Here is a 55,812-nt window from a genome sequence, read left to right as displayed (position 1 = left end):
TTGCGTGACGTCGAGCTGGTTGGCGAGATCGGTCTGGCGGACATCGTCGCCCAGCCGCCCGACCTGCACCAGCGCCCAGCCGGTCGATGCCGACACGCACATATCGCTGAGCGCGCGATCGGCCGCCTGCCGCCACAGACGAGCGAGCGGCATCAGCGTCCGGGCATAGGCGGATTCGAGACGGGCGCGGGAAGAAGTCATTAGCGTGCTAAGTAATAGCATTTGCCGATGCTGCAATGCGGAATTTTAGCGAGGGGACGAAAAAAGCGCGGTGGCGCGATGGGTTACACACCCCCCCGTCATCCTGACGAAAGTCAGGATCCAGAGTTACACAGGATATCGCTCGTTACCCTGGATCCTGACTTTCGTCAGGATGACGGAGTTTAGTTTAACAGCGCGACGATTTCCGCGGCGATCTCTGCCGGCAGCCGCGACTCCCCGTCCGCCACCGTCGACACCGTCGCCCAGCGTCCCAGCAACCCGGCCTGCGCCATCGCCGCATAGTTCGTCCGTACGCGGTCCTGCAGCCCGGTATCCGCCTCATAGGCGTCGAACGCGTCGTCGGTGTAGGACCGCTTGCGCTTCTTCAGGATGAGCCCGCGGGCGATGTCGGCGGGGGTATCGAGGTATATCGACAGGTCGGGCGTCGGCAGTGCGAACGCGCCCGTCTCCAGGTCGGCGATCCATGCCATCATCGCGTCGGCTTCGTCCGCTGGAACCTGCGCTGCCTGATACGCCATGTTCGACGCGATGTAGCGATCGAACACGACGACGTCGTTTGCCGCGATGGTCGCCAGCAGGTGATCGCGCGACTCCATCCGGTCCAGCGCGTAGAGCACGGCCGCGGCCCGGGGCGACGTGCCGCGCGGCAAATTCCCCGCCAGCATCGCGCCGAGTGCCCAGCCGCCGACCGTCTCGGCATAGCGCGGGAACGACACGACTTCGGCGGTACGGCCGGCGACGCGCAACTGCTCGACCACCAATGCCGAGGCGGTGGCCTTGCCCGCGCCGTCGGCGCCTTCGATTGCCAGGAGGAAGCTCATGGAGTCTGCCCTAGCAAGGCGGCGCGCCCTAGCAAGCCTTAGCGGCTCACCAACGCCTGCAAATCGATCAGCCCGCGCAACAGCGACGTGCCCCCCGGCGAGGCGATATAGCGCGGCGTCCAGTTCGGCCTGAACTTCTCCTTGTACGCGCGCAGGCCCGCGAACCCGTAGAATCGCTCGCCGTGGCGGAACAGGAATGCCGCCACCTTCGACCAGGTCGGCGACAGTCGCCGCGCCTCGATCCCCGACAGCGGCGCCATCCCGAGCGAGAAATTGCGATAGCCGTGCTCGTGGCCCCAGATCATCAGCCGGGTGAACAGGAAGTCCATCCCACCCTGCGGCATGTCCTCGGCGTGACGCATCAAATCGACCGAAAGCTCCTGCCTGTTTGGCGTGCCCCAGACATTGGCGAAGGCGACGACCTTGCCTTCGATCCGCACCACCGCGCAGTCGAACCTGGCCATGTATCCCGGTTCGAACCGGCCGACGCTGAAGCTCTTCTCGGCATGGTTCTTGTCGGCCAGCCACCAGTCGGAAATCGCCTGCAGTTCGGGGATGAGGGCGGGCATCTCGGCCGCCGGTACGACCGCGAACGCGGCGCCCGCCCGCTCGGCGACGCGGCTGGCTTTGCGGACGCTGCGCATGTCGGGCGTGTCGAGCGTGAAGCCTTCCAGCTCGACGGTCGCCTCTTCGCCATATTTGACGAGCTTCAGGCCCATCTCGATCGCGATCGGTACGATGCGCAGGCCGATCTGGTACAGCAGCAGCCGCCCTTGCGCGGCATCGGCGCGGGCGCGGATCGCCCAGAGCAGTTCGGACCATGCCTCGGCCGGGCCTACGGGATCGCCGATTACGATCCAGCTCGCGCCCTTGACCTGGTACATCAGGAACGCGTCGCGGCTGTCCGACACCAGAAAGCGCTTGTCGCCGGTAAAGGCGAGCATCGCGTCGGTCCGGTCGGCATGCGCAAGCGCGGCCTCCGCCACGTCGTCGGGCAGCACGTCGTGCACCATCGGCACGGGCGCCGCCGCGAACAACCGCCAGATCGACGCGCCGATCAGCATCAGCCCGACCGCGAGGCTGGTGCGCAGGAACCGCGAGGCGTTGGCGTCGGTCTCGAACTGCCACCACAGGTCGCTCGAATAGCCGACGCGGCGGTAGGCGAAGAACCCGATCAGGACCGACAGGCCGATCGCGGCGCCGACCCCGACCAGCCATTCGGGCGACAGCGGCTCCGCGGTCAGTCGCGTCCGCCGATAGAAGGCGCCGCGCGTCCATTGCAGCGCGGCGGCAGTCAGCAGCAGGACGGTCGCCTCCTCGTAATCGAGACCCTTGGCGATCGACAGCAGCGCGCCGGCGACCAGCAGCAGCCGCGCCGCCCAGAAGGCGCCATCGAGCCGTCGATACAGCCCGAGCGCCACGAACAACAGCATGACCCCGACCAGGCTGGCCGCGACATGCGCCATTTCGCTGATCGGCAACGGCAGGATCATCGCCAACGCGTCCATCCGGCCGGGCGCGGCAGGCAGCGCGCCCGATACCAGCAGCATCGCACCGCTCATGAACACCAGCACGCCGAGCAGCAGCGGTGCCAAGGGCAGCGCGATCGTCAACGGATCGGTGCCGCGGCGTTCCTCGTCCGGGTCGCGCGCGCGCCGACGCCATTGCCGGCCCTCGTGAAACGCGAGCAGCACCGCCGCCAGGATCAGCGGCGCGACGTAATAGATGATCCGGTAGGCGAGCAGCGCGGCGAGGATCGTCGCGTTGTCCTGCGGCATCGTCGCGATGATCACCGCCTCGAACACGCCGAGCCCGCCCGGCACATGGCTGATCAACGCGATGACGATCGCCACCGCATACCCCAGGAACAGTACCGGATACAGGTCCGGCGATGCGTTCGGCAGCAGTACGAACAGCGCCGCGCTGGCCGCTGCGAGGTCGACCGTCGATACCAGCAACAGCGCCAGCGCCTGCCGTGCGTTGGGCAGCGGCAGGCGCCAGCCGAACAGCCCGAGCGAACCGCCCCGGCGATAGCGCAGGACGATCGTCAGCAGGGCAAGCGGGATGCCGATCCCGATCATGCGCTCCAGCAGCGGCGGCATCGTCCAGTGGACGATCGGCAGCATCCCCGGATGGATCGCCATCGACAGCGACGCGACGCTGATCACCCCCGCCCAGAACGTCACCCCCGCGATCAGTACGACGCGTGCCACCCCCGCCTCGTCCAGACCTGCGCGACTATAGACGCGGTAGCGTGCCGATCCGCCGGTCAGCATGGCGAGCCCGAGATTGTGGCTGATCGTGTAGCTGGTGAACGACGCGACGGCGGCGGTCCGCCAGGGCAGCGGATGGCCGATCACCCGGAGCGCGATGGTATCGTAGAAGGTCAGCGCGATGTAACTGACGACGGTCAGGCCGATCGACGCCGACAATGCGGGCCAGCCGAGCGCGGCGAATGCCGTGCGCACTTCCGATAGGCGGATTTCCGCGGTCAGCTTGTGGATCGCCGCAAAGCCGAGCACTGCGACGACCAATACCGCCAGGGCGATCAACATGCCGCGGCGATGCGCGATCCAGTCGCGGACACGGACGATCGCGGGGCGCGTCGTCATGACGCGGGCGAACCGCGTCGCCGACCCCGGCTCGCGCCTTCGGACACATATCGCTGCGCCGCGCAGGGACATGTCTGGTCCCCGGCGCAGATCCACTCCGGCATTGGCAAGCTCATCGATCGGCCCTCAACGCGCGAACACGAACCGCGCCAGGACATCGTAGAGCGCATCGGCGTCACGGTGAAGCGGATGTCCGCCGGGCAGCGCTACGCGTCGCGCGTTGGATTGTGTCAACAAGGGGCACAAACTGCCGATCTCCTCCCGGCCGTGCACGCACAGCACCGGGGCCCAGGTCAATTTCCGTGCGGTCGGCAGCGCATCGGTCGTCGGCGTCCACAGGTCGAAGACTTCGCTCGGCGACGCGCGGAACTGGACATTGTCCTCCGGCACGATCAGCGCGACCCGCAGGATCCTGGCGCGCAGGTCGGGGGGCAGCCCGGGCAAGCCGACATGCAGCATGTCCGCACCGAACGACTGGCCGATCAGCACGACCCGGTCGGTCTGGCCCAGGCGCAGCGCGCGCCGTTCGGCCTCCGCGATCAACGCCGTGATGTCGGCAGGCGTCCGGGTCTTGCGCAGATACGTCAGCGTGTTGACCGCGACCACCGGGACACCGTCGGCCGCCAGTCGTCGGGCGATCTGCGGCGCCATGCCGATCTTGTAGCCGAGGTCACCGGTCAGCAGCACGGCGGCAAACGCATGACGGGGACTGGACGGGTGGCCGTCCGCGGCGACGTCTGTAAAGACAGGCCCGCCGAAATAGCCGAGCCAGCCCATGAAGCCGGTCGCGAGCGCCGCCAGGACCGCAAGTCCGATCAAGGCACGCCGAAGACCCGTCATCGATACCGCCCTACCCACAGCGAAATGATCGCCGGATGGAGCAGCCATGACGAATTCGTCACGTCGTGCAAGGCGAACGCCCGGTCGAGACCGGACGCGGTTCAGGCCGGAGCGTGCGCAAGCTGTTCGTGGTGACGAATGACCTCGTCGATGATGAAGCGCAGGAATTTTTCCGAGAATTCGGGATCGAGCTGCGCCTCTGCCGCCAGGTGCCGCAAGCGGGCGATCTGGCGTTCCTCGCGGCCGGGATCGGCGGCAGGCAGGCCGTGTGTTGCCTTATGCAGGCCCACCGCCTGCGTCACCTTGAACCGCTCGGCGAGCATGTGGATCAGAGCCGCATCGATATTGTCGATGCTCTGGCGATATCCGTTCAACAGTTCGTCAGCCACCCGCGCACCCTTTCGTTGGTTCGCGCGCCTTTTGCGAGGATGCGCCGGGATCGGCAAGGTGTCGCGCGGCAAGACGGGGCGAGTTGGGGCAAGCCGAGGGTTGCTTTGCAGGGGCATAGGCGTCAGAGGCTCGGGGAGATGAGCGCCACCGTCCACCGCCTCGAAACCGTACGTCCCGATTCCGAGTCCCAGCCGTCGCTGGACCCGATGGTCAAACTCGTCACCGGCGACATGGACCAGGTCAATGCGGTCATTCGCGGCCGCATGCAGTCGGAAATCCCGCTGATCCCCGAACTCGCAGGGCATTTGATCGCCGGCGGGGGCAAACGGATGCGACCGATGCTGACGCTCGCGAGTGCGCGACTGATCGACTATACCGGCACGCAGCATCATCTGCTCGCCGCCGCGGTCGAATTCATCCACACCGCGACGCTGCTCCACGACGACGTCGTCGACGGCTCCGACCTGCGTCGCGGCAAGCGCACCGCCAACATCATCTGGGGCAACCCCGCGAGCGTGCTGGTCGGCGATTTCCTGTTCAGCCGCAGCTTTGAACTGATGGTCGAGGCGGGCAGCCTGAAGGCGCTGAAGATCCTGTCCTCGACCAGCGCGGTGATCGCCGAGGGCGAGGTCAACCAGCTTACGGCCGCACGCCGCGTCGATCTCGGCGAGGAGCGCTATCTCGACATCATCGGCGCGAAAACCGCGGCGTTGTTCGCGGCCGCGTGCCGGATCTCGGCGGTCGTCGCCGATCGGCCCGAAGCCGAGGAGGCCGCGCTCGATGCGTATGGCCGCAACCTCGGCATCGCGTTTCAGCTGGTCGACGATGCGATCGATTATGTCTCGGACGCCGATACGATGGGCAAGGACGCCGGCGACGATTTCCGCGAGGGCAAAATGACCTTGCCGGTGATCCTTGCCTATGCGCGCGGGTCGGCCGAGGATCGGGTATTCTGGAAGGATGCGGTCGAAGGTCGACGCGATAGCGACGCGGACCTTCAGCAGGCGGTTCGCCTGATCCGCTCGACGCGCGCGATCGACGACACGTTCGCCCGCGCACGCCATTATGGTCAGCGGGCGATCGATTCGATCCGCGGCTTTGCCGACGGCGATGCCAAGGACGCGATGATCGAAGCGGTCGAGTTCGCGGTCGCCCGTGCATACTGAACTGACCCGAGAGGGTTAAACCGCTCATTCATACCCCGTTCGCCCTGAGCGAAGTCGAAGGGTGTGACCAAAGAGCAGGTACTTCGACGTCGCTCGGCACGAACGGCATTTGTCGGGACACAAAAACGGCGACCGATTGCTCGGCCGCCGTTTTCGTTTCTAGAACCGGTTAGGGCTCAGCGGCACTTCACATTGCCACGGTCGACCGAACGGCCGAGCAGCGCGCCGCCACCGGCACCTGCCAGCGTACCGAGCGTGCCGCCACCGATCAGGTTCGCCAGGACACCACCGCCGAGTGCGCCGATCACGAGGCCGGTCGTGCCGTCGTTGCGCTTGCAATAGGCACGGCCGTCGCGGCCACGATAGATCCGGTCGTTGCGGCTGAGGCGGCGCTCGCGATACTTGCCGTCCTGATAGCTGCGCGACGGATCCCAGTTGCGGTCGTTGCCACGCCAGTTGCGATCGCCGCCACGACGGTCGTCGCCGCGACGATCATCACGACGGTCGTTATTGTCGCGGCGATCGTCGTAACGCTGTGCGGTCGCGGCCGTCGGCAACATCGCGGGCGCTGCAACCGCGACCGACATCAATGCTGCGATAAGATGCTTCTTCATGGATAATCTCCTGATCTCTGACGATGTAACTTGCGCCGCGTCGTAAAAGTTCATTCCTTAGCATTGACGCCGGGTGGCGAGGGGACTTGCACCGGTTTGCGCCGACCGATAGCAATCGATCGATGAAGGTCGAGGGCAGCTATCATGACACCGGGTTCGCGCATCTTCGCGGATTGATACCGGTCGAGGTGACCGATGCTTTCCTGCGGCGGCTGAAGCAGGATCTGGCATTGGAACGGGTCGATCTCAGCACTGTGACGCAGCACCCCAATTTGCTGAAACGCGCCGCGTTCGAGGTGTATGGCCGGCAATACCCGCCGATGCTGCAATTCCTCTGGGGACTGACGCCGATCGTCAGCCAGCTCGTCGGGCGGGATCTGTTGCCGACCTATGATTATTTCCGGATCTATCGCGAAGGCGACGTCTGTCTGGTGCATTCGGACCGACAGGCGTGCGAGCACAGCCTGTCGCTGACGCTAGATTACAGCGACGGCATCGCATGGGATCTCGAAGTCGGCACGGTACGGACCGAGCCGAGCGCGCGCGTCGCCGAGGATTTCGGCACCGAACCGCATGCCGCGATAGCGATGGAGGTCGGCGATGCGGTTTTGTATCAGGGTGTACACCACCGTCATGGTCGCATGACGCCGAACCCGAACGGCTGGTCGGCGCATCTTTTCCTGCACTGGGTCGACCGCGACGGGCCGTACCGGGACCAGGCACTGGAGGGCGAAACCAGCCGCGCCAAGGCCGATTTCCACTTCATCTGAAGCGGGATGTGAAGCGGGGCGTCAGACTTTGTCGGCGCTGGACATCGAGCAATCATCGCCTTTGCCCGTCTCGACCTGCAACGTCGCGTGGCCGATCCCGAATTTCTCATGCAGCAACGTGCGTGCGTCGCTCAGGAACCGATCGCCGGGATGGCCACCCGGCATTACCAGATGTGCGGTCAGGACTGGCTCCGTCGTACTCATCGGCCAGATGTGGAGATCGTGGATTTCGGTGACGCCGGGCAGACCGCACAGCGCCTGGTCGACGCAATCATACTCGATCCCGCGGGGTACGGCGGACAGTGACATCTCGATCGTCTCGCGCAGCAGGCCCCAGGTCTGCCAGAAGATCAGGATCGCGATGACGATGCTGACCGCCGGATCGATCCAGGTGAGGCCGGTCCGCCAGATGACGATGCCGGCGATCACCACGCCCGCCGAGACGAGCGCGTCGGCAGCCATGTGGAGGTAGGCGCCGCGGATGTTGACGTCGCCCTTGCGGCCGCGTGCGAACATCCACGCGGTGATCGCGTTGACGGCGATGCCGACGCCGGCGACCATCGATACGGTGAGGCCGGCGGTAGGGGCGGGGTCGGAGAATCGCTGCGACGCCTCCAGCACGATCGCACCGAGCGCGACGAGCAGCAGCAAGGCGTTGGTCAGCGCGGCGAGGATCGTCGAGCCCTTCAGCCCGTAGGTGTAGCGCTTGGTCGGTGCGGTGCGCGCCAACATCGTGCCGCCCCAGGCGACGACGAGACCGAGCACGTCGGACAGGTTGTGGCCGGCGTCGGCGAGCAGCGCGACCGAGTCGATCCGCAGCCCGACCACCGCCTCGACGACGACGAAGACGATGTTGAGACCGATGCCGATCGCGAACGCGCGGTCGAACGAGGCCGGCGCGTGGCTGTGGCCGCCATGCGCGTGGCCCGCATGCGAATGGCCGTGGTCATGTGAATGCCCGTGATGATGTCCGCCCAACGCCCGCGCTCCGCTAAATCCGGCCGCCGCCTAGCATCGACGTATCGTGAGATACTAGGACGCGAGAGACATTCTCGCACGTCGCCAAACGCGCAACGGTCCCCCCTCCCTGGAAGGGAGGGGCAGGGGGTGGGTAGGCGCGTTTTCGTCGCGACCGCAGGGACATGCGGAACCCGACCCACCCCCAACCCCTCCCTTCCAGGGAGGGGAGCAGCTTACCCTGCCACCAACCCACTCCGTCATCCCGGCGGAGGCCGGGGCCCACCGCTCGCACATTCTAGTCTCTCGGATGTGCGGAACGGTGGATGCCGGAACGAGTCCGGCATGACGGAAGGTTACCCTTCGTTCGCCAACGCCTTCAACCGGTACAAAGCCTCGAGCGCATCCCGCGGGCTCATCGCATCGATGTCGAGCTTCGCCAGATCCTCGCGCAACACATCGCAGGCCGCTTCCTCGACCTGCGCGGCGGCTGCAAACAGCGGAAGGTCGTCCAGCCCCGCCGCCAGCCCACCCGTCTTCGCGCGCCCGGCCTCGAGCTTCGCCAGCACCGCCTTCGCGCGCGCCACCGTCGCCGGCGACATCCCCGCCAGCCGTGCGACCGCCAGCCCATAACTCCGATCCGCCGGGCCGTCGGCGAGTTCGTGGAGCAGCACCAGTTCCCCCTTCCACTCGCGCGCACGGACATGATGCAACGAAAGCGCCTCGCACCGCTCCGCCAACCGCGTCAGTTCATGATAATGCGTAGCGAACAGGCACCGGCAGCGATTATCCTCGTGGATCGCCTCGACCACCGCCCAGGCGATCGCGAGGCCGTCATAGGTCGAGGTGCCGCGCCCGACCTCGTCGAGGATCACGAACGACCGCGGCGTCGCCTGCGCGAGGATCGCCGCGGTCTCGACCATCTCGACCATGAACGTCGACCGCCCGCGCGCGAGGTTGTCGGACGCCCCGACGCGGCTGAACAGACGGTCAACGAGCCCCAAGGTCGCCTTCGTCGCCGGCACATACGACCCCGCCTGCGCCAGCACCGCGATCAGCGCGTTCTGCCGCAGGAAGGTGGATTTACCACCCATGTTAGGCCCGGTGACGAGCCACAGTCGCGAACTCTCCGACAGGTTGCAGTCGTTGGCGACGAACCGGTCGCCCGACTTGGCGACCGCCGCCTCGACCACCGGATGCCGCCCGCCCTCGATCTCGAAACACGCGTGATCGACCAGCGATGGCCGTGCCCAGGCGCCTTCCGCGGCGCGCTCGGCAAGCCCCGCCGCGACGTCGAGCCGCGCGAGCGCATCCGCCGTCGCCGCAATCGCCTCGCGCCCCGCCAGAGCCTGCGCGGTGAGTTCTTCCAGATGCGCCGCCTCCGCCGCCAGCGCATGCGCGCCAGCCTGCGACACCTTTGCCGCGACCTCGTGCAGGGCAGGCGTGTTGAACCGCACCACGCCCGCCAGAGTCTGCCGGTGCGTAAAGCCACTCTCCGGCTTCATCAAAGGATCTGCCGCCCGCGCCGGCACCTCGACATGATAGCCGAGCACGCCGTTATGCCGGATTTTCAACGCCGTAACGCCGGTCGCGGTCCGAAACTCCGCCTCCAGCGCCGCGATCGCCCGCCGCCCGCCAGCGCCCGCATCGCGCAGATCGTCGAGCGCCGCGTCATAGCCCGCCGCGATATACCCGCCATCCGACGCCTCGATCGGCGGCGACGGCACCAGCGCGCGCTTGAGCAGGTCGATCAGCGCGCCATGCCCGCGCAATCTTGGCGCGATGTCCCGCAACAACACCGGCGGATCGACGATCGCGTCCATCCGCTCGCCAAGGCTCCACGCCCCGTCCAGCCCGTCGCGCAACTGCCCAAGGTCGCGCGGGCCACCGCGCCCCGCCGCCAGCCGCCCGAGCGCACGCCCAATGTCCGGCAGAGCGCGCAACGTCGACCGCAACCGCTCTCGCGCCGCCTGGTCGTCGTGGAACAACCGCACCAGATCGAGCCGCGCATCGATCGCCGCCTTGTCCATCAACGGCGCCCCAAGATCGGCCCCCAGCAATCGCGCGCCCGCCCCGGTGACGGTCCGATCAACCGCGTCGAGTAAACTCCCTTTCCGCACACCGCCCGTCGTACACGTCAGCTCAAGGCTCTCCCGCGTGGCGGCATCGATCGCCATAGTTTCCGCCGCCCGCCCGATCCGCGGCGGCCGCAGGAAGGGGAGGGCGCCCTTCGCATTATGCTCCAGATACGCGACTAGTCCGCCTGCCGCGGCGAGCCCTGCGCGGCCGAACTGCCCGAACCCGTCGAGCGTCGCCACGCCGTAAACGCGCTTCAGCCGCGCTTCGCCCGCGCCGCTGTCGAAGTCGGTCTTCGGCCGCAGCGTGGTAGCCGCCTCCTCGAAAGCGCTGGCCTCCGATGCGACGACCTCGGCCGCGCCAAGCCGCGCCAGTTCCGCCTCGACCGCATCCCCTGCAACCTCGACGATCTCGAAGCGCCCGGTCGACACGTCCGCCGCGGCGATCGCCACCGACCCGCCAGCCTCACCGATCGCCACGCACCAATTGTCGCTGCGCGCGTCGAGCAACGCCTCCTCGGTCAGCGTCCCCGCCGTCACCACCCGCACGATCGCCCGCGCGACGAGCGCCTTGGAGCCGCCGCGCGCCTTCGCCTCCGCCGGGCTCTCGACCTGCTCGGCGATCGCCACGCGGTGGCCCGCCTTGATCAGCCGTTGCAGATATACCGTCGCCGCATGCACCGGCACCCCGCACATCGGGATCGGCTTGCCCTCATGTTCGCCGCGCGCGGTCAGCGCGATATCGAGCACCCCCGCCGCGATCCGCGCATCGTCCATGAACAGTTCGAAGAAATCGCCCATCCGGTAGAACAACAGGCAATCATGCGCCTCCGCCTTCAGGCCGAGATACTGCGTCATCATGGGGGTAGGGGCGGGAGTGGGCATCATGGTGCGGGTAGCGAAAAGCGGAGGTCCATAAAACCCCTCTCCCCTCGGGGAGAGGGAGGGGCCCGCGCGCAGCGTGGGAGGGTGAGGGGGAGTGAGGCTCGGGCGCTCCCCCCAACCGCCCCTCATCCGGCGCAGCCGCGCCACCTTCTCCCCGAGGGGGAGAAGGAGTTGTCACCACCCCGCACTATCACCACCCCGGCGTAGGCCGGGGCCCAATTGGGGGACGGTAATAACTGAGCGCCTTCCACCGTTACTCCGGCCTTTCCAATTGGGCCCCGGCCTTCGCCGGGATGGCGCTGTAAGGGGATGCACCCCAGCTAGGGCGAAGTGTCCGGGGTGACGAACGCCGACCACCTGCCTAGAAGGTCCTCCAAACCTTAACGACCGTGCGAGGCCCCCGCCCATGTCCGACGAAACGCTCCAATTCTCCGAACGCGAAGCCTTGCTCTTCCATTCGGAAGGCCGTCCGGGGAAGATCGAGATCATCGCCTCGAAGCCGATGGCGACGCAGCGCGACCTCGCGCTCGCCTATTCGCCCGGCGTCGCGGTGCCGGTGCAGGCGATCTACGACGACCCCGCGACCGTCTATGATTACACCGCGAAGGGTAACCTCGTCGCGGTCATCTCGAACGGCACCGCGATCCTCGGCATGGGCAATCTCGGCCCGCTCGCCTCGAAGCCGGTGATGGAAGGCAAGGCGGTGCTGTTCAAGCGCTTCGCCGACGTCGATGCGATCGACATCGAGCTGAAGACCGAGGACGTGAACCGCTTCATCGACGCGGTCGAGCTGATGGAGCCCACGTTCGGCGGCATCAACCTCGAGGACATCAAGGCGCCCGAATGCTTCATCATCGAGCAGGCCCTGCGCGAACGGATGAACATCCCGGTCTTCCATGACGACCAGCACGGCACCGCGATCATCACCGCCGCCGGCCTGATCAACGCGTGCCTCCTCACCGGGCGGAAGCTGTCCGAGGTCAAGATCGTCGTCAACGGCGCCGGCGCCGCGGCGATCGCCTGCACCGAACTCGTGAAAGCGATGGGCGTGCGCGGCGACAACGTCATCCTGTGTGATCGCAAGGGCGTGATCTACCAGGGCCGCGAGGGCGTCGACCAGTGGAAGTCGGCACACGCCGCGATCACCGAGACGCGCACGCTGACCGAGGCGCTGGTCGGCGCCGACGTGTTCCTCGGGCTCTCGGCGGCAGGATCGCTGACGCCCGAGATGGTCAAGGACATGGCCCCCGCGCCGATCATCTTCGCGATGGCCAACCCCGAGCCCGAAATCCGCCCCGAACTGGCTATGGCCGCGCGCCCCGACGCGATCGTCGCGACCGGCCGCTCGGACTATCCGAACCAGGTCAACAACGTGCTCGGCTTCCCGTTCATCTTCCGCGGTGCGCTCGACGTCCGCGCGACCGGCATCAACGACGCGATGAAGATCGCCGCTGCCAACGCCATCGCCGAACTCGCCCGCGAACGTGTGCCCGAGGAAGTCGCCGCGGCCTACGGCGTCAGCCACAGCTTCGGCCCGACCTACATCATCCCAGCCCCGTTCGACCCGCGCCTGATGGAAGTTGTCCCCGTCGCGGTCGCGAAAGCAGCGATGGCCTCGGGAGTTGCGACCAAGCCGATCCTCGACATCGAAGCCTATCGCCATTCACTGAGGGCGCGCCTCAACCCGACCACCTCGGTCCTGTCGATGGCGTACGAAGGCGCGCGCGCTCACCCGAAGCGCGTGATTTTCGCGGAAGGGGAGGAAGAGGTCGTCCTCCGCGCCGCGATCGCCTTCAAGGAAGGCGGCTACGGCACGCCAGTTCTCGTCGGCCGCGACGACGTGCCCGACCGGTTACGTGCGCTCGGCGTCACCGATCCCGAGAGCTTCGAACTCCACAACAGCCGCGTCTCGCCACTGGTGCCGCGGATGGTCGACTTCCTCTATTCGCGGCTCCAGCGTCGCGGTTACCTGCGCCGCGATTGCGAGCGGATGGTCAACCAGGACCGCAACATCTTCGGCGCGCTGCTGCTCCAGCTCGGCGAAGGCGACGCGATGATCACCGGCATCACGCGCACCTATGGCGAGACGATGCGCCAGATTTATCGCGTGATCGATCCCGCTGCGGGGAAGACGCCGTTCGGTATCCATTTGCTGGTCGGGCAGAGCCATACGGTCTTCATCGCCGACACCACGGTCAACGAACGCCCGACGGCCGAGCAGCTGGCGGACTTCGCCGAGCAGACCGCGGCGGTCGCGCGCCGGATGGGCCACGAACCCCGCGTGGCGTTCCTAAGCTATTCGAACTTCGGCAATCCGAAGGGCGAATGGCTCGACAACATCCGCGATGCGGTGACGGTGCTGGACGGGCGCAAGGTCGGATTCGAGTACGAAGGCGAGATGGCGCCGGATGTCGCGCTGAACCCGAAGCAGTTGGCAAACTACCCGTTCGCGCGGCTCTCCGGCCCGGCGAACGTGCTGATCATGCCAGGCCTCCAGTCCGCGCATATCTCGGCCAAACTGTTGCGCGAGTTGGGCGGGGACTCGGTCATCGGCCCCATGCTGATCGGCATGGAAAAGCCAGTCCAGGTCGCCCCAATGACCAGCACCGCCAGCGAACTGGTAACCCTAGCCGTCCTCGCAGCAGGCGGCATAGCGCGCTAACTCCCTCGCCCCTACGGGGAGAGGGAAGGGGCCCGCGGCACTTGCCGTGGGAAGGGAGAGGGGTGTGAGGCTCGGGACGGTTCATCCCAAAGCCCCTCACCCTTCCGCAGCCAAGCGGCTGCTCCCTCCCTCTCCCCGGAGGGGCGAGGGAATTGGCTCAAGCATCGATGCTCGTCCCCAAAGACGCATGCACCAGCCCACCATCGACCGTAATCGTCTCCCCGATCACATAATCCCCCGCGCGGCTGGCGAGATAGATCGCCGCCCCGGCCATATCCTCGTCCACACCCACCCGCTTAGCCGGAATCCCCTGCGCCACAGCGTCCCCGTGATCCCGCGCCGCCTTGTTCATATCGCTCGCAAACGCCCCCGGCGCGATCGACGTCACGTTGATCGAATCCGTCACCAACCGCGCCGCCATCCGCTTCGTCAGATAGATCAGCGCCGACTTCGACGCGTGATAGCTGTACGTCTCCCAAGGGTTCAGCCGCTGCCCGTCGATCGACGTGATGTTGATCACCTTCGCCGGCCGCTCCCGCGATCCCGAAGCCTTCAACGCCGAATGCAAAGCCTGAGTCAGGAAGAACGGCGACTTCACGTTCAGGTCCATGACCTTGTCCCAGCCGACCTCGGAAAATTCCTCGAACGGAACGCCCCACGCAGCCCCCGCATTGTTCACCAGGATATCCAGTTTCGACTCATGCTCGGCGAATTGCTCGGCCAGCGCCTTGCACCCCGCCACCGTCGAGACGTCCTGCGGCAACGCGATGCAGTTCGGCCCGAGTTCCGCCGCCGCCGCCTCGCACACATCGGCCTTGCGCGACGAGATATACACCCTGGCCCCCTGCGCGATGAAGCCGGCGGCGATCATCTTGCCGATCCCGCGGCTGCCGCCGGTGATCAGCGCGACGCGGCCGTCGAGCCGGAACAGGTTGGTCGTATCCATCACGCATCCTCCGAATGTTTGCCCGCTTGGTATCGCCGAGCGCCGTCCGCCGCAAACCCGTTTTTCGAACGAGCCGTCATTGACGAGTGCAAAGCCCGTACTATGCTCGCAAAAAAGAGCAGGAGAGAGCGTGTGAGGTTTTCAGGCAAGCGTGCCGTCGTCACCGGCGGCGCGTCCGGCATCGGCCGGGCGACCGCGCTCCGACTCGCCGACGAAGGCGCCACCGTCCTTATCGGCGACATCGACGAGGCCGGTGGCCAAGCGCTCGCCGACGCATCCGGCGGCCGCATCATCTTTCAGCGCACCGACGTGCTCCAGGCGGGCGATATCGAGGCACTGATGCAGACCGCCGACGACGCGGGCGGGCTCGACATCCTGTTCAACAACGCGGGGGCAGGCGGTTCCCGCGACCCGATCGGCGAGATCAGCCCGGAGGACTGGGACCGCACCCAAGCCCTCCTCCTCCGCTCGGTCGCGCTCGGCATCCGCTACGCCACGCCATTGATGGTGAAACGCGGCGGCGGCACGATCGTCAACACCTCGTCGGTGTCCGCGCTCGGCACCGGCTACGCGCCGACCGCCTATTCCACCGCGAAGGCCGGCGTGCTCCATCTCACCAAACAGGCCGCCGCCGATCTCGCGCAGCACAGGATTCGCGTGAACGCGGTCGTGCCCGGTTTCATCGTCACCAACATCTTTACACGGACGCTAGAACTGGACGCGGCGAAGACGGCTAAGGCCGATGCCGTGATCGCGCACATCGCCGCCGACGCGCAGCCGATCCGCCGCCCCGGCACCAGCGAGGACATCGCCGCCGCGGTCGCGTTCCTTGCCAGCGACGACGCCAGCTTCATCACCGGCACGCATATTCTGGTCGATGGCGGCATGACGATCGGTACGCGGCCAAGCTGGGACCCCGCGCAACCGTCGCTGTTCGCCCTCCTCGACAAACTGAAATGACCGCCGCGTCATGAGCGCACCCGCCCGCCGCCTCTCCAACGGCACGATGGCGAGCTACGGCTTCGGCGCGGTCGCGTACGGGGTGAAGGACGCCGGGTTCGGCACGTTCCTGCTACTGTTTTATAACCAGGTCGTCGGGCTGCCCTCCGCGACCGTCGGGCTCGTCATCATGATGGCGCTGCTGATCGACGCGTTCGTCGATCCCGCGGTCGGCTTCTTCTCCGATCGCACGCGGACGCGGTGGGGCCGGCGGCACCCGTGGATGTACGCGTCTGCGCTACCGATCATGGTCGGCTGGCTGCTGCTGTGGAATCCGCCCTCGGTCATGTCCGAGCCGCAGACGTTGATCTGGCTGTTCGCGATGGCGGTGCTCGTGCGCAGCGCGGTGAGTTGCTACGAGGTCCCGTCGGTCGCGCTGACGCCCGAACTCACCTCGGGCTATGACGAGCGCACGCGGATCATGGCCTATCGCTACCTCTTCGGTTGGGTCGGCGGGCTGTCGATGCTGCTGTCGGCGTATCAGTATTTCCTCGCGCCGACGGCGGCGTTCCCGAACGGCCTGTTAAATCGCGCTGGCTATAGCGGCTTCGCGCTGGCGGGCGCGCTGCTCATCGGCGTAGCGATCCTCGTCTCCGCGCTCGGCACGCATCACGAGATCAAGAATCTCCCCAACCCGCCGATCGCCCGGCAGACCCTGCGCGCCTCCTTCGCCGAACTCCGCGAAACGGTAAAGAACCGCGCCTTCGCGATCCTGATGGCGGCGGGCGTCTGTGCCTACACGCTCCAGGGCATCAGCTATGCGATGTCGAACTATCTCTACACCTATGTCTGGGGCTTCAAGGGCCCGGTGTTCGTCTACCTGACGATCGCGCTGTTCTCGGGCGTGTTCCTTGCGTTTCTCGCCGCGCCTCGGCTCGGCAAGACCGGCAGCAAGCCCAAGGCCGCGATGGGCGCGGTCCTTCTCGGCGCAATGCTCAACACTTCGCCCTATTGGTTGCGGATGCTCGGCGTGTTTCCGGAGGTCGGCGACCCGTCGTTGCTGCCGGTGCTGTTCGGGTTCTTCATCCTTGGCACGGCGTCGAACGTCACCGGGTTCATTCTCGGCGCGTCGATGATGGCCGACGTGGTCGAGGATTCGGAGGCGAAGACCGGCAGGCGGTCGGAAGGCGTGTTCTTCGCCGGCTCGTTCTTCGTCCAGAAATGCACGAGCGGGATCGGGATATTCTTCGCCGGGATGATCCTTGCGGTGGCGGGGTTCCCGGTCAAGGCTACGCCGGGCTCGGTCCCGGTCGGCGCGATCGACCGCCTGACGCTGATCTACGCCGGCCTCTACATCGTGCTGGCGTGTGTCTCGGCCTATTTCTTCTCGCGCTTTCCGTTCGGGCGGGTCGAGCACGAAGCACGGTTGGCGCGACTGGCAGCGAGCGCGGCTCGCGACCGCTGAGGGCGATGAAACGGCGGGTGGAGCGACCCTCCACACCCCCCGCCGTCATCCTGACGAAAGTCAGGATCCAGAGTAACGAATGGCTGTCTTTACGGCTCTGGATCCTGACTTTCGTCAGGATGACGAGGTTCGTTTGGTGCGGCCTGCCGAACGCTCGCGCCGTTATCTGGTCCCTTCCAGCACACGGGGCAGCGCGTTAGGACCGACGCTTGGCCTTCCCGCCTTAGGGGAACGGCAACATCGGAGTTCCCCATGCGTATCCCCGCACTAGCCACTGCCCTGACGCTCGTCCTGGCATCCCCAGCCGTCGCGCAGACGATCGCCCCCATCCTCACCACCCCCGACGCGCACGACCCGCACAGCTATGCCCGCCCCGCCGAGGCGCGCGTCACGCACGTCGCGCTCGATCTCGCTGCCGACTTCGACACCCACGTCATCCGCGGCATCGCCACCCTCGACATCCTCGCAAAGCCGGGCGCCAAGCAAGTCGTGCTCGACGACAACGGCCTGAAGATCGTCAACATCACCGACGCGAACGGCAAGCCGCTCCCTTACGAAATCGGCGCGGTCGACAAGATCCACGGCGCACCGCTCACCGTCACGCTCAACGGGGCGCGAAAGATCCGCATCGCCTACGCCTCATCCCCCGACGCCAAGGCGCTGCAATGGCTCACTCCCGCGCAGACCGCCGGCAAGAAACAGCCGTTCCTGTTCAGCCAGGGCGAGGCGATCCTCAACCGCAGCTGGATCCCGACCCAGGACTCCCCCGGCATCCGTCAGACCTGGGAAGCGAAGATCGCCGTCCCGAAGCAATTGACTGCGGTGATGAGCGGATTGGCAACCGGCAAGCCCGCCTGCGTCGCCGATCGCTGCACCTTCGAATATAACATGGACAAGCCCGTCGCGCCCTATCTGATCGCGCTCGCGGTCGGCGACATCGCGTTCAAGTCTACGGGCTCGCGCACCGGCATCTGGGCCGAACCCGCCACGCTCCCCAAGGCCGCGTACGAGTTCGGCGAGCTCGAGAAGTTCGTCGCCGCCGCCGAGGGGCTGTACGGCCCGTATCGCTGGGGCCGCTACGACGTGCTCATCCTGCCGCCGTCGTTCCCGTTCGGCGGCATGGAGAATCCGACGCTCACCTTCGCCACGCCGACCGCGATCGCGGGCGACCGCAGCCTCGTCTCGCTGATCGCGCACGAACTCGCGCACAGCTGGTCGGGCAATCTCGTGACGAACGCGACGTGGGACGATTTCTGGCTCAACGAAGGCTTCACCAGCTATTTCGAGAACCGGATCATGGAAGCGCTCTACGGCAAGCGTCGCGCCGACATGGAGGCCGACCTCGCCTGGACCGACATGCTCGCCGCGGTAAAGGACGCAGGTGGCCCCGCGGCCAAGGACACGCAGCTCCACCTCGACCTAGACGCCGCGCGCGATCCCGACGACGGCATGACGCAGATCGCCTACGACAAGGGCGCCGCCTTCCTCCGCACGATCGAGAAACAGGTCGGTCGCGCCCGGTGGGACGCGTATCTGCGCAGCTATTTCGATCGCCTCGCCTTCCAGCCGCAGACCAGCGCCGGCTTCCTCGCCGACGTCAAGTCGAAGCTGCTGACCCCCGCCGAGGCCAAGACGATCGGCGTCGACACGTGGGTGTACCAACCCGGTATCCCGGCGAACGCGGTGCATGTGACGTCCGCCGCGTTCCCCGCGGTCGATGCGGCGGCCAAGGCATACGCAGCAGGGGGAACGGTGTCGGGCGTTCCGGGCAAGGCAACGACGCAGGAGATCACGCGGTTCATCACGCAATTGCCGCGGACACTCTCGGCCGAGCGGTTGAAAACGCTCGACGCTGCGTTCGGCTGGAATACCACCGGTAACGCGGAAATTCGCTTCGCTTGGCTGCAACTCGCGCTCGCCAACCACTATGCGCCCGCCGACGCATCGGCTGAGCAGTTCCTAACCTCGCAGGGCCGGCGGAAGTTCGTCGCACCGCTGTTCCAGCAGATGATGGAGTCGGGCGACTGGGGCCACAAGCTGGCGATGGAGATCTATGGCAAGGCGCGGCCGGGCTATCACGCGGTCACGCAGATCACCGTGGACCGCATAACCGGCTGGAAACTGATGAACTGAGCCTGACGGGGCCATATTTCGGGCGTTGGTCGGCGCGGTAACACGCTTCGTCGGATATGGTTCCGCCGCGTATTTCAATTAAATCGAACCTCCCGTAGCCAGACTGTGACGAACGGGTTTTGGCCGGGGGGTCTCGATGAATTTCAAGGCGTTAACAGCGCGTTTTGCGCTGGTGGTATCGTGCGGCCTGATGACGGCCACACCGGCAGCGGCACAGTTCTGGCAGTGTGTCACGTTCGCCCGCTCGGTTTCGGGCATCGAGATCCGCGGCAACGCGAACACCTGGTGGGATCAGGCCGCTGGCCGCTACGAGCGCGGCCACAGCCCGAAGGCGGGTTCGGTCCTCGCCTTCTCGCCGACCTCGCGGATGCGCGTCGGTCATGTCGCGATGGTCTCGAAGGTCGTCAGCGACCGCGAAGTCCTCCTTACCCACGCCAACTGGTCGCGCCCCGGCGCCGTCGAGACCAACGTCCGCGCGATCGACGTCTCGGACGCCGGCGACTGGAGCAAGGTCAAGGTCTGGTACGGTCCGCAGGGCGATCTCGGCACCTCGGTCTACCCGACCAAGGGCTTCATCTATTCGGGCCACGCTCCCGCCGGCGACACGTTCGACGCACCTGTCCAGCCATCCTACCAGATGGCCAGCGCCACTCGCGCGCCGAATGCCGCGCAGCTCGCCAACGCCGCTCAGCTTAGCGCGATCCAACATGGTCCGACCGATCCTCGCGGCATCTTCACGCTGGTGAACGAGGCGGAGTAATCCGTCCTAGTTCTAACCGACTGCTACATAGCGTTAACCCGATCGCGCTACATCCGTCGTATCCCGAGGGAATGACGATGCGATACTGGTCTTGCTTGCTTCTGTTCGCCGCGCTGTACACCGCAGCGGCGCCCTCGGCGGCCCATGCCTCCGACGCCCCCTATTATGGCCCCATGAAGGGCTGGGGCCCGATCGGCTACAAATTCGGTTACAAGGACAGCGTCGAGAAGGACGGGTCCTGGCACGTGTCGGTCACGACGCGACGTGGAGCAGCGATCGACATCGCGATGTACCGTGCCGCCGAAATGGCGCGCGACTTGGGGTATCCATACGTCGAACTGTTCGGCGGATGGGAGCGCAGAACGCCGGGTATGGGTACGGCGGAGCTCTACGCTCGACCTAGCCGCAGCGCCGCAGACCCTACCACGTGCCGATCGAAGCGCCGCCGGACCTGCTACACAGCCGATGTGGGCGAAGTACTCCGGATCCTCGGCGGCCCCGATGGGACTCAGCCCGGTGTTCCGATCGTCGATCACGTCGACGAGCACGGGAATTGGGTCAGTTATTCGGGTTTCGGGATCGGTGCGGCATCAGCGACGCCATTTCGACCGACGCCGCCTGCACCGAAGTTTGCGCTGGCCCCATTGGCACAACGCATGACGACGCCAGCGCGACCGAACGCCCCAGCAGGATCGACGACGGACTTCGACAGGGCGCGTAAGGCCGCACAACCGATCCGCGGGAAAGAGCCGAAGCTAGGTTGGACCATCAGCGACTGATCGTGCCTCGCCTGCTCCGCGCGCCGGGTTACGCGTGCACCCTCACGCCGGCTTGAACGTCAGCGCGTCGCCGTTCATGCAATAGCGCTTGCCCGTCGGCTTTGGCCCATCATCGAAGACATGGCCCAGATGCCCGCCACACCGCCGGCAATGCACCTCGGTCCGCGCGATCCCCATCGTCGAATCCACCCGCGTCCGCACCGCATTCGGCAACGGCTGCCAGAAGCTCGGCCAGCCCGTCCCGCTCTCGAACTTGGTCTTCGACGAGAAGTTCGGCAGTGCGCAGCCGCCGCACGCGAAGATCCCCGCCCGATGCTCGCCATTCAGCGGGCTCGAATAGGGCCGCTCGGTGCCCTCCTTACGCAGCGTGTTGTATGCGTCGGGGGACAGCTTCTTGCGCCACTGCGCATCGGTCAGCGTGACCTCGAACCGCTCCGCAGCCTGCGCGGGTTGCGATGAGCACCCCCACAGCGCAAAACCGGCGACACCCGCCCCGGCAAGCGTGAGAAAAGCGCGGCGATCTGAGGAAACATGGGTCATGGTCATGATATAAGTACGAAACTGCAGACGAACAGGATGCGGCCGAAACACCTCGTCATCCTGACGAAAGTCAGGATCCAGAGTATCAAGGCGGGCCGTGCGGGGCTCAGGATCCTGGGTCGAGCCCAGGATGACGAGGGTGGGCGTCAGTATTTACTGATTTCGACCGGCAGCGTCCGATAGCCGTGGACGAAGCATGCCGCGACCCGGGTCGGCTCGGCCAGCACGTTGATCCGCATGCGACGCTTGGCCATCTCCTCCAACAGGATCGCGATCTGCATCTCGGCCAGCCGCGCGCCGACGCAGCGATGGATGCCGTGTCCGAACGCCAGATGCCGTCGGGCGTTCGGCCGATCGACCACAATCGCATCCGCATCGTCGCCGAACACGCTTTCGTCACGATTGGCGGAGATGTACCAGAGCGCGAGCTTGTCGCCGGCCCTGATCTGCTGCCCCATCAGTTCCGTATCCGCCGTCGCCGTGCGGCGCATGTGTGCGAGCGGCGTCTGCCACCGAAGGATCTCGCTGACCGCATTGGGGATCAGCGCAGGGTCCGCCTCGAGCTTCGCGCGCGACTCCGGAAACTTGTCGAGGCCGTACGCGAGCGCGGACATCGAATTGCGCGTCGTGTCGTTGCCGCCGACGATCAGCAGGATGAGATTGCCGATAAATTCGTTGTGATCCATGTGCGCCATCGCGTCGGAGTGGATCATCATCGAGATCAGGTCGGGCGTCGGATCCTTGTCGATCTTGGCATCCCACAAGCCTTTGAAATACGATCCGCATTCGAACATGTGGACGAGGCGCTGCTGTGCGAGATCGGGAGTCTTCACCAGCTCGATGTCGCCCGCCCAATCGGACCAGAAGGTCAGCTTTCGCCGGTCCTCCCAGGGAAAGTCGAACAGGATCGCGAGCATCTGCGTGGTGAGCTCGATCGCGACCGTGTCGACCCAGTCGAACGGCGTGTTCCACTCCAGGCTATCAAGCATGTCGGCGGTCCGCCTGCGGATATCGCCCGACATTCGCGTCATTTCACTGGGCGTGAAGGCCGGCGCGACGGTGCGGCGCTGGCCGGTATGCACGGGGCGGTCGCGCGCGATGAACATCGGCATGCGGACGTCGCGCTCCGCGACGAAATCGGCGATCGTGATTCCGCCGGCTTCGGAGGAATAGAGGTCGGGGAGGGATTCGACCTCGACGATACCCTTGTAGCTGGAGACGGACCAATAGGGACCGTAGTCGGAATGCTCGACGTAGTGGACGGGGGCTTCGGCCCGCAGGGTCTTGAACGGCGCCTGCCACACATCGTCGCGGTACAGCTCGGCACGGCTCACATCGAGCGGATCGACCGCGTGCTGCGCCACGTCTCGCACCAGAATCGCCATCGTCGCTCTCCCGTGTTTTGCCACAGGAAAGGCTTTGCTGACACTTATGTCAACAGGCTCGCTCAGTAGTTAGTCGCATGTTCTCCTGCGAACGCAGGAGAACAGCTAATCTGTCTCCTTCGCCTTCCGCCGCCAGAATGGCCGGGCGCTGCCCGACTGCAACACGCCGCGGCGGAACAGCCGTGCGCCGACGGTGATGAAGATCGTCACCCACAGCGCCTGCCACGCCAGTGCCGCGACATGTGGCCACAGCTCGGGCGAGTTCGCCGCGCGCCCGGCCATCGCGAACGGCGACGACAGCGGGAACAGCTCGGCGACCGTCGCGATCCAGCTTCCGGGACGTGAGGCAGCGGCCGACGACAGCCCGAACATCGCGACCTGAAGGATCGTGATCGGCAGCGACAGCATCTGGATTTCGCGCATCGTCGACGCCTGAGCACCGACGCCGAGGAACACCGAGCCGAGCAACAGGTACGCCATGCTGAAATACGCCGCGAACAGCAGCGCAAACATCGGCGCGCCGACCGCCGGCGTCAGGTCGCCGAGCGCCACCGCCGCGGCGGCAGGCATCAGCGTCGTGATCTGCGTGACGACCGTGGCCCAGAACGCGACGAACAGCACGGCCACGCCGAACATTCCGATCAGCTTGCCGAAGAACACCGACTCCAACGGCACCGCGGCGGCGAGCACCTCGATCACCTTGTTGTTGCGCTCCTCGGCCATCGTGCCGACGACCTGGCCCGACAGGAACAGCGTCAGGAAGAAGATCCCGAACACCGCGAAGAACGCAGACTGGTGCTGGCCCCCGACCGAGGTGGTCGAACGCGTGATCTGCCTCTTGGTCGCGGCGATCGTCGGCAGCGTGCCGCCGAGCTTCTGCGCGGCTAGCGTCGTCTGCGCGAGCAGCCCGAGATAGTCGGCCGATCGTCTGCCGCGCGGACCGTACAGGATCTGCGGCGCATCGAGCGGGCCATATAAGACCGCCGACGCATCGATATCCTTCGTCTCGAACGCCGCGCGCGCCTGAGCCGCAGGATCGGCCTGGGGAGCGACGGTGGACAAGCGCGGTGGTGCTTCGTCGCCGCGGAACACGTCCCGCAGTCGCGTGTCGGCCTGCGCGACCGTCTGCGCGCTGGTGGCAGGAACGATCGCGACGATCCGCGTCTTGTCCTGCGCACCGTCGCCCACGCTGGCCGCGCTGATCCCGCCGATGACGCTCAACGAACCCATGATCGCAGGCGCGAACAGGAAGAGGAGGAAGATCGGCGTGAATACGGTGGCGATGAAATCGCGTCGTGCGATCGTGAAGGTCTGGCGGAGCGTCCGGCGGAACCGCGTCATGCCGCCTGTTCCTTCGCGACGTCGCCATGCTGACCGACGATCCTTACGAACGCTTCGTGAAGGCCGGGCCGCTCGATCGACAGCCCTGAAATCCCGTATCCGGCATCGATCAATCTCACGAGCAAGCTCTCGATCCCCTCGTTCGGCAGCTCGAACCGCCAACTGTTACCGTCCTGCATGGCGTCCCCCGGCAGTACGCCGCCGATCGCGGGATCGGGCCGATGCGGCGTGTAATGCACGCGTTGCGGCAGGATCCCCCGCGCGTCGGCCACCGTCCCCTCGAACCGCCGCTTGCCGCCTGCGATGATCGCCAGCCGGTCGCAAAGCCGCTCGGCATGGCTCATGATATGCGTCGAGAACAGGATCGTCGCGCCGCGATCCCGTTCGTTCAGGATCAGCTTTTCCAGCCGTTCCTGATTGACCGGATCGAGCCCGGAAAACGGCTCGTCGAGGACCAAAAGGTCGGGCTGGTGCACGACCGAGCCGAGCAATTGCACCAACTGCGCCATGCCTTTCGACAGCTTGCGGATCTTCTCGTCGACCGCATGGCCTAGTCCGGCCGCCTCCATCAGCACCACCGCGCGCTCGCGCCCGATCTTCCAGTCAAGCCCGCGCAATGCCCCGAGGAACGCGATCGCCTCACGCGCTTTCATCGCCGGATACAGGCCGCGCTCCTCGGGCAGATAGCCGACCCGGTCGCTCGCATCGCGTGGGAAGTCGTAGCCGAGCAGCGTACGCGAACCCTCGTCGGGCTCGATGATCCCGAGCAGCATCCGCAGCGTCGTCGTCTTGCCCGCGCCGTTGGGCCCGAGCACGCCGTACACCGAGCCGCGCGGCACCATGATGTCCACCCCGTCGACCACGCGCCGATCGCCGAACCGCTTCACGATCCCGCTCGCAGTGACCGCCCATTCATCGTTCACGCGCAATCTTCCTCCCGAGGGTGACCTCGTGGTAGCGGGCGGATGTGGCGCAAGACAAGCTGGAACACCGCCTCAAGGCGAAAGCGGCGGAGTTAGGCTTCGTCGCCTGCGGGATCGCGCACGCCGACGCCGCGCCACTGGCCGGCGAACGGCTTCACCAGTGGCTGGCCGACGGCCGTCACGGCGACATGATCTGGATGGAGGAGCGCAAGTACCACCGCGAAAGCCCCGCCGGCCTTTGGCCCGAAGTCCGCAGCGTTATCGCGCTCGGCATGAGCTATGCGCCGAAGGACGATCCGCTGCGGCTGGCGGACGAGGGCGGAGTGGGGCGCATCTCCGTCTATGCGCAGGGGCCGGATTATCACGACGTGGTGAAGCGCCAGTTGAAGGTGCTCGGGCGGTGGCTGGCGGCGGAGGCGGGGCGCGATCTGCCACCGTTCGACCTGAAGGTGTTCGTCGATACCGCGCCCGTCATGGAAAAGCCGCTCGCCGAGGCCGCAGGGCTGGGCTGGCAGGGCAAGCATACGAACCTCGTCAGTCGCGAGCATGGCAGTTGGCTGTTCCTCGGCGCGATCTACACGACGCTCGATCTCGAACCGGACAAGGGCGGCGTCGATACCTGCGGCAGTTGCGACGCCTGCCAGACCGCATGCCCCACCGACGCATTTCCGCGGCCCTACCAGCTCGATGCCCGCCGCTGCATCTCGTACCTGACGATCGAACATGCCGGCCCGATCCCGCACGAGTTCCGCGCCGCGATCGGCAACCGCATCTATGGCTGCGACGATTGCCTGGCCGTCTGCCCCTGGAACAAGTTTGCAGCCGCCGCCAACGCGAACCTCGCTTTCCATCCGCGCGCGGAACTGGTCGCGCCTGAGCTTGCCGATATTCTCGCGCTGGACGACGCCAGCTTCCGCACGGTGTTCGCCGGCTCCCCGATCAAACGGATCGGGCGCAACCGGATGCTGCGCAATGCACTGATCGCGGCGGGCAACAGCGGCGATGCGATGCTAGTAGAGCTTGTCGTGAGGCTACTGGACGATTCCGACGCGGTCGTGCGCGATGCCGCGATCTGGGCGCTTGCTCGCGTCGATCCGGCGCGCGCCCAGGAAGAACGCGTTCGTCGCGCCGTACAGGAAAACCACGCCGACGATCTTGCCGCATGGGAGTATGCCCACAATGCCGGCGACCAACTGCACTGAAAAAAAATGCTGCCGGCACGCGGGCCGGCAGCATCTGGTAGGTCAGACGACTGGAGGTCAGGCGACGTCGCGGTCGCCCTCGGGGGCGCCGATACGGTCGTTGGCCGCAGCCGCCGAAATTTCGATCCGGCGCGGCTTCATCGCCTCGGGCACCTCACGCTTCAACGCGATGACGAGCAGCCCGTTGTCGAAGCGGGCGTCCTGCACCTGGACGAAGTCCGCGAGCTGGAAACGGCGCTCGAAGGCGCGCGTCGCGATCCCGCGGTGCAGGAAACGGCTTTCGTCACGATCGTCGGGACGGCGTCCCGTCACGGTCAGTTGATTGTTCTGGGCGACGATCTCGATGTCGTCGGGGCGGAAGCCCGCGACCGCCAGCGTGATCTGGTAGCTGTCCTCGCTCTCGCGTTCGATGTCGAACGGGGGATAGCCCTCGGGGGCTTCCGACCGTGCCGTGGTCTCGAGCAGGTCGAACAACCGATCGAAGCCGACCGTCGACCGGCGATAGGGAGCGAAATCGAAGTTGGTCCTCATATCCAAATCCTCCTGATGAGCAATCTGAGCACAAGGAACACCGGTAGAGCCGGTGCCCTCAGGTGACGCCGGACCGAAAGATCGCGTCCGGCGACGGCAAGATGGTTCGAGGCAAATCGGGTTCAAGAGGGCTGGTGAACTTTTTTCGTGGCGATCCGCGAACCCTGGAAGTCGGGCGCAGACAAGGGGGAAAGGGCGGTTATCGGCCGCCTTCGCGCCGGGTCAGCGCCGCCACGCAACTCGCGCGGTCGATCGTGCTGCCATCGGGTTCGCGCGCGTCGATATACGTCACGCGCGGCGCGTCCGATCCCTTGGGATAGAGATACGCGTCGAGCACGCAGATGCCGCTCTGGAACTGGAGTTTTCGCGCACTTCCTTCCCGGACATCGGCGTCGGGTTGGCCGAACAATTTGGTCAGGCCAGCGGCGTCCTGGCCTAGCACGCGCTCCAGCCCGACGCTGGTATAGGGAATTGCGGGGCGTCCGACCGCGGGCCTGGCGACCGGTGCCGCACAACCGGCCAGCCCGCTGCCAAGCGCCAGCGCGACCCCTATCGTCGTCAATCGCGTCATGATCGGCCTTTGCGAGAATACTGGGTGTGGAAATAATGCGTCGCCATCGCCGCGCCGAGAACCGGAGCGGCAATGTTCAGGATCGGAACCACGAACAGCCCGGTGTTCGCAAGCCCAAGCACGAACCGCCTGCTCTTGGTCGTCGCACGCCAGCCCCGCATCGCCGCTGCGTCCATGTGTCGCGCCGCCACCATGTCGCCGAGATCGCGGCCGAGAAGCCAGCCATTGACAACGAAGAACGCGGCGGCGGTGCCGACGCCGGTGACGAGCAGCGCGATGTAGACGGGGAGCATCGCCAGGTTGACGAGCACCACGCGAGCGGCCGAGCGGAGCCCCATCGCCACGCTGCGCGCGAACGGGACGGGGCGGGCGGTGCGCAGCGCGTCGGGATAATGCCGCGCCTCGACCGCTTCGACGACTTCGTCCGCGAAGATGCCGACGACCGCGATCGCGACCGCGCGGAACAGCAGCCACAGCGCGAGAATGGTGACGAACAGCGCGAACGCCGCGACGAGTCCGTCGGCGTGCCAGTCGAGCCACGCGGCCAGTGCAGCCTGCGTGCCCCACCAGGTACCGACGCCGAGCAGCGCGAATACGAGCAGGGTGACCAGCATCGACTTCACGAATACGCGCAGGATCGGCGGATCGGTGAGTTGTCCGAGGGACAGAAATAGGGCGCGGAGCATGGGCTTGGGATGGCGCGGGGTTGCGGGAAGGTCAACGCGGCTTTGGATAGCGCGCGCCGCAAGACCCAACTCTTGCCGGTCCCCCGCGTTCGCAAAGGGGGTAGCTATAGCACGGAGAGACCAGCATCGGCCCGCTGGCCGGGGGCGGCGGAGCGACGGTGGTCATCATAGAACACACGCCGTTGAGATCGGGCTTAGCGAGCCCGACTGACGAACGTTCCTCATCCGCTCGATCGTCGGCAGCAACTTGTCTGTCCGTGCCTCCGGCGGCCGGACGGACAGACTGTTCGGTGAATACGGTGAGCTACCGGCTTTTCGATGCGCGGCTGCTAGCAAATATCAGCCCGATCCGGCACCAATTCCGCCGGGACCTGCCTTGCTACCGCGCGGGATACCCTGCGACACGTTAACGACCGACCGGAGACCATCATGCCACGTACGATCGTCGATTTATCGGTATTCATCGAGAACGACGTGCTGTCGGACCCGCCCGGTCACGGTCCTCATATCGACTATATCGATCACAAGGCGTCGATACCCGGCATGCTGGGATTCTTCCCGGGGTTGCGGGCTGCCGACCTGCCTGATGGCGAGGCCTGGGCGATCGAGCGCGTTACGCTCATCACCCATAACGGCACGCATCTCGATGCGCCGTATCATTATGCCTCGACGATGGATGGCGGGAAGCGGGCGATCACGATCGACGAGGTTCCGCTCGATTGGTGCTTCCAGTCCGGTGTGAAGCTGGATTTCCGGCATTTCCCCGATGGCTATGTCGTCAGCGCTGCCGATGTCGAGGCGGAACTGCAGAGGATCGGGCACACTTTGTCGCCGCTGGAGATCGTCGTCGTCAATACACGCGCGGGCATGCGTTTCGGGCACGACGACTATGTTGCCTCGGGTTGCGGCATGGGACGCGACGCCACGCTGTACCTGACCGAGCGGGGCGTTCGCGTCACGGGAACCGATGCGTGGAGCTGGGACGCGCCGTTCGTCCATACCGCCGCCCGATATGCCGAGAGCGGCGATGCGACGCTGATCTGGGAAGGTCACAAGGCCGGGCGTGACATCGGATATTGTCACATCGAGAAGCTGCACAATCTGGAGCAATTGCCAGCGACCGGATTCACGATCGCCTGCTTCCCGGTAAAGATTCGCGCCGCGTCGGCGGGCTGGACTCGCGCCGTCGCGATACTGGACGACTGATCGCGTTACGTATTTCGAGCTTGCCGCAAGGCCGCCTGAACTTTCGCACCAGTTGCACCAATCCCCCCCGCGACTTACGGCGGAACTTTACCGTTTCCCGGAGACTCTCCCTTGCCGACCCCAACCAACGATGCCCCAACCTACGACGTCGTCGCGATCGGCAATGCCATCGTCGACATCCTCAGCACCGCCGACGACGCGTTCATCGAGGAGATCGGCGTCGCCAAGGGCTCGATGCAGCTCATGTTCTCGTCGGAGGAAGCCGACGCGCTCTACGCCAAGATGGGCCCGGGCATGGAAATCTCCGGCGGCTCTGCCGCAAACACCGTCGCCGGCATCGCCGCGCTCGGTGGCAAATGCGGGTTCATCGGCCAGGTCGCCGACGATCAGCTCGGCCAAGTCTTCGCGCATGACGTCCGCAGCATCGGCATCGAGTTCGCCACGCCCGTCCGCGCCGGCGACCCGACCACCGGCCGCTGCCTGATCTTCGTGACGCCCGATGGCCAGCGCACGATGAACACCTTCCTCGGCGCCGGCCAGTTCCTGCCCGCCGCAGCGATCGACACCGCGATGATCGCCGACAGCGCGATCCTGTATCTCGAAGGCTATCTCTGGGATCCCGAAGAGCCGCGCGCCGCGATGCGCGCCGCGATCGACTGCGCACGCGATGCCGGGCGGAAAGTCGCCTTCACGCTCAGCGACGTGTTCTGCATCTCGCGCCACGGCGGCGATTTCCGCAAGCTGCTGTCGGACGGCCTGATCGACATCCTGTTCGCCAACGAGAGCGAACTCGCCGCCCTTGCCGAGACCGACGATTTCGACGCGGCGGTCGCCAAGATCTCGGCGCAGGTCCCGACCCTGGTCGTCACCCGCGGCGAGCACGGCGCCTGCGCGCTCCAGAACGGCACCCGCGCCGAAGTGAAGGCGGAGCCGATCGCCAAGGTCGTCGACACTACCGGTGCGGGCGATCTGTTCGCGGCCGGCTTCCTCCACGGCCAGGCGCAGGGTTACGACCTGAACGCCTCGCTGAAGCTCGGCGCGGTCTGCGCAGCCGAGATCATCAGCCATGTCGGTGCCCGCCCGATGGTCGACATGAAGGCGCTCGCGGCCAAGCATATCGGCTGATTTCATCCGTCACCCCGGACCTGTACCGGGGTCCACCGTTCCGCAAACTCGTGAGCCTGTGAGTACGCGGAACGGTGGATGCCGGAACGAGCCCGGCATGACGGAAGCATAAAAAAAGGGCCGCGGGAGTTTCCTCCCGCGGCCCTTTTTTGTGGCTCGATCAGTGGCTGCCTGGGGGCGCCATATCGACGTCGGCCCCATCGTCGAGGCCAAGCCCGACATGGCTCCGTGATCGGCTATACAGGAAGTAGATCAGCAACCCGATCGCGCCCCAACCCGGCAGGACCAGCTTGGCGGTCAGCGGTAGCGACAGATACAGCCCGACGCAGCCGATGATCGCGAGCGGCGCGACGATCCATACCGCCGGCGTACGGAACGGGCGCTTGCGGCTCGGGTCGGTCTTGCGGAGCACCATCACCGAGATGGCCACCATCATGAACGCGAACAACGTTCCCGCATTCGAATAATCGGCGAGCTTGCCGACCGGCAGGATCGCCGCAGCGATCGCCGCGGCGATGCCCGTCACGACGGTGACGACATGCGGCGTGCGGAACTTCGGGTGGATCGATGCAAGCTTGGCCGGCAACAGGCCATCACGCGCCATCGTAAAGAACACGCGGGTTTGGCCGAACATCATCATCAGCACCACCGACGGCAGCGCCAGCACGGCGGCAAGGCCGACCAGACGCCCCATGATCGGCCAGTTGATGACCTGCAGCACGTGGACCAACGCTTCCTTCGAGCACACCAGAGGTTCCATCGCGCCCGATGCGACGATCGCGGCGCAACGCCCGGCCATCTCGGCCGAGCCGGGCGCCAGCACGCCACCATCGGCGCTAGTCACCGGGTTCGCACCGATCGCACCGATCGCGCCCGACGCGACCAGCAGGTAGAACAACGTACAGATGCCGAGGCTGGCGATCAGCCCGATCGGCACGTTGCGCTGCGGGTTCTTGGTCTCCTCGGCCGCGGTCGAGACCGCGTCGAAGCCGACATAGGCGAAGAAGATCGACGCCGCCGCGCCCAGCACGCCGACACCCGACGAACTCAGCGGATTGCCGACGCCGTAGGGCAGGAACGGATGGAAATTATCCGCCTGGAGCACGGGAATCGTCAGCGCGATAAACGCCGTAAGCGCGGCGATCTTGATCAGCACCAGCACCGCGTTGACGCGCGCGCTTTCGGTCGTGCCGACCACCAGCAGCCACGTAACCAAGCCGATGATGATTACCGCCGGCAGGTTCATGAAGCCGCCGACCGTCATCGCGGTCTGCAGATCGGCATTCGGCGTTGCGCCGAACGCGACCTGGACGTGGGCCATCAGCGCGTCGGCGTTGCGCAAGCCGTTGGGAATGTGGAAGCCGATCCCGTCGAGCAATCCGGCGAGATGGTTCGACCACCCGACCGCGACCGCGCTCGCGCCGACCGCATATTCGAGAATCAGTGCCCAGCCGACCATCCAGGCGAGCAGTTCACCCGTCACCGCATAAGTGTAGGTGTAGGCCGAGCCCGACACCGGCACCATCGACGCGAGTTCGGAATAGCAGAGTGCCGCGACCGCGCAGACGAAGCCCGCGACGACGAAGCTCAGCAACATGCCAGGCCCCGCCTTCTGCGCGGCCTCGGACGTCAGCACGAAGATACCGGTGCCGATGACCGCGCCGACGCCCAACAGCGTCAGCTGAAAGGCGCTGAGCGTTCGCGCGAGCCCCTTTTTCTCTGCCGTCGCCAGAATGGCATCCAGCGATTTTACGCGACCAAAAATCAATTCGGTACCCCCCGGGGATTGCAGGGACCCGGTCAGAAGGCCCCGTTGCTCAAGCGGGCGAGCCTAATGGCAATTTTGTTACGCGCAATCCTTTAGTGGCGGAAAGCTGCCCTATCGGGCGAGCATCGGCCCCAGCGGCTGCCCGCCGAAGACATGAACATGCAGATGCGGCACCTCCTGGTGACCATCCCGGCCGATGTTCGCGAGCAGGCGATAACCGGGCTCGACCAGGCCGGCGGTGCGCGCGACGGTGCCGACCGCGCGGATGAACCCGGCGATCTCCGCATCGGGTGCCCGCGCGGAGAAATCGTCCCACGAGACGTACGCGCCCTTGGGGATCACGAGCAGATGAGTCGGCGCCTGCGGATTGATGTCGTGGAAGGCGATCGCGAAGTCGTCGTCATAGACCCGGTTCGAGGGGATCTCGCCACGCAAGATCTTCGCGAAGATGTTCTGGTCGTCGTAGGGCTGGGTAGCGTCGATCGGCATGTCAGGGACTCCTTGCTTCACCCCCATACCGTTCGTCCCGAGCAGCCGTCGAGCCCGTCAAGACGGTGTATCGAAGGACGGCGTCCGGGGCATGCCCGTCGATACGGGCTCTCGGCTTGGCGTCTTCCCTGCACGCAACGAACGGGGTCGAAGGCCACGTGCCAACCTTCTCCGTCACCCCGGACTGGTTCCAGGGTCCACCGTTCCGCGAACTCGCCGGCCGATGATGCGCGGCACGGTGGATGCCGGAACAAGGCTCTCCTGAGCGAAGTCGAAGGGCCCGGCATGACGGATCGGACGCGTTACCCCGTCCCCGCGTTACCCCGTCCGCCCGGCCTTTTCGACCAGGCCGCCGACCCCCTCGCGCCGTTCCAGCTCGGCGCGGACGTCGTTCAGGCTCAAGCCCGCATCCGCGAGCAGCACTGCCAGATGGAACATCAGGTCCGCAGCCTCGGGCACAATGCTCGCCTCATCGCCGGAGCACGCCGCGATCACCGTTTCGACGGCTTCCTCGCCGAGCTTCTGTGCGATCTTGGGCCGGCCCTTGGCGAACAGGCTCGCGGTATAGCTGGTGTCGGCGGGCGCATCGCGGCGGGCGCGGATGGTCGCTTCGAGGCGGTCGAATACGGGGTCTGCCATGCGCCGCGTGCTGGCGCAGCAGGGCAGGCGGGTCAATCCTCTGCAGGCGGTTTCGTCTTGGCAAACCGCTTCCGCAATCCCCGCCGCACGAGCCACACGCCAAGCGCCGCGAACACGAACAGCGCGACGTCCGACAGTTCGGGGCCAGTGCGGGGATGGACGATGCCGCTATGCCCCGATTGCACCGCAAGGAGGGGCAGGGCGGTCAATGGATCAAACGCGAACCGGCGTCCGCACAGGTATCCCCGCTGCCGCGAGCGCGGCATGCGCGTCGCCGATCGACGCCTGCCCGAAATGGAAGATCGACGCTGCCAGCACAGCGCTCGCATGCCCGTCGCGGATGCCGGCGACTAGGTCGTCGAGCCCGCCGACGCCGCCGCTCGCCACCACCGGCACGCTCACCCGGTCGGAGATCGCACGGATCAGGTCGAGGTCGTAGCCGCTGCGCGTCCCATCGCGGTCCATCGACGTCACGAGCAACTCACCGGCACCCAGCTCGGCGAGTTTGAGCGCATGCGCGATCGCATCGATCCCGGTCGCACGACGGCCGCCATGCGTGAACACTTCCCAGCCTTCACCCGACCGCCGCGCATCGACGCTCGCGACACAGCACTGGCTGCCGAACCGCTCGGCGATATCCGCGACCAGTTCCGGCCGCTCGACCGCCGCGGAATTGACCGCGACCTTGTCCGCGCCCGCCAGCAACAGCGCGCGCGCATCGTCGGCCGTCCGCACCCCGCCGCCGACGGTCAGCGGCATGAAGCAGACTGCGGCCGTCCTGCGCACGACGTCGAGGATCGTCCCCCGACCCTCATGGGACGCGCCGATATCCAGGAAACACAATTCGTCCGCCCCGGCCGCATCATACGCCCGCGCCTGCTCGACCGGATCGCCCGCATCGCGCAGTTCGACGAAGTTCACGCCTTTCACCACGCGCCCGTCGGCAACGTCGAGACACGGGATTACACGCGCTCGAACCGTCATGCGCCGTGCCGCAGAAATGTTTCACGCGGAGACGCGGAGACGCGGAGACGCGGCAAAGCCGCTAAGAAGAATATTTCGCGCAGAGGCGCAGAGGACGCAGAGAAGAAGAAGGGGCGCGCTGGGGCGGGCGGGGTTGTGTCGTCAGTGAGGAAGCAATGAATGCTGCCGCACACCTCCTCCGCGCTCTCTGCGTCTCCGCGCGAAAAGCTCTCACTTCCTCCGCGTCTCCGCGTCTCCGTGTGAATCATCATGCAGCCTTCGCCACGCTCAATGCCGCGGCAAGATCGAGCCGACCGTCGTACAACGCCCGCCCCGTTATCACGCCCTCGACGCCGTCCCGTACATGCAAAGCTAGCACGTGAATCTCGGCAATCCCCTTGACCCCGCCGCTGGCGATCACCGGGATGTCCACCGAGCGCGCCAGATCGACCGTAGCCTCGACGTTGCACCCCTTCAGCATCCCGTCGCGCCCGACATCGGTGAACAGCAACGACGCCACCCCCGCATCCTCGAACCGCCGCGCGAGGTCGACCGCGCTGGTCGTCGACACGTCCGCCCAGCCCTTGGTCGCGACCATGCCGTCCTTCGCGTCGACCGCGACGACGATCCCGCCCGGAAAATCCTTCGCCACGCCGCGGACGAACTCGGGGTCCTCCAGCGCCGCCGTCCCGATTACGACACGCGACACGCCAAGATCGAACCAGCCCTCGACGCTGGTCCGCGTCCGGATGCCGCCGCCAAGCTGCACATGCCCCGGAAACCGCGCGACGATCGCGCGCACCGCATCGCCGTTGACCGAGGCCCCTGCAAACGCACCGTCGAGATCGACCACGTGCAGGTGCTCCGCGCCGGCGTCGGCGAACAGCATCGCCTGCGCCGCGGGATCGTCGCCATAGATGGTCGCGCGGTCCATATCGCCCTCGGCGAGACGCACGACCTGACCCGCCTTGAGGTCGATCGCGGGGAAGATGATCAGGTTCGCAGGGGTATTCACGGCCGCCACTCCAGGAATCGTTCGAGCAAGGCCAGGCCGTAGCGCTGGCTCTTTTCGGGATGAAACTGCACGCCGATCATCGTGTCGCGACCGATCGCCGCGGTCACGGGGCCGGCATGCTCGGTCGTCGCAAGGATGTCGGGGCCCTCGAACGCGAAGCTGTGCAGGAAATACGCCTCGCCCGGTTCGATCAACGGATGCGGCGTGGTCGGAACGACGTCGTTCCAGCCCATGTGAGGGACCTTTGCTTCCATCGTCCCCGGCTCGAGCCGTCGCACGCGCCCGGCAACCCAGCCGAGCCCGGCATGCGTTCCCATTTCCTCGCCCGCATCGGCCATCAACTGCATGCCTACACAGATCCCGAGAAACGGCGTGCCCTCGTCGCGAACCCGCCGGTTCAGCGCCTCGACCATCCCCGGCACTGCGCGCAACGCCGCCGCGCAAGCGCCATATGCGCCGACGCCCGGCAGCACGATCCGGTCCGCTTTCGCGACAACATCGGCGTCCGAAGTCACGACCAGATCGACGCACCCAGCCGTCCGCAACGCGTTCTCGACCGAATGCAGATTGCCCGCGCCGTAGTCGATCAGGGCGAGCGTCACGCCAGCAACTCGGCGATCGCAGGCAGGACCATGCTGGCGGTGAACGCGGTGATCTCGGCCGTGGCGAGCCCACCGCTGACGAACGGATCGGTCGCCACCACCGCCTCGACCGCCGTTTTCTCGCCGCGGATCAGGATGACCCCGCCGGTACGCGGAATTTGCCGGCCCGATGCGAGAAACACGCCCTCCGCGTAGCCCTTCGTGAGCCATGCAACGTGCTCCTTCATGCGCGCATCGATCGCATCCAGTGCTGCGACGTAGGTCAGCACGACCACGCACAATGGCGCGTCGGTCCGCGCAAATGGCTCGCTCACAGGATCCCCTTGGTCGACGGAATCGCGTCGGCCTTGCGCGGATCGATCTCGATCGCGGTCCGCAATGCGCGCGCGACACCCTTGAACGCCGCTTCGGCGATGTGGTGGTTGTTCGTCCCGTACAGCGTCTCGACGTGCAGCGTGATTCCTGCCGCCTGCGCGAAGCTATGGAAGAAATGCTCGAACATCTCGGTATCCATCCCGCCCAAGCGCTTCTGCGAGAACAGGTCCTTCCACACCAGCCACGGCCGCCCGGAAATATCCAGCGCCACCCGGGTGAGAGTTTCGTCCATCGGCGACAGCGCATCGCCGTACCGCGCGATGCCTCGTTTATCGCCGAGCGCCTGCGCGAACGCCTGGCCGATCGCGATGCCGGTATCCTCCACCGTATGATGCTCGTCGATATGCAGATCGCCCTTCGTCCGCACGCGGATGTCGATCAGCGAGTGGCGCGACAATTGTTCGAGCATGTGATCGAAGAAACCGACCCCGGTCTCGACGTCGTACACGCCGGTCCCATCGAGGTTCACGGTGACGTCGATCGCCGTCTCGGCGGTGGAGCGGGTGATCGTGGCGGTGCGCATGCCACCTCCCATAACGTCCGCCACGACGCATGCAATCTTGACCGGCATCCGAATGGCGCTACCCAAGGGATATGACCGATGGACTGCCCGATAGCCTGATTCCGTACGACGAGATCGTGCAAGAAGCCCTGCGTGCCGTCGTCGGCCGCGTGCTTGGTTCCGTCGCGGAGGCCGGCGGGCTTCCCGGCGAGCATCATTTCTATATCACCTTCAAGACGCAGGCACCGGGAGTCGACATCCCCAAGCGCCTGATCGAGCGGTTCCCGGACGAGATGACGATCGTCATGCAGAACCGCTACTGGGACCTCATCGTCGACGACGAGCGCTTCTCGATCGGGCTTTCGTTCAATCAGGTCCCGTCGAAGCTGGTGATCCCGTACTCGGCGATCACCGCGTTCCAGGATCCGGCGGTAAGCTTCGAACTACGCTTCCAGGCGCAGGAGGGTGCGGACGACGCGCTTGGCGACCATGACGAAGCGGAAAACGACGGCCCGACCGCGGTGCCGATCGAAGACGGCTCCAACGTCGTAGCCGTGGATTTTAAACGGAAGAAGTGACCCACTACTCCCTCTCCCCGCCGGGGAGAGGGAAGGGGCCCGCCGCACTTGCGGTGGGAAGGGTGAGGGGCGTTGGGACGTGCGTCCTTAGCCTCAAGCCCCTCACCCTTCCGTCGCCTGCGGCTCCTCCCTCCCTCTCCCCGAAGGGGTGAGGGATCCAGCGCATGACCCGGAAGGTTGATCCCCTATGACCCAAACCCGCACAGAAGCCACCCGCACAGAAACCGACACGATCGGCCCGATCGAAGTCCCCGCCACCGCCTATTGGGGCGCGCAGACCGAACGCTCGATCGAGAACTTCCCCTTCGCCACCCGCGAACGCATGCCGATCGAGATCGTCCACGCACTCGCGCTCGTCAAACAGGCCGCCGCCCGCGTAAATCGCGCCCACGGTCTCGACGAAAAAATCGCCACCGCGATCGATTCCGCCGCACAGGAAGTGATCGACGGCAAGCTCGACGACCAGTTCCCCCTGGTCATCTGGCAGACCGGCAGCGGCACGCAGTCGAACATGAACGCGAACGAGGTCATCGCCGGCCGCGCCAATGAAGTCCTCACCGGCACCCGCGGCGGCAAGTCGCCGGTCCACCCCAACGACCACGTCAACATGAGCCAGTCGTCGAACGACAGCTTCCCGACCGCGCTCCACATCGCCGCTGCGATCGCCACCACGCACCGCCTGATCCCCGCACTCGACAAGCTCCACGCCGCGCTCGACGCAAAGGCCAACGCCTGGGACGACATCGTCAAGATCGGCCGCACCCACCTCCAGGACGCGACCCCGCTGACGCTTGGCCAGGAATTCTCCGGCTATGCGAACCAGCTGTACCGCTGCCGCCACCGTATCGAGCCCGCGATCAGCCACGGCATGGTCATCCTCGCGCAGGGCGGCACCGCGGTCGGCACCGGCCTCAACGCGCCAGCCGGGTTCGGCGACGCGATCGCGCACGAACTGGCCGAGATCACCGGCCTGCCGTTCGTCAGCGCCCGCAACAAGTTCGAGGCGCTGGCGTCGAACGACCCGCTCGTCCATCTGTCCGGCACGCTTAACACGCTCGCGGTCGCGCTGACCAAGATCGCCAACGACATTCGCCTGCTCGGCTCGGGCCCGCGTTGCGGCTTCGGCGAGATCGACCTTCCCGCGAACGAGCCCGGCAGCTCGATCATGCCTGGCAAGGTGAACCCCACCCAGTGCGAGATGCTGACGATGGTCGCGGGGCAGGTGATGGGCAATCACGTCGCGGTCACCGTCGGTGGGATGCAGGGCCATCTCGAGCTGAACGTGTTCAAGCCGCTGATCGGCGCCAACGTGCTGCGCTCGATCGATCTTCTCGCCACTGCCATGGAAGGATTCGCGGAACGCTGCGTCGACGGCATCGAACCTAATCGCGGGCGGATCGCCGAACTGCTCGACCGCTCGCTGATGCTGGTCACCGCGCTTGCCCCCGAGATCGGCTACGACGCCGCCGCGAAGATCGCCAAATACGCGCACGCGGAGGGGCTGACGTTAAAGGAAGCTGGTCTTGCGCTAGGCCTGGTCGACGCCGAGACCTTCGACCGCGTCGTTAAACCCGAATCGATGCTCGGCCGGTAACGCCAAACCCAGGCACACGTGCACGTCCCCCTCCCGTTCGTGCCGAGCGAAGTCGAAGCACCCCCGCTTGGGGCACACCCTTCGACTTCGCTCAGGGCGAACGGAAGCGAAGGGGCGAACGGAGAGGGCAGGCGCGGGCCGCCGGGAACTGAGTCGGGAACCCAAACGCTCGTCGCGCGCTAACCCGCTACACGCGAAGGAGAAGTTACGTGGGCGCAACGACCATAGGCGCGCTTATCGGCGCAGGCATCGACTCGCTTAGCGGTGACGACGGCAACGCGGACGGTGCGATCATCGGTGCGATCACCGCCAACGTACTCAAGGTCGTCGTACCGCTGGCCGTGACCTACGCGATCGGATGGGCGGTGCTGCGCGGTGCAGCGGAACTCAAGGACCAGGTTTTCGGGGAGACAGAAGCATGATCGGACGTATCATCAGTGCATTGGTTGGCCGTGAAATGGGCCGTCGAGACGGTTCAGGCGGCACCTCGGGTGCGGTAAAGGGCGTGGTCGCGATGAGCGTACTCCGCCGTATGGGGCCTCTCGGCATGGTCCTCGGCGGCGGATACGCGGCCAAGAAGGCGTACGATCGCAACAAGGCCCGCAAGGCCGGCTATTAATCCGCCTTCGTAAAACCACGCGCGGGCCGCGCATGGGTTGACGCCCATATGCGGTCCGCGGCAAGGGCGCGCATGCCCCACACACTTCCGTCCGACCCGCATGGTTTCCGTCGCCGCGGAGTCCTGTTCGTCCTGTCATCGCCATCCGGTGCCGGCAAGTCGACGATCGCGCGCAGATTGCTCGCGGACGAGCACGAGTTGGAGATGTCGGTCTCGGTCACGACCCGGTCGATGCGGCCCGGCGAAGTCGACGGCAAGGATTACCATTTCACCGACCTAGATGGCTTTCGCGACATGGTTGCGAACGACGAGTTCCTCGAATGGGCGCACGTCTTCAACCACCGCTACGGCACACCGCGCGCGCAGGTCGAGGAGATGCTGGCGGCCGGCAAGGACGTGCTGTTCGACATCGACTGGCAGGGCGCGCAGCAGCTGTTCCAGATTGCCGGCGGCGACGTGGTCCGAGTCTTCATCTTCCCGCCCTCGATGGAAGAACTCCACCGCCGCCTGACCAGCCGCGGCACCGATTCGGAAGAGGTGATCGAGGCCCGCATGTCGCGCGCGGCGAACGAGGTCAGTCACTGGGACGGCTATGATTACGTACTGGTCAACGACGACGTCGACAGCTGCATCCGCGGTGTGAAGACGATCCTGGCTGCGGAGAGGCTGAAGCGCTCGCGCCAGACCGGCCTGATCGGCTTCATCCGCAGGCTGACCCGCTAGTCCCGGCCCGCAAAGGGATACTGTTCACCTGCGAACGCAGGAGCCCAGGATCACGAACGATATCGCCTGTTACCCTGGGCTCCTGCGTTCGCAGGAGAACGCGTCAGAGCAGCCCCAGGAACGTCACGCCCAACCCAAACTCCTTGCGCTTCAACTCCCGCAACTGAGTTGCCTGCCAGTCCTCGCCCCACATCTCGACCGACCAGTCCTCGTCGATCCCTGCCGCCGCCCAGGCTGCATCCGCATCGAGTCTGCCCTCGATCAGCGCCAGCCCGATCACCAGCGACCCGGTCAGCGTCACCACCGGCGACAATCCCGCCAACCGAAAATGGTCATACGCAGCGACCGCCTCGTGCAGCCGCGCGATCGTCGCCGCCGGTTGTGCGACGTGCATCACGCCCGCCGTCACCGCGAACGTCACGTCGTACCGACCCCGCGCCCACGCCAGCAGCGGATCCCAAGACGCCGCCTGCCGCTCGACCAGCTGAGGCGGCCCCTCGGCGCGGTAGCAGAGTAGGTCGCTCTCGCCATACGCCGCCAACCGCGCGGCAAACTGCGCAGGATCGTTCGCGATCGGATCGGTCGCCGCATTGGCGAGCCCGGTCAGCGGCATCGTCCGCGGATCGATCGTCTCGCCGACCGCGCGCCATTCCTGCGCAACCGCCTCGGCCAGTGCGTCGGTCGGCAACGCCAGCGGCCGCCGCCCGGGCGTCCGCACCGGCTTGCCGTCGAGCGTGACCACCCGGTCGGCATCGATCGCGACGTCTTTCCAGAACCGCTTCATGCGTCGGGAGTCCGCCAGCGATGTGCCAGACTGCGCGGCACGATCGCGATCATCGCCATCGCCGACAGTACGATCGCCGTCCCGAGGATCTTCGGCCCGAGATCATGCGCCCGCGCGATCAGGATCAGCCCGAGCAACGCACCCGCGACCCCGGCCAGCCGCACGCCGACCAGGACGAACCAGCGCCGCTGCGCCACGCGATCACCGTCGGTCATTGCGGCGCCACCATGTGCAACAAGTCCGGCACGGCCGCCGCAACGACATCCGCCCCCGCATCGGCAAGCTCGTGCACGTCGTGATAGCCCCAGGCGACGCCCACTGCCCGGACCCGCGCCGCGCGCGCCATCGCCATGTCGAAGCTCGTGTCGCCGATCATCGCGGTCGTCTCCACGCTCGCGCCAGCCTCCGCGATCGCCGCCATCAGCATGGCCGGATCGGGCTTCGACGGATGCCGGTCCGCGGTCTGCAACGTCACGAACCGGTCGGTGATGCCGTGCGCAGCGAGGATATGCGCGAGCCCGCGGTCGGACTTGCCCGTCGCCACGCCGAGCAGCCAACCGTCGTCCGCAAGCGTCGTCAGTACCTCGACAATCCCGTCGAACAACGGCTCGTCGGCCAGTTCGCCACTCGCCCGCATCGCGTGGAACGCATTCTTGTAGTCTGTGGCGAGCGACCGGTGCAGCGCTGCGTCAGCCTCCGGAAGCAACACCTGCATCGCCTCGACGAGACTGAGGCCGACGATCCGCCGAATGTTCGCACGTGGCGGCGGGATCAGCCCGGCACCCTCAAACGCGCGCTCGCACGCGACGCAGATATTCGCCTGGCTGTCGACGAGTGTCCCGTCGCAATCGAACACGGCAAGACGGGTCATGAAGGTTTCCAACGCATCCCGCCTCGTAGATCACGCGTGCACGAGAGGGAACGCCAAACCGGAACGCGCGCGTCCGCAAACGGTTCGTGTCGAATATCTCTGGAGACACCTGATGGCGCATACACCGACCGACACCCCGAACATCTGGGCTGCCGCCGCTGCTGGCTTGGTCGCCGGCCTCGCCGCCTCGTTCGTGATGGACCGCTTCCAGGCCGGCGTCGCCGCGCTGTCCTCGTCCGAAAGCGATGCGGAACCCGCGACGGCAAAGGTAGCGGACAAGGTTTCGCAGGCGTTGGTCGGGCACGAGATCCCCGACGATCGCAAGCCGCTCGCGGGGCAGGTCGTGCACTATGCGGTCGGGGCAGGGTTGGGGATCGCCTACGCGGTGGCGGCGGAATACCGGCCGGCAGTGACCGCGGGCTACGGCACCGCGTTCGCAGCGGCGACGACCGCGTTGCTCGACGAGGCGGCGGTTCCGGCGGCAGGGCTCGGCGATGCGCCATGGAACACCGCACCGACCACGCACCTCTACAGCGCGGCGTCGCACATCGTGTTTGGGACGGTAACGGAGGGTGTGCGGCGGTTGCTGCGGGGTTGGTTGAAGTAAGCTCGGCCTGTGCCTGTCTAGTTCCCCCGCGAAGGCGGGGGCCCCAGGAATCAAGCAGCGCTACGATCGTGGCTCCTGGACCCCCGCCTTCGCGGGGGAACAAGAGAGTTAGCGGAGGACGTCCAACAAACCACTCCACCCCGGCGAAGGCCGGGGCCCAATTGGGGGGCATCGTCAACGGAGGATATCGCTCCGTTACCGCAACCTTTCCAATTGGGCCCCGGCCTCCGCCGGGGTGGTGCCAAAGGTGAGATAAGCGCTCAGCGTACCCACTCCTCCCTCTCCCCTCGGGGGAGAGGGAAGGGGCCCGCGGCCACTTGGCCGTGGGAAGGGGCAGGGCACGTGTCAGCCGCAGAGCATCAGATCACCGAGTCCCAGGCCCACTCCGCGGCCCAGGCTTCCCAGCCCCACTTGGACGACCACGCCCAGTAGGCTTCGCACCCTCGACCCGAGGCCCACTCCGCGGCGCGCCGAACTTCGAGCCAGCCCCCGTCCTTGCGCCACCCTTTTTCGGCGCACCCGGCTTGGCGCCCGGCTTCTTCTCTTCGACCACGCCACGCCCGCGCCGTTCCCCACGGCGCTCTTTCCGCACCGATTTCGCATGTGCCTTGGCCCGCGACTTGATCATTTCCTTGGTCGGCGCGGTCTTCTCGTCGAGCACCAGGTCATCGCCCAGCTTCTCCTCGAAGCCCAACTGCTTCAGGCTTTCGGCGAAATGCGTCGGCAGCTCGGCGGTCACGTCGATCGACCCGCCATCGGGATGATCCACCTTGATCCGCCGCGCATGCAGATGCATTTTTCGCGATATACCCCCGGTCAAAAATGCCGCCGCCCCGCCATACTTGCCGTCGCCGACGATCGGATGCCCGATCGCCGCCATGTGCACGCGCAACTGGTGCGTGCGGCCGGTGAACGGTTGCAACTCGACCCACGCCGCACGGTTGCCGGCATGCTCGATCACGCGGTAGCGCGTCCGCGCCGGTGCGCCCTCGGCCTCGTCGACGTGCATCTTCTCGCCGCCGGTGCCCGGCTGCTTCGCGATCGGCAGCTCGATCATGCCGTCCTCGATCGACGGCACGTCGACTACCAGCGCCCAATAGACTTTCCGCGCGGTCCGCCCCGAAAACGCCTTCGCGAAGAACGCCGCCGCGCGGCTCGTGCGCGCCACCAGCAAGGCGCCGGACGTATCCTTGTCGAGCCGATGGACCAGCTTCGGCCGCCCCTCGTTATCGTATTGCAACCCGTCGAGCAGCCCGTCGACATGCTGCGTCGTCTTGGTGCCGCCCTGCGTCGCCAGGCCCGGCGGCTTGTTCAGAACGAACGCCTGGAAATCCTTGTGGATGACCATGCCCTGCGCGAGTTCGGTCTCTTCGTCTGACAGGATCACGCGTTCGCGGACGCGCTTGGGCTTCTCCGGGTCGGCGGCGGCCTTGTCGGCCTCGGCCGGCGGCACGCGCAGCATCTGGCCTGCCGCGATCCGGTCGCCTGGCGTCGCGCGCGCGCCGTCGACACGCAACTGCCCGGTACGCGCCCACATCGCCACCGTCGTATAGCTCGTATCGGGCAGATGCCGCTTGAACCACCGGTCGAGCCGGATGCCGTCATCGTCGAACCCGACGTTGAATTCCCGAATACCAGCGTCACCGCTATCGCTTTTGCCCGCAGTCATGCGACGGCCCTTACTGCGGAGAGACCCGCGAACAACGCGGCGATCGAACCGATCACCGACACCAAAACATACCCGAACGCGACGCCGATGGCGCCTCGCTCGATCATCGTGACGACCTCCAGCGAAAACGCCGAAAAGGTCGTGAATCCCCCAAGCACGCCGACCGCGAGCAGCAGGCGCCAGTTCTCCGACGCGCTGTCCCGCGCCAGCACGCCGACGAGCACGCCCATCAGCAACCCGCCGACGATGTTCACCGTCATCGTCCCGAAGGGATAGTCCGGCCCGAGCAGCGACGTCATCGCGCTACCCGTCAGATAGCGCGCGCCGGAACCGACTGCACCACCGACCATGACATAGAGAAGGGGAGACATCATCGCGCCCTAGCGCGAATCGGGCAAAACGGAAAGGTGGGGTTACGCCCGAACCGCGGATGGCGGAACGCGTGTGACGAACGATGCCGTACCGACGCCGGCGACGCTATGCTCGCGGCCTTGGCGAAACAGCGTTCGGAGCGAGAACGGGATCAGGCGGTGACGATCTCGGGCAGGATCGCGTCGAGCAGCAGCGCGCCCGCTTCGGTAACCCGCAGCCGACCCGGCGAGCGGGCGATCAGTCCGAGATCCTCCAGGCGCCCGACCGCCGCCAGGTCGACGGGAACTACGCCGGCATTGAGCGCGGTGATACGGTCGAGATCGACGCCCTCCGCCAGCCGCAACCCCATCAGCAAAGCCTCGGTCGCTCGCGTTGAGGGGGTCAGCAGGTCCTCGATCTCCATGCCGTGGCCGTTGCGCTCGATCGCCGCCAGCCAGTTCTCCGGCTTCTTGCGGCGTACCGTCGCGAGCCCGCCGCGGCGGCCGTGCGCGCCGGGGCCGATGCCCGCGTAATCCTGGTAGCGCCAGTAAGCGAGATTGTGGCGGCTTTCCGATCCCGGCCGCGCATGGTTCGACGTCTCGTACGCCGGCAGCCCGGCGGCGGCGGTATCGGCACGCGTCGCCTCGAACAGGTCGGCCGCCGAATCGCCGTCGGGGATGACGATCCTTCCCGCCAGCGCCTCCGTCGCGAACCGCGTGCCGGCTTCGATCGTCAGCTGATACAGCGAGAGATGCTCCGTCCCGAGGCTCAGCGCACGCGCCAGCTCTGCACGCCAATCGTCGAGCCGCTGGCCCGGGAGCGCGTAGATCAGGTCGAAACTGACGCGGGGAAAGACGCCTTGCGCCGTGGCGAGCGCCGCCTGTCCCTCGTTCACGTCATGGGCGCGGCCGAGGAATTTCAGCGCCGTATCGTCCAGCGATTGCAGTCCGAGCGACACCCGGTTCACGCCGGCGCTTGCCAGATCGGCAAACCGCGCGGCCTCGACCGACGACGGATTCGCCTCCAGGGTGATCTCGATTCCTTCCGCGAATCCCCAGGCCCTCTCTGCCGCATCGAGTACCGCGGCGACGGTCGCGGGTGGCATCAACGAGGGGGTGCCGCCACCGAAGAAGATCGACTGTAACTTTCGCCCCGGCAGGACGCTTGCCTCGTGCGCCAAATCGGTCAGGAGTGCCGCGCGCCACGCGGCCTGGTCGACATCGTCGCGAACATGGCTGTTGAAGTCGCAATACGGGCATTTCGACACGCAGAACGGCCAGTGGACGTAGAGCGCCAGATCGCCCGAGGGATACGAGCGTGGGCTTGGTGTTTCGAAGACGGGCATTATCTCGCGCATATGGTCCTGCGGGGCGGTCGAAGGAAGCACAATGACGGCACGGATGATTTGGGCGCTTGCTGTGGCGCTCGCGATTGCGGGCTGTGCCCAGGGTCCGGAGCGGGTGGTCGAGCGGCGCCAGTCGATGACGCCGGCGCCGCGCAGTGCGGCCTTGCTCAAGACCGCGATGATCGACGGCCACACTGCCGCCCGCGCTGCCGTCGGCGTGGCGCCGCTGACGTGGAGCGACACGCTGGCGACTGCCGCGCGCGCCTATGCGGAGGAGATGGCGCGCACCCGCAAGTTCGCACACGCGCCCCAACCGCAGGGCATGTCGCGGGAAGGCGAAAACCTGTGGACCGGAACGCGCTACGCCTATGCCTATTCCGAAATGATGGGGCATTGGGTCGCCGAGAAGCGCGATTTCGTCAACCAGCCGACTCCCGGGTTCAGCCGGACCGGCAAGTTCGAGGATGTCGCGCACTATACGCAGATCGTCTGGCGGGGCTCGACGCAGTTCGGCTGCGCGATGGCGAGCAACACGACCGACGATTACCTGGTGTGTCGGTATTCCCCACCGGGAAACGTGGTTGGCGAGCGAGCATATTAATCTAGATCATTCAGTACCCCTGATATGTGTCGTAGTTTCTTAAGCGGCTCGGCATAAACTATTTTAATGAACACTTTACCTCAGCGCGATCTCTCTCGTCCCGTCGGTTGTGTTGGGTGCCGTGACGGCGCCGGCCTGCCGTTCACGTTCTCGATGGCGTTCCAGCCGATCGTCGATGCCGAGACCGAGACGGTATTCGCCTATGAAGCCCTGGTTCGGGGCTCTGAAGGGCAGTCGGCGGCGAGCGTGCTGGGCCAGGTCGATGCGGAAAACCTCTACGCGTTCGACCAGCAATGCCGGGTGCGCGCAATCGAAGTGTCGGTGAAGGCCGGGCTGCTGGACACCTCCGCCCGGCTGTCGATCAATTTCCTGCCGAATGCGGTGTATTCGCCGGCCGCGTGCATACAGCTCACGCTCAAGACAGCGGGTGCGGTCGGCATGCCGACCGACCGCCTTCTCTTCGAATTCACCGAGAACGAGGAGATGCTCGATGCGGCGCATGTCGCGAACATCATCGCGACCTATCGGAAGATGGGGTTCGGGACCGCGGTCGACGATTTCGGTGCCGGGCATGCCGGGCTCAACCTGCTCGCACGGTTCCAGCCGGACATCATCAAGCTCGACATGGAGTTGATCCGCGACATCGACACGAGTTTGCCGCGACGGATGATCGTCGAGGGCGTGGTGCGGATGTGCACATCGCTCGGCATCATGGTGATCGCCGAGGGAGTCGAAACGATCGGCGAGTTCACCGCGCTGCGGGCGATCGGCGTGCGATACATCCAGGGGTATCTGCTGGCGAAACCGGCGTTCGAGACGTTGCCTACGGTGACGTGGCCGGTGAAGCAGGCGATCGCAGTCTGAACCACACACCTCCTCCGTCATCCTGAAGACAGTCAGGATCCAGAGTAACGGGCGGTGCCCTTAATGGCTCTGGATCCTGACTTTCGTCAGGATGACTGGGAGCGCGGCGGAGGCCTTCCCCGCCGGGGCTCTCAGAACACCGCCGCTTCAAGCAGCTTGAACGCTTCGTTGCGGTGGCTGATCGCGTTCTTCGTTTCGTGCGGCAGTTCGGCATAGGTCTGGTCGTAGCCGAGCGGCACGAACACCGGATCATACCCGAACCCGACATTCCCGCGCGGCGGCCAGGTCAGCGTGCCCTCGGCGCGACCCTCGAACCATTCGACATGACCATCGGGCCACGCCAGCGCGAGGACGCTGACGAAATGTGCGCCTCGCGTTGCGTCCGGCCCCTTCGCGACCACCGCGTCCTCGACCTTCTGCATCGCCATCATCCAGTCGCGACCGGTCGGCGTTTCGGCCCAGTCGGCGGTGTAGACGCCCGGATCCCCGCCCAGCGCATCGACGCACAGCCCGCTATCGTCGGCGAGCGCGGGATAACCCGACAGGTCGGCCGCCGAGCGCGCCTTCAGTTCGGCGTTGGCAAAGAAGGTGGTGCCCGTCTCGATCGGTTCCGGCAGGTCGAGTTCGGCGGCGGAGACAACTTCGAGCCCACGCCCTTCGAGCAACGCCGCGATCTCGCGCACCTTGCCCTTGTTGTGGCTGGCGATGACCAGCTTGCCGGGGGCAAGCTTGCGAATCGCCTGCGGTTCCCCACCCTCTGCAAAGGGGCCCTCGCCGCTCACTTGGCGACCGCCTTCGCCTGCGCGGCGAAGATGTCCGTGCAGCCGATGCGTGCGAGACGCAGCAGGCGGAGTAGAGCCTCCTCGTCATAGGTCGCGCCCTCGGCGGTCGCCTGCGCCTCGGCGATGTTGCCGTTTTCGAGCAGGACGAAGTTCGCATCCGCATCCGCGCCCGAATCCTCGATATAGTCGAGGTCGAGCACCGGATTGCCCTGGTAGATCCCGCAGCTGATCGCCGCGACCTTCTGCGTCAGCGGGTCGGCGGTCAGCTTGCCGCTTGCGAGCAAGCCATCGATCGCGAGCCTGAGCGCGACCCAGCCGCCCGAGATCGACGCGGTGCGCGTGCCGCCGTCCGCCTGGATCACGTCGCAGTCGATCACGATCTGGCGCTCGCCGAGCAGCTTCAGGTCGACGACTGCGCGCAGGCTACGCCCGATCAGCCGCTGGATTTCCTGCGTGCGACCCGACTGCTTGCCCTTGGCGGCCTCGCGGTTGTTGCGCGTGTTCGTGGCGCGCGGGAGCATGCCGTATTCGGCGGTCACCCAGCCTTCGCCCTTGCCGCGCATGAACGGCGGCACCTTCTCCTCGACGCTGGCGGTGACCAGCACCTTGGTGTCGCCGAAGCCGATCAGGACGGAGCCCTCGGCATGCTTGGTGAAGCGCGGCTCGATCGTGATGCTGCGCATCTGGTCTGGGGCGCGGCCGGATGGGCGCATGGTCTGTGTCCTAACGGGAGTGAGTAATTGCCCGCTGCCTAGCCTTTCGTTTGGTCGCTCGCCAGCCTTCCCCGTCATCCTGACGAAAGAGCCCGTCATCCTGACGAAAGTCAGGATCCACAGTAACCGAGTGCTGTGCTCCGTGGCTCTGGATCCTGACTTTCGTCAGGATGATGGCGTGGGGAGCGGGCGGTGGCGACGTGCATTCCCCCTTTTGGCAAAGGTCGATCCGCCCTAGATCAAAGCGATGGCCACGCCCCCCGTCACCGAACTGACCGATCGCGCGCGCGACATCTTCCGCGCCGTCGTCGACAGCTATCTCGCCAGCGGCTCGCCGGTCGGGTCGAAGACGATTGCGCAGCTGACCGGCCTCAGCCTGTCGCCCGCATCGATTCGCGGCGTGATGGGCGAACTCGAAGGCCTCGGCCTGCTCGCCAGCCCGCATACCAGCGCTGGCCGTATGCCGACCGATCGCGGCCTGCGCCTGTTCGTCGACGGCATGATGCAGGCAATGGAGCCGTCGTTCGAGGAGCGCCAGACGATCGAGGCACGCGCCGGCGTGGGCGGCCCGGTCGAGGAAGCGCTGGCCGCGACCACGCTCGCACTGTCAGGGCTGTCGGCCTGCGCCGGATTGGTGATGGTGCCCAAGCGCGAACTGAAACTGCGCCAGATCGCGTTCGTCGCGCTTTCGCCGGAGCAGGCGCTGGCGGTACTGGTGAGCGAGGACGGCTCGGTAGAGAACCGCGTGATCGCGCTGCCCAAGGGCATGTCGGCGTCCGCGCTGATCGAGGCGGGCAATTACATGTCGGCGACGCTCGGCGGGCTGACGCTGGCCGAGGCGCGCGGCCGGATCGACCGCGAGCTGGCGGACGGGCAGGCCGCGCTCGACGGCGCCGCGCGAACGCTGGTCGAGCGCGGGATCGCGGTGTGGAGCGAGGATGCCGATCGCCGTCCGGTGCTGATCGTGCGCGGGCAGGGGCGGTTGATCGATGCCGCCGCCGCCGCCGATCTCGACCGGGTCCGCGACCTGCTCGACGATCTCGAGGGAAAGCAGGAAGTCGCATCGCTGTTGGACAGCGCGCGGGCCGGCGATTCGACGCGGATTTTCATCGGCGCGGAGACCAAATTGTTCGCGTTGTCAGGATCTTCCGTCATCGCGCGACCCTTCCGTGGATTGGACGGTCGGGTGGTCGGCGTCGTCGGCGTGATCGGCCCCACGCGGTTGAACTATGCGCGCGTCGTGCCCATGGTGGATTTCACGGCTGCAACGCTCGCCCGGTTGATGGGTTGAGCCGGCCACAACTATAGGGAAAACCATGTCCGAGACCGACCAGAACGCCCCTGCCGACCTGCGCGAAGAGACCGCCGAAGACGCGCCCGAAGTGGCTTCGAACGACCGGGTCGCCGAGCTCGAGAACCAGCTCGCCGAGGCCAAGCAGAACGTCCTCTATGCGCAGGCTGAGATCCAGAACGTCCGCCGCCGCGCCGAAAAGGAAGCTCAGGACGCGCGTGCCTATGCCGCGACGGCCTTTGCGCGCGACGTGCTGTCGGTTGCGGACAATCTGTCGCGCGGACTGTCGGCGATCCCGGCGGACCTGCGCTCGGACGAGAAGATGAAGGGGCTCGTCACTGGTCTCGAAGCAACCGGTCGCGAGCTGGAGAGCGTGTTCCAGCGCCACGGCATCACCAAGATCGCCGCGGAAGGCCAGATGCTCGACCCGAACAAGCACCAGGCGATGATGGAAATCCCGAGCGACCAGCCGCCGGGCACGATCGTCCAGGAGATGCAGGTCGGCTACATGATCAAGGACCGCCTCCTGCGTCCGGCCATGGTCGGCGTCGCCAAGGCTGGCTAACCCTTGCCCCCTCCCTGAAAGGGAGGGGGGCTGGGGGTGGGTCGGCCGGTTGGCTATCGGTGCGCCCGCCCCAGACCGACCCACCCCCGACCCCTCCCTTCCACGGAGGGGAGAGAGCAGTCCATGAACCAGAACCTCACGACCGATCGCCAGACCTTCGTCACGCATCTCGAATGCTCGATCACCGGCGAGCGGTACGAGGCCGATCAGCTTCATGGGCTGTCGCGCGCTGGGCGGCCGTTGCTCGTCCGCTATGACCTCGACGGGGTGCGGTCTGCGATTTCGCGCGACACGATCGAGGCGCGGCCCACCGACCTGTGGCGGTGGCGTGAGCTGCTGCCGGTCCGCCACACGTCCAACATCGTCAGCCTCGGCGAGATCGAGACGCCGCTGGTGCCGCTAACCAAGTCCGGCGGCCCTAACGTGCTCGTGAAGGACGAAGGCCGCCTCCCGACCGGGAGCTTCAAGGCCCGAGGCCTCGTCATGGCCGTCGCGATGGCGAAGGAGTTGGGCGTTAAGAAAATCGCGATGCCGACCAACGGCAATGCGGGCGCGGCGCTTGCCGCCTACGCCACCCGCTGCGGGATCGAGACGATCGTGTTCTGCCCCGACGACACCCCCGAGATCAACGTCCGCGAGATCGCGATGCAGGGCGCGCGCGTCTGGCGGGTCAACGGCCTGATCGACGATTGCGGCGCGATCGTGGGGAAGGGCGCCGCGGAGGGCCGCTGGTTCGATTTCTCGACGCTGAAGGAGCCGTATCGGATCGAGGGCAAGAAGACGATGGGGCTCGAACTCGCCGCGCAGTTCGGCTGGAAACTGCCGGATGCGATCTTCTACCCGACCGGCGGCGGGACCGGGCTAATCGGGATGTGGAAGGCGTTCGACGAACTCGAGAAGCTCGGCTGGATCGGGTCGGAGCGCCCGAAGATGTTCGCAGTGCAGGCGAGCGGCTGCGCGCCGATCGTCCGCGCGTTCGAAGCCGGCGAGGAGCATGCTGAGCGTTGGGAGGATGCGAGCACGGTTGCCGCCGGCATTCGCGTGCCGAAGGCGGTGGGGGACTTCCTGATCCTCCGCGCGGTGCGCGAAAGCGGCGGGCAGGCGCTCGCGGTCGGCGATCCGGCGATCCTGAAGGCGGTCGACGCGGCGGCGAAGCAGGACGGCCTGCTGCTATGCCCCGAAGGCGGCGCGACTTTGGCGGCCTATCACCAGGCGCTCAACACGGGGTTGGTCGACGAGGATGACAAGGTCGTACTTTTCAACTGTGCGACCGGCTTGAAATATCCGATGCCCGAGGCGCCGCAAGCGCTTGATAGAACACGACCTATCGATTTCGACGCGCTGTAAGCGGCGGATTTCTGCTGATAGATTGGATCGAGATCTACCATATCAGTGGTTGAAACTGATCCATGTTGTCTGCAACGGGGCGCCCTTCTTTACAAAAGGGGTCTTTAATGCAGAAAATCGTTCAGGTCGTTTGCGTCGTGCTCATCGCGGCTGCGGTGATGTTCGGCGGCCGCTGGTACATGTACGTCGCCCGCGCAGACAGCCCGTATGACGAGGTCGGCATCGCGCTGAACGGCTATGCGCCGGGGCCAATGCGCGCCTGGGGTTGCCACAAGATGCAGGCGCGGTTCCCGGGCCAGTTGCCGCCTTATGGCTGTGCCGGGCCGGATGGTCGTAGCTGGATGTAAAGCCAGACGCGTCATCTGATACTCCGTCATCCTGACGAAAGTCAGGATCCAGAGCCCCGATCGTCTCGCTGAGTCACTCTGGATCCTGACTTTCGTCAGGATGACGAGGTGTGTTGGCGGGACGAGCGGGCGTAAACGGCAGCACCGTCTCATACTGCGTAAGCGGCGGGGCGCCCGCGACCTTCGCTCCCGCGCGCAGCAGGAAGGCGTGCCGCACGATCTCGCCCTGTTGCTCGATCCCGTATCGGTGCAGTGCCACGCCCGGTCGGAACGCATAGTCGTACCGGCACCAGGGATGCCGCGCCAAGGGCAGGAACACCCCGCGTTGGTGCTGCCAGACGTGCGTCATCTCGTGGACGAACAGCCCCTGCAGCGTCAGGTGCGCGTGCGCGAAATCGTCGCACCACAAATCGCCCTTGGGGTGGAAGTGGATGCACCCGCGCGGCGCCATCACCGTATCGCGCGGCTGGAAGAACGCCCATTTCCGCCGCGACAGGCTCACCTCGGCATAATCGATCGCGCGCCCGAACACCGATGCCGCGAGCGCTGTTTCCCCCTCGGTAAGCCCGCGCTTCACTTCGCTACCGGAGTCCCCGCCGCGACCACGGTCGCGTTGTTTATGATGCGCGTCCCATCTGCGAACGCGAACGTGAGCGTCACGCGATCGGCGGGCTTGATCCCTGGGTTCATGTTGAACAGCATCACGTGCCGTCCGCCCGGCGCGAACGCGACATCGGTGTTCGCCGGAATGTCGACGCGCGATAGCGGCGCCATCGAGGTCACGCCGTCCTTCGCCATCGTCTCGTGCATCTCCGACTTTATCGCGACGTCGGTGGTGACCGAGATCAGCGTCGCCGATGTCGGTCCGCCATGCACCGTGAAATACGCCGCCGCTGGCCGTCCGGTCACTGCGCCGAGCCGCACCCAGGCGCCATCCACCGACAGCTCCTTGGGCTGCGAGCAGGACGCCAGTGCCATCGCGGCAACACCCAGCACGAAAACGATACGCATAGGTTACTTTTCTCCGGGCCAGACCACTTGTGCATCCTATGACCGGTACAATCTTGCGGCAAGCGCGAGGCCACCTATATCGCGCCCATCATCAGAAAGGTTCCGCCTCCGAAACGGGGTGGAGCGGATTTCGTATTTTCGTTTCAAGTGAGGGGCTAATCAGAACTCATGGCTAAAGTAATCGGTATCGATCTCGGCACGACCAACAGCTGCGTTTCCGTCATGGAAGGCGGCAAGCCCAAGGTCATCGAGAATTCCGAGGGCGCGCGCACCACGCCGTCGATCGTCGCGTTCGCCAAGGACGGCGAGCGACTGGTCGGCCAGCCGGCCAAGCGCCAGGCAGTGACGAACGGCGACAACACCATCTTCGCGGTGAAGCGTCTGATCGGCCGTCGCTTCGACGATCCGATCACCAAGAAGGACACCGAGCTGGTCCCGTACAAGATCTCGCGCGGGCCGAACGGCGACGCATGGGTCTCGGCCGGCGGCAAGGATTACTCGCCGTCGCAGATCTCGGCGTTCACGCTGCAGAAGATGAAGGAAACCGCTGAGTCGTATCTCGGCGAGACGGTCACGCAGGCGGTCATCACCGTGCCGGCCTACTTCAACGACGCACAGCGCCAGGCGACCAAGGACGCCGGCCAGATCGCCGGCCTCGAAGTGCTGCGCATCATCAACGAGCCGACCGCGGCGGCGCTGGCTTACGGCCTCGACAAGCAGGACGGCAAGACGATCGCAGTCTACGATCTCGGCGGCGGCACGTTCGACATCTCGGTGCTCGAGATCGGCGACGGCGTGTTCGAGGTGAAGGCCACCAACGGCGACACCTTCCTCGGTGGTGAGGATTTCGACAACAAGATCGTCCAGTATCTCGCCGACGAGTTCAAGAAGGCCGAGGGAATCGACCTCGCCAAGGACAAGCTGGCGCTGCAGCGTCTGAAGGAAGCCGCCGAAAAGGCGAAGATCGAGCTCAGCTCGGCGCAGTCGACCGAGGTCAACCTGCCCTTCATCACCGCGGACCAGAACGGCCCGAAGCATCTGGTGAAGTCGATCACCCGCGCCGACCTGGAGCGGATGGTCGAGGACCTGGTCAAGCGTACGCTCGAGCCTTGCCGCAAGGCGCTCGCAGACGGCGGCCTGAAGCCCGAGGACATCTCGGAAGTCGTGCTGGTCGGCGGCATGACCCGCATGCCGCGCGTCCGTGAAGTCGTGAAGCAGTTCTTCGGCAAAGAGCCGCACACCGGCGTCAACCCGGACGAGGTCGTCGCCATGGGCGCCGCGATCCAGGCCGGCGTGCTGCAGGGCGACGTCAAGGACGTGCTGCTGCTCGACGTGACGCCGCTGTCGCTCGGCATCGAGACGCTGGGTGGCGTGTTCACCCGGATGATCGATCGCAACACGACGATCCCGACCAAGAAGTCACAGACCTATTCGACCGCCGACGACAACCAGGGCGCGGTGACGATCCGCGTGTTCCAGGGCGAGCGCGAGATGGCGGCCGACAACAAGATGCTCGGCAATTTCGATCTCGTCGGCATCCCGCCCGCACCGCGCGGCGTGCCGCAGATCGAAGTCACGTTCGACATCGATGCGAACGGCCTCGTCAGCGTTTCGGCCAAGGACAAGGGCACCGGCAAGGAGCAGCAGATCCGCATCCAGGCTTCGGGTGGTCTTTCGGACAACGACATCGACCAGATGGTCCGCGACGCCGAGACCTTCGCCGAGGAGGACAAGAAGCGTCGTGCGGGCGCCGAGGCAAAGAACAACGCCGAGTCGCTGGTCCACACCACCGAGCGTCAGCTTGCCGACAATGGCGACAAGGTCGACGATGCGCTGAAGACCGAGATCCAGGCCGCGATCGACGCGACCAAGGCTGCGGTCGAGAGCGGCGACGCGGACGCGATGACCGAGAAGAGCACCGCGCTCGCCCAGGTCGCGATGAAGCTCGGCCAGGCGATCTACGAGAAGCAGGCCCAGGCGGACGCTTCGCCTTCGGCTGATGGCGACGCGGCGAAGAAGGACGACGACGTCGTCGACGCCGAGTTCTCGGAAGTCGACGACAACCCGAAGGCGTAACCGAAACTCCCTCTCCCCTCCGGGGAGAGGGCCGGGGTGAGGGGCAGCCACGAGCGTTGCCGCCCGGAACTGGCCCCCCCCCCAACCCAAAACCCCCCGGGGGGGGGGGGGTAATGGGGCCGGGTGTGGTCTAAGACAGATTGATAAAAAAAGCTAGAAATAGAGGCGGCCCCCG

The 55,812-nt window shown here is 66.1% G+C and carries 59 protein-coding genes (1 of these 59 only partly in view); 24 read left to right on the top strand and 35 right to left on the bottom strand.

The window, feature by feature from the left end:
• From U1707_RS15150 to U1707_RS15130, 5 genes are all read right to left on the bottom strand, one after another.
• Positions 1-201: the start of a MarR family winged helix-turn-helix transcriptional regulator gene (locus tag U1707_RS15150; protein ID WP_332800906.1), read on the bottom strand. The gene continues 252 nt to the left of window position 1, outside the view; the window shows 201 of its 453 coding nt (coding positions 1-201); the start codon lies at positions 199-201; its stop codon lies off the left edge, out of view.
• Between the two features lie 182 nt (positions 202-383).
• Complete coding sequence (locus U1707_RS15145; protein ID WP_332800905.1) at positions 384-1,043, bottom strand: nucleoside/nucleotide kinase family protein; 660 nt, start codon at positions 1,041-1,043, stop codon at positions 384-386.
• Between the two features lie 38 nt (positions 1,044-1,081).
• On the bottom strand, positions 1,082-3,655 hold the full coding sequence (gene mprF, locus U1707_RS15140) for a bifunctional lysylphosphatidylglycerol flippase/synthetase MprF (protein ID WP_332800904.1): 2,574 nt from the start codon (positions 3,653-3,655) through the stop codon (positions 1,082-1,084).
• Positions 3,656-3,781: 126 nt separating this feature from the next.
• On the bottom strand, positions 3,782-4,495 hold the full coding sequence (locus U1707_RS15135) for an AcvB/VirJ family lysyl-phosphatidylglycerol hydrolase (protein ID WP_332800903.1): 714 nt from the start codon (positions 4,493-4,495) through the stop codon (positions 3,782-3,784).
• Between the two features lie 101 nt (positions 4,496-4,596).
• Positions 4,597-4,884, bottom strand: a complete 288-nt coding sequence (locus U1707_RS15130; protein WP_332801037.1) for a chorismate mutase — start codon at positions 4,882-4,884, stop codon at positions 4,597-4,599.
• A 138-nt stretch (positions 4,885-5,022) separates the two neighbouring features.
• Between U1707_RS15130 and U1707_RS15125 the strand changes: the two genes are divergently transcribed.
• On the top strand, positions 5,023-6,051 hold the full coding sequence (locus tag U1707_RS15125; RefSeq protein WP_332800902.1) for a polyprenyl synthetase family protein: 1,029 nt from the start codon (positions 5,023-5,025) through the stop codon (positions 6,049-6,051).
• A 176-nt stretch (positions 6,052-6,227) separates the two neighbouring features.
• On the opposite strand, the gene U1707_RS15120 is transcribed toward U1707_RS15125, so the two are convergent.
• Positions 6,228-6,665 carry a glycine zipper 2TM domain-containing protein gene (locus U1707_RS15120; protein ID WP_332800901.1) on the bottom strand — a complete coding sequence of 146 codons (438 nt, stop codon included), beginning with the start codon at positions 6,663-6,665 and terminating at the stop codon, positions 6,228-6,230.
• A gap of 122 nt (positions 6,666-6,787) precedes the next feature.
• Between U1707_RS15120 and U1707_RS15115 the strand changes: the two genes are divergently transcribed.
• Positions 6,788-7,435 (top strand): hypothetical protein, encoded by a 648-nt coding sequence (locus tag U1707_RS15115; protein ID WP_332800900.1) that lies wholly within the window; start codon positions 6,788-6,790, stop codon positions 7,433-7,435.
• Positions 7,436-7,456: 21 nt separating this feature from the next.
• Here the strand turns inward: U1707_RS15115 and U1707_RS15110 are convergent, their stop codons facing one another.
• Complete coding sequence (locus tag U1707_RS15110) at positions 7,457-8,413, bottom strand: cation diffusion facilitator family transporter (protein ID WP_332800899.1); 957 nt, start codon at positions 8,411-8,413, stop codon at positions 7,457-7,459.
• Positions 8,414-8,748: 335 nt separating this feature from the next.
• The gene (mutS, locus tag U1707_RS15105; protein ID WP_332801036.1) at positions 8,749-11,328 is read right to left on the bottom strand and encodes a DNA mismatch repair protein MutS; all 2,580 of its coding nucleotides are present in this window, start codon (positions 11,326-11,328) and stop codon (positions 8,749-8,751) included.
• A 430-nt stretch (positions 11,329-11,758) separates the two neighbouring features.
• Here mutS and U1707_RS15100 point away from each other — a divergent pair, with 430 nt between their 5' ends.
• Complete coding sequence (locus tag U1707_RS15100) at positions 11,759-14,014, top strand: NADP-dependent malic enzyme (protein WP_332800898.1); 2,256 nt, start codon at positions 11,759-11,761, stop codon at positions 14,012-14,014.
• A gap of 157 nt (positions 14,015-14,171) precedes the next feature.
• On the opposite strand, the gene U1707_RS15095 is transcribed toward U1707_RS15100, so the two are convergent.
• Positions 14,172-14,960 carry an SDR family oxidoreductase gene (locus tag U1707_RS15095; protein ID WP_332800897.1) on the bottom strand — a complete coding sequence of 263 codons (789 nt, stop codon included), beginning with the start codon at positions 14,958-14,960 and terminating at the stop codon, positions 14,172-14,174.
• Between the two features lie 132 nt (positions 14,961-15,092).
• Here U1707_RS15095 and U1707_RS15090 point away from each other — a divergent pair, with 132 nt between their 5' ends.
• From U1707_RS15090 to U1707_RS15070, 5 genes are all read left to right on the top strand, one after another.
• Positions 15,093-15,920 (top strand): SDR family NAD(P)-dependent oxidoreductase, encoded by an 828-nt coding sequence (locus U1707_RS15090; RefSeq protein ID WP_332800896.1) that lies wholly within the window; start codon positions 15,093-15,095, stop codon positions 15,918-15,920.
• 10 nt (positions 15,921-15,930) lie between these two features.
• Positions 15,931-17,364, top strand: coding sequence for an MFS transporter (locus tag U1707_RS15085; RefSeq protein WP_332800895.1), 1,434 nt, complete (start codon positions 15,931-15,933; stop codon positions 17,362-17,364).
• 252 nt (positions 17,365-17,616) lie between these two features.
• Positions 17,617-19,497: a M1 family metallopeptidase gene (locus U1707_RS15080; protein WP_332800894.1), complete on the top strand. Its 1,881-nt coding sequence runs from the start codon at positions 17,617-17,619 to the stop codon at positions 19,495-19,497.
• A 136-nt stretch (positions 19,498-19,633) separates the two neighbouring features.
• On the top strand, positions 19,634-20,257 hold the full coding sequence (locus tag U1707_RS15075; protein ID WP_332800893.1) for a CHAP domain-containing protein: 624 nt from the start codon (positions 19,634-19,636) through the stop codon (positions 20,255-20,257).
• 77 nt (positions 20,258-20,334) lie between these two features.
• Positions 20,335-21,036 (top strand): hypothetical protein, encoded by a 702-nt coding sequence (locus U1707_RS15070; protein ID WP_332800892.1) that lies wholly within the window; start codon positions 20,335-20,337, stop codon positions 21,034-21,036.
• Between the two features lie 42 nt (positions 21,037-21,078).
• On the opposite strand, the gene msrB is transcribed toward U1707_RS15070, so the two are convergent.
• The 4 genes from msrB to U1707_RS15050 form a co-directional block, all read right to left on the bottom strand.
• Positions 21,079-21,576, bottom strand: a complete 498-nt coding sequence (gene msrB, locus U1707_RS15065) for a peptide-methionine (R)-S-oxide reductase MsrB (RefSeq protein ID WP_332800891.1) — start codon at positions 21,574-21,576, stop codon at positions 21,079-21,081.
• Positions 21,577-21,722: 146 nt separating this feature from the next.
• A complete protein-coding gene (locus tag U1707_RS15060; protein ID WP_332800890.1) occupies positions 21,723-22,961 on the bottom strand; it encodes a cytochrome P450 in 1,239 nt (412 codons plus the stop codon).
• Between the two features lie 105 nt (positions 22,962-23,066).
• Positions 23,067-24,302 carry an ABC transporter permease gene (locus U1707_RS15055; protein WP_332800889.1) on the bottom strand — a complete coding sequence of 412 codons (1,236 nt, stop codon included), beginning with the start codon at positions 24,300-24,302 and terminating at the stop codon, positions 23,067-23,069.
• Positions 24,299-25,225 carry an ABC transporter ATP-binding protein gene (locus tag U1707_RS15050; protein ID WP_332800888.1) on the bottom strand — a complete coding sequence of 309 codons (927 nt, stop codon included), beginning with the start codon at positions 25,223-25,225 and terminating at the stop codon, positions 24,299-24,301. The genes U1707_RS15055 and U1707_RS15050 overlap by 4 nt, the downstream gene beginning before the upstream one ends.
• 44 nt (positions 25,226-25,269) lie before the next feature.
• Between U1707_RS15050 and queG the strand changes: the two genes are divergently transcribed.
• Positions 25,270-26,427 (top strand): tRNA epoxyqueuosine(34) reductase QueG, encoded by a 1,158-nt coding sequence (queG, locus tag U1707_RS15045; protein ID WP_332800887.1) that lies wholly within the window; start codon positions 25,270-25,272, stop codon positions 26,425-26,427.
• Positions 26,428-26,484: 57 nt separating this feature from the next.
• Here the strand turns inward: queG and U1707_RS15040 are convergent, their stop codons facing one another.
• The 3 genes from U1707_RS15040 to U1707_RS15030 form a co-directional block, all read right to left on the bottom strand.
• Positions 26,485-26,958 (bottom strand): Hsp20 family protein, encoded by a 474-nt coding sequence (locus tag U1707_RS15040; RefSeq protein WP_332800886.1) that lies wholly within the window; start codon positions 26,956-26,958, stop codon positions 26,485-26,487.
• A 199-nt stretch (positions 26,959-27,157) separates the two neighbouring features.
• Positions 27,158-27,529 (bottom strand): hypothetical protein, encoded by a 372-nt coding sequence (locus tag U1707_RS15035; RefSeq protein WP_332800885.1) that lies wholly within the window; start codon positions 27,527-27,529, stop codon positions 27,158-27,160.
• Positions 27,526-28,215, bottom strand: coding sequence for an EI24 domain-containing protein (locus tag U1707_RS15030; protein ID WP_332800884.1), 690 nt, complete (start codon positions 28,213-28,215; stop codon positions 27,526-27,528). The genes U1707_RS15035 and U1707_RS15030 overlap by 4 nt, the downstream gene beginning before the upstream one ends.
• A 429-nt stretch (positions 28,216-28,644) precedes the next feature.
• Between U1707_RS15030 and U1707_RS15025 the strand changes: the two genes are divergently transcribed.
• A complete protein-coding gene (locus U1707_RS15025; protein WP_332800883.1) occupies positions 28,645-29,421 on the top strand; it encodes a cyclase family protein in 777 nt (258 codons plus the stop codon).
• Positions 29,422-29,532: 111 nt separating this feature from the next.
• Entirely contained in the window at positions 29,533-30,546 is a 1,014-nt protein-coding gene (locus tag U1707_RS15020; RefSeq protein ID WP_332800882.1) for an adenosine kinase, read from the top strand.
• A gap of 160 nt (positions 30,547-30,706) precedes the next feature.
• On the opposite strand, the gene U1707_RS15015 is transcribed toward U1707_RS15020, so the two are convergent.
• The 9 genes from U1707_RS15015 to hisB form a co-directional block, all read right to left on the bottom strand.
• Positions 30,707-32,314, bottom strand: coding sequence for an amino acid permease (locus tag U1707_RS15015; RefSeq protein WP_332800881.1), 1,608 nt, complete (start codon positions 32,312-32,314; stop codon positions 30,707-30,709).
• A gap of 111 nt (positions 32,315-32,425) precedes the next feature.
• Positions 32,426-32,803: a histidine triad nucleotide-binding protein gene (locus tag U1707_RS15010; protein WP_332800880.1), complete on the bottom strand. Its 378-nt coding sequence runs from the start codon at positions 32,801-32,803 to the stop codon at positions 32,426-32,428.
• A gap of 318 nt (positions 32,804-33,121) precedes the next feature.
• Positions 33,122-33,442 carry a phosphoribosyl-ATP diphosphatase gene (locus U1707_RS15005; protein WP_332800879.1) on the bottom strand — a complete coding sequence of 107 codons (321 nt, stop codon included), beginning with the start codon at positions 33,440-33,442 and terminating at the stop codon, positions 33,122-33,124.
• A 32-nt stretch (positions 33,443-33,474) separates the two neighbouring features.
• A complete protein-coding gene (locus U1707_RS15000; protein ID WP_332800878.1) occupies positions 33,475-33,651 on the bottom strand; it encodes a hypothetical protein in 177 nt (58 codons plus the stop codon).
• Between the two features lie 4 nt (positions 33,652-33,655).
• Positions 33,656-34,426 (bottom strand): imidazole glycerol phosphate synthase subunit HisF, encoded by a 771-nt coding sequence (gene hisF, locus U1707_RS14995; protein ID WP_332800877.1) that lies wholly within the window; start codon positions 34,424-34,426, stop codon positions 33,656-33,658.
• Positions 34,427-34,673: 247 nt separating this feature from the next.
• Positions 34,674-35,402, bottom strand: a complete 729-nt coding sequence (hisA, locus tag U1707_RS14990) for a 1-(5-phosphoribosyl)-5-[(5-phosphoribosylamino)methylideneamino]imidazole-4-carboxamide isomerase (RefSeq protein ID WP_332801035.1) — start codon at positions 35,400-35,402, stop codon at positions 34,674-34,676.
• 14 nt (positions 35,403-35,416) lie between these two features.
• Positions 35,417-36,022 (bottom strand): imidazole glycerol phosphate synthase subunit HisH, encoded by a 606-nt coding sequence (hisH, locus tag U1707_RS14985; protein WP_332800876.1) that lies wholly within the window; start codon positions 36,020-36,022, stop codon positions 35,417-35,419.
• On the bottom strand, positions 36,019-36,336 hold the full coding sequence (locus tag U1707_RS14980; RefSeq protein ID WP_332800875.1) for a YciI family protein: 318 nt from the start codon (positions 36,334-36,336) through the stop codon (positions 36,019-36,021). Before U1707_RS14980 ends, hisH begins: the two co-directional genes overlap by 4 nt.
• On the bottom strand, positions 36,333-36,920 hold the full coding sequence (gene hisB / locus U1707_RS14975) for an imidazoleglycerol-phosphate dehydratase HisB (RefSeq protein ID WP_056052090.1): 588 nt from the start codon (positions 36,918-36,920) through the stop codon (positions 36,333-36,335). Before hisB ends, U1707_RS14980 begins: the two co-directional genes overlap by 4 nt.
• 71 nt (positions 36,921-36,991) lie before the next feature.
• Between hisB and U1707_RS14970 the strand changes: the two genes are divergently transcribed.
• The 5 genes from U1707_RS14970 (at position 36,992) to gmk (ending at position 40,413) form a co-directional block, all read left to right on the top strand.
• Entirely contained in the window at positions 36,992-37,477 is a 486-nt protein-coding gene (locus U1707_RS14970; protein ID WP_056052087.1) for an SspB family protein, read from the top strand.
• Between the two features lie 187 nt (positions 37,478-37,664).
• The gene (gene fumC, locus U1707_RS14965; RefSeq protein ID WP_332800874.1) at positions 37,665-39,071 is read left to right on the top strand and encodes a class II fumarate hydratase; all 1,407 of its coding nucleotides are present in this window, start codon (positions 37,665-37,667) and stop codon (positions 39,069-39,071) included.
• Positions 39,072-39,280: 209 nt separating this feature from the next.
• Positions 39,281-39,493, top strand: a complete 213-nt coding sequence (locus tag U1707_RS14960) for a hypothetical protein (RefSeq protein WP_131583932.1) — start codon at positions 39,281-39,283, stop codon at positions 39,491-39,493.
• Positions 39,490-39,690 (top strand): hypothetical protein, encoded by a 201-nt coding sequence (locus U1707_RS14955; RefSeq protein WP_307086996.1) that lies wholly within the window; start codon positions 39,490-39,492, stop codon positions 39,688-39,690. The genes U1707_RS14960 and U1707_RS14955 overlap by 4 nt, the downstream gene beginning before the upstream one ends.
• 72 nt (positions 39,691-39,762) lie before the next feature.
• Positions 39,763-40,413, top strand: coding sequence for a guanylate kinase (gmk, locus tag U1707_RS14950; protein ID WP_131583930.1), 651 nt, complete (start codon positions 39,763-39,765; stop codon positions 40,411-40,413).
• 103 nt (positions 40,414-40,516) lie between these two features.
• Here gmk and U1707_RS14945 read toward each other — a convergent pair whose 3' ends face one another.
• The 3 genes from U1707_RS14945 to U1707_RS14935 are packed head-to-tail and all read right to left on the bottom strand — an operon-like array spanning position 40,517 to position 42,068.
• Complete coding sequence (locus U1707_RS14945; RefSeq protein ID WP_332800873.1) at positions 40,517-41,197, bottom strand: ATP12 family chaperone protein; 681 nt, start codon at positions 41,195-41,197, stop codon at positions 40,517-40,519.
• Positions 41,194-41,412, bottom strand: a complete 219-nt coding sequence (locus U1707_RS14940; protein ID WP_332800872.1) for a hypothetical protein — start codon at positions 41,410-41,412, stop codon at positions 41,194-41,196. Before U1707_RS14940 ends, U1707_RS14945 begins: the two co-directional genes overlap by 4 nt.
• Positions 41,409-42,068 carry an HAD-IA family hydrolase gene (locus U1707_RS14935; protein WP_332800871.1) on the bottom strand — a complete coding sequence of 220 codons (660 nt, stop codon included), beginning with the start codon at positions 42,066-42,068 and terminating at the stop codon, positions 41,409-41,411. Before U1707_RS14935 ends, U1707_RS14940 begins: the two co-directional genes overlap by 4 nt.
• A gap of 112 nt (positions 42,069-42,180) precedes the next feature.
• On the opposite strand from U1707_RS14935, the gene U1707_RS14930 reads away from it, so the two are divergent.
• The gene (locus tag U1707_RS14930; RefSeq protein WP_332800870.1) at positions 42,181-42,675 is read left to right on the top strand and encodes a DUF1440 domain-containing protein; all 495 of its coding nucleotides are present in this window, start codon (positions 42,181-42,183) and stop codon (positions 42,673-42,675) included.
• A 364-nt stretch (positions 42,676-43,039) separates the two neighbouring features.
• Here U1707_RS14930 and U1707_RS14925 read toward each other — a convergent pair whose 3' ends face one another.
• The 3 genes from U1707_RS14925 to hemW all read right to left on the bottom strand — a co-directional run bounded on the left by U1707_RS14925 (position 43,040) and on the right by hemW (position 46,052).
• On the bottom strand, positions 43,040-44,344 hold the full coding sequence (locus U1707_RS14925; protein WP_332800869.1) for an RluA family pseudouridine synthase: 1,305 nt from the start codon (positions 44,342-44,344) through the stop codon (positions 43,040-43,042).
• Positions 44,341-44,715, bottom strand: a complete 375-nt coding sequence (crcB, locus tag U1707_RS14920) for a fluoride efflux transporter CrcB (protein ID WP_332800868.1) — start codon at positions 44,713-44,715, stop codon at positions 44,341-44,343. The genes U1707_RS14925 and crcB overlap by 4 nt, the downstream gene beginning before the upstream one ends.
• A gap of 152 nt (positions 44,716-44,867) precedes the next feature.
• A complete protein-coding gene (gene hemW / locus U1707_RS14915) occupies positions 44,868-46,052 on the bottom strand; it encodes a radical SAM family heme chaperone HemW (RefSeq protein ID WP_332800867.1) in 1,185 nt (394 codons plus the stop codon).
• 31 nt (positions 46,053-46,083) lie between these two features.
• Between hemW and U1707_RS14910 the strand changes: the two genes are divergently transcribed.
• Both U1707_RS14910 and U1707_RS14905 read left to right on the top strand, forming a co-directional pair.
• Entirely contained in the window at positions 46,084-46,641 is a 558-nt protein-coding gene (locus U1707_RS14910; protein ID WP_332800866.1) for a CAP domain-containing protein, read from the top strand.
• 66 nt (positions 46,642-46,707) lie between these two features.
• Positions 46,708-47,505 carry an EAL domain-containing protein gene (locus U1707_RS14905; protein ID WP_443025713.1) on the top strand — a complete coding sequence of 266 codons (798 nt, stop codon included), beginning with the start codon at positions 46,708-46,710 and terminating at the stop codon, positions 47,503-47,505.
• Positions 47,506-47,636: 131 nt separating this feature from the next.
• Here U1707_RS14905 and rdgB read toward each other — a convergent pair whose 3' ends face one another.
• Both rdgB and rph read right to left on the bottom strand, forming a co-directional pair.
• Positions 47,637-48,287: an RdgB/HAM1 family non-canonical purine NTP pyrophosphatase gene (rdgB, locus tag U1707_RS14900; RefSeq protein ID WP_332800865.1), complete on the bottom strand. Its 651-nt coding sequence runs from the start codon at positions 48,285-48,287 to the stop codon at positions 47,637-47,639.
• The gene (gene rph / locus U1707_RS14895; RefSeq protein ID WP_332800864.1) at positions 48,284-49,000 is read right to left on the bottom strand and encodes a ribonuclease PH; all 717 of its coding nucleotides are present in this window, start codon (positions 48,998-49,000) and stop codon (positions 48,284-48,286) included. Before rph ends, rdgB begins: the two co-directional genes overlap by 4 nt.
• 247 nt (positions 49,001-49,247) lie before the next feature.
• Between rph and hrcA the strand changes: the two genes are divergently transcribed.
• From hrcA to U1707_RS14875, 4 genes are all read left to right on the top strand, one after another.
• Complete coding sequence (gene hrcA, locus U1707_RS14890) at positions 49,248-50,291, top strand: heat-inducible transcriptional repressor HrcA (RefSeq protein WP_332800863.1); 1,044 nt, start codon at positions 49,248-49,250, stop codon at positions 50,289-50,291.
• A 25-nt stretch (positions 50,292-50,316) separates the two neighbouring features.
• A complete protein-coding gene (gene grpE / locus U1707_RS14885) occupies positions 50,317-50,856 on the top strand; it encodes a nucleotide exchange factor GrpE (RefSeq protein ID WP_332800862.1) in 540 nt (179 codons plus the stop codon).
• Positions 50,857-50,979: 123 nt separating this feature from the next.
• Complete coding sequence (locus U1707_RS14880) at positions 50,980-52,203, top strand: threonine synthase (protein WP_332800861.1); 1,224 nt, start codon at positions 50,980-50,982, stop codon at positions 52,201-52,203.
• 107 nt (positions 52,204-52,310) lie between these two features.
• Positions 52,311-52,550 carry a hypothetical protein gene (locus tag U1707_RS14875; protein ID WP_332800860.1) on the top strand — a complete coding sequence of 80 codons (240 nt, stop codon included), beginning with the start codon at positions 52,311-52,313 and terminating at the stop codon, positions 52,548-52,550.
• 73 nt (positions 52,551-52,623) lie between these two features.
• Here the strand turns inward: U1707_RS14875 and U1707_RS14870 are convergent, their stop codons facing one another.
• Both U1707_RS14870 and U1707_RS14865 read right to left on the bottom strand, forming a co-directional pair.
• Entirely contained in the window at positions 52,624-53,127 is a 504-nt protein-coding gene (locus U1707_RS14870; protein ID WP_332800859.1) for a vgr related protein, read from the bottom strand.
• Positions 53,124-53,561, bottom strand: a complete 438-nt coding sequence (locus U1707_RS14865) for a copper chaperone PCu(A)C (protein ID WP_332800858.1) — start codon at positions 53,559-53,561, stop codon at positions 53,124-53,126. The genes U1707_RS14870 and U1707_RS14865 overlap by 4 nt, the downstream gene beginning before the upstream one ends.
• Positions 53,562-53,729: 168 nt before the next feature.
• Here U1707_RS14865 and dnaK point away from each other — a divergent pair, with 168 nt between their 5' ends.
• Positions 53,730-55,637: a molecular chaperone DnaK gene (gene dnaK, locus U1707_RS14860; RefSeq protein WP_332800857.1), complete on the top strand. Its 1,908-nt coding sequence runs from the start codon at positions 53,730-53,732 to the stop codon at positions 55,635-55,637.
• The last annotated feature ends 175 nt before the right edge of the window (positions 55,638-55,812 follow it).

This window comes from Sphingomonas sandaracina, assembly GCF_036663695.1.
Lineage (GTDB): Bacteria > Pseudomonadota > Alphaproteobacteria > Sphingomonadales > Sphingomonadaceae > Sphingomonas.
The sequence above is the reverse complement of the archived record's forward strand: the minus strand, read 5'-3'. Positions and strand labels throughout refer to the sequence as shown.

Coding starts and splice junctions, on each gene's coding strand:
- U1707_RS15145 (WP_332800905.1), bottom strand. CDS start 1,043: ATGAGCTTCCTCCTGGCAATCGAAGGCGCCGACGGCGCGGGCAAGGCC.
- mprF (WP_332800904.1), bottom strand. CDS start 3,655: ATGACGACGCGCCCCGCGATCGTCCGTGTCCGCGACTGGATCGCGCAT.
- U1707_RS15135 (WP_332800903.1), bottom strand. CDS start 4,495: ATGACGGGTCTTCGGCGTGCCTTGATCGGACTTGCGGTCCTGGCGGCG.
- U1707_RS15125 (WP_332800902.1), top strand. CDS start 5,023: ATGAGCGCCACCGTCCACCGCCTCGAAACCGTACGTCCCGATTCCGAG.
- U1707_RS15120 (WP_332800901.1), bottom strand. CDS start 6,665: ATGAAGAAGCATCTTATCGCAGCATTGATGTCGGTCGCGGTTGCAGCG.
- U1707_RS15115 (WP_332800900.1), top strand. CDS start 6,788: ATGAAGGTCGAGGGCAGCTATCATGACACCGGGTTCGCGCATCTTCGC.
- mutS (WP_332801036.1), bottom strand. CDS start 11,328: ATGATGACGCAGTATCTCGGCCTGAAGGCGGAGGCGCATGATTGCCTG.
- U1707_RS15100 (WP_332800898.1), top strand. CDS start 11,759: ATGTCCGACGAAACGCTCCAATTCTCCGAACGCGAAGCCTTGCTCTTC.
- U1707_RS15095 (WP_332800897.1), bottom strand. CDS start 14,960: ATGGATACGACCAACCTGTTCCGGCTCGACGGCCGCGTCGCGCTGATC.
- U1707_RS15085 (WP_332800895.1), top strand. CDS start 15,931: ATGAGCGCACCCGCCCGCCGCCTCTCCAACGGCACGATGGCGAGCTAC.
- U1707_RS15080 (WP_332800894.1), top strand. CDS start 17,617: ATGCGTATCCCCGCACTAGCCACTGCCCTGACGCTCGTCCTGGCATCC.
- U1707_RS15075 (WP_332800893.1), top strand. CDS start 19,634: ATGAATTTCAAGGCGTTAACAGCGCGTTTTGCGCTGGTGGTATCGTGC.
- U1707_RS15070 (WP_332800892.1), top strand. CDS start 20,335: ATGCGATACTGGTCTTGCTTGCTTCTGTTCGCCGCGCTGTACACCGCA.
- msrB (WP_332800891.1), bottom strand. CDS start 21,576: ATGACCCATGTTTCCTCAGATCGCCGCGCTTTTCTCACGCTTGCCGGG.
- U1707_RS15060 (WP_332800890.1), bottom strand. CDS start 22,961: ATGGCGATTCTGGTGCGAGACGTGGCGCAGCACGCGGTCGATCCGCTC.
- U1707_RS15055 (WP_332800889.1), bottom strand. CDS start 24,302: ATGACGCGGTTCCGCCGGACGCTCCGCCAGACCTTCACGATCGCACGA.
- U1707_RS15040 (WP_332800886.1), bottom strand. CDS start 26,958: ATGAGGACCAACTTCGATTTCGCTCCCTATCGCCGGTCGACGGTCGGC.
- U1707_RS15035 (WP_332800885.1), bottom strand. CDS start 27,529: ATGACGCGATTGACGACGATAGGGGTCGCGCTGGCGCTTGGCAGCGGG.
- U1707_RS15030 (WP_332800884.1), bottom strand. CDS start 28,215: ATGCTCCGCGCCCTATTTCTGTCCCTCGGACAACTCACCGATCCGCCG.
- U1707_RS15025 (WP_332800883.1), top strand. CDS start 28,645: ATGCCACGTACGATCGTCGATTTATCGGTATTCATCGAGAACGACGTG.
- U1707_RS15010 (WP_332800880.1), bottom strand. CDS start 32,803: ATGCCGATCGACGCTACCCAGCCCTACGACGACCAGAACATCTTCGCG.
- U1707_RS15005 (WP_332800879.1), bottom strand. CDS start 33,442: ATGGCAGACCCCGTATTCGACCGCCTCGAAGCGACCATCCGCGCCCGC.
- hisF (WP_332800877.1), bottom strand. CDS start 34,426: ATGACGGTTCGAGCGCGTGTAATCCCGTGTCTCGACGTTGCCGACGGG.
- hisB (WP_056052090.1), bottom strand. CDS start 36,920: ATGCGCACCGCCACGATCACCCGCTCCACCGCCGAGACGGCGATCGAC.
- U1707_RS14970 (WP_056052087.1), top strand. CDS start 36,992: ATGACCGATGGACTGCCCGATAGCCTGATTCCGTACGACGAGATCGTG.
- fumC (WP_332800874.1), top strand. CDS start 37,665: ATGACCCAAACCCGCACAGAAGCCACCCGCACAGAAACCGACACGATC.
- U1707_RS14955 (WP_307086996.1), top strand. CDS start 39,490: ATGATCGGACGTATCATCAGTGCATTGGTTGGCCGTGAAATGGGCCGT.
- gmk (WP_131583930.1), top strand. CDS start 39,763: ATGCCCCACACACTTCCGTCCGACCCGCATGGTTTCCGTCGCCGCGGA.
- U1707_RS14945 (WP_332800873.1), bottom strand. CDS start 41,197: ATGAAGCGGTTCTGGAAAGACGTCGCGATCGATGCCGACCGGGTGGTC.
- U1707_RS14940 (WP_332800872.1), bottom strand. CDS start 41,412: ATGACCGACGGTGATCGCGTGGCGCAGCGGCGCTGGTTCGTCCTGGTC.
- U1707_RS14935 (WP_332800871.1), bottom strand. CDS start 42,068: ATGACCCGTCTTGCCGTGTTCGATTGCGACGGGACACTCGTCGACAGC.
- U1707_RS14930 (WP_332800870.1), top strand. CDS start 42,181: ATGGCGCATACACCGACCGACACCCCGAACATCTGGGCTGCCGCCGCT.
- U1707_RS14925 (WP_332800869.1), bottom strand. CDS start 44,344: ATGACTGCGGGCAAAAGCGATAGCGGTGACGCTGGTATTCGGGAATTC.
- crcB (WP_332800868.1), bottom strand. CDS start 44,715: ATGTCTCCCCTTCTCTATGTCATGGTCGGTGGTGCAGTCGGTTCCGGC.
- hemW (WP_332800867.1), bottom strand. CDS start 46,052: ATGCGCGAGATAATGCCCGTCTTCGAAACACCAAGCCCACGCTCGTAT.
- U1707_RS14910 (WP_332800866.1), top strand. CDS start 46,084: ATGACGGCACGGATGATTTGGGCGCTTGCTGTGGCGCTCGCGATTGCG.
- U1707_RS14905 (WP_443025713.1), top strand. CDS start 46,708: ATGAACACTTTACCTCAGCGCGATCTCTCTCGTCCCGTCGGTTGTGTT.
- rph (WP_332800864.1), bottom strand. CDS start 49,000: ATGCGCCCATCCGGCCGCGCCCCAGACCAGATGCGCAGCATCACGATC.
- hrcA (WP_332800863.1), top strand. CDS start 49,248: ATGGCCACGCCCCCCGTCACCGAACTGACCGATCGCGCGCGCGACATC.
- grpE (WP_332800862.1), top strand. CDS start 50,317: ATGTCCGAGACCGACCAGAACGCCCCTGCCGACCTGCGCGAAGAGACC.
- U1707_RS14880 (WP_332800861.1), top strand. CDS start 50,980: ATGAACCAGAACCTCACGACCGATCGCCAGACCTTCGTCACGCATCTC.
- U1707_RS14875 (WP_332800860.1), top strand. CDS start 52,311: ATGCAGAAAATCGTTCAGGTCGTTTGCGTCGTGCTCATCGCGGCTGCG.
- U1707_RS14865 (WP_332800858.1), bottom strand. CDS start 53,561: ATGCGTATCGTTTTCGTGCTGGGTGTTGCCGCGATGGCACTGGCGTCC.
- dnaK (WP_332800857.1), top strand. CDS start 53,730: ATGGCTAAAGTAATCGGTATCGATCTCGGCACGACCAACAGCTGCGTT.